General features: G+C 41.9%; 28 protein-coding genes (1 of these 28 running past the window's edge). 8 read left to right on the top strand and 20 right to left on the bottom strand.

Going from position 1 to position 51,655, the window contains the following annotated elements; all coding sequences use genetic code 11:
* The 9 genes from FAZ19_RS08785 to argS all read right to left on the bottom strand — a co-directional run.
* Positions 1-10,716, bottom strand: a 10,716-nt coding sequence (locus FAZ19_RS08785; protein ID WP_211245463.1) for an Ig-like domain-containing protein, incomplete at its 3' end; no start/stop codon positions are given.
* A gap of 662 nt (positions 10,717-11,378) precedes the next feature.
* Entirely contained in the window at positions 11,379-12,908 is a 1,530-nt protein-coding gene (locus FAZ19_RS08780) for a T9SS type B sorting domain-containing protein (RefSeq protein ID WP_169305613.1), read from the bottom strand.
* A 15-nt stretch (positions 12,909-12,923) separates the two neighbouring features.
* Positions 12,924-14,204 (bottom strand): hypothetical protein, encoded by a 1,281-nt coding sequence (locus FAZ19_RS08775; protein WP_136820328.1) that lies wholly within the window; start codon positions 14,202-14,204, stop codon positions 12,924-12,926.
* 1 nt (position 14,205) lies between these two features.
* A complete protein-coding gene (locus FAZ19_RS08770) occupies positions 14,206-14,871 on the bottom strand; it encodes a hypothetical protein (protein ID WP_136820327.1) in 666 nt (221 codons plus the stop codon).
* 87 nt (positions 14,872-14,958) lie between these two features.
* Positions 14,959-15,921: a hypothetical protein gene (locus FAZ19_RS08765; protein ID WP_136820326.1), complete on the bottom strand. Its 963-nt coding sequence runs from the start codon at positions 15,919-15,921 to the stop codon at positions 14,959-14,961.
* A gap of 54 nt (positions 15,922-15,975) precedes the next feature.
* Positions 15,976-17,100 (bottom strand): hypothetical protein, encoded by a 1,125-nt coding sequence (locus FAZ19_RS08760; RefSeq protein WP_136820325.1) that lies wholly within the window; start codon positions 17,098-17,100, stop codon positions 15,976-15,978.
* A 546-nt stretch (positions 17,101-17,646) separates the two neighbouring features.
* Positions 17,647-18,843 carry a BaiN/RdsA family NAD(P)/FAD-dependent oxidoreductase gene (locus FAZ19_RS08755; protein WP_262709337.1) on the bottom strand — a complete coding sequence of 399 codons (1,197 nt, stop codon included), beginning with the start codon at positions 18,841-18,843 and terminating at the stop codon, positions 17,647-17,649.
* Positions 18,844-19,115: 272 nt separating this feature from the next.
* Positions 19,116-20,189 carry a Gfo/Idh/MocA family oxidoreductase gene (locus tag FAZ19_RS08750; RefSeq protein WP_136820324.1) on the bottom strand — a complete coding sequence of 358 codons (1,074 nt, stop codon included), beginning with the start codon at positions 20,187-20,189 and terminating at the stop codon, positions 19,116-19,118.
* Between the two features lie 72 nt (positions 20,190-20,261).
* Positions 20,262-22,043, bottom strand: coding sequence for an arginine--tRNA ligase (gene argS / locus FAZ19_RS08745; protein ID WP_136820323.1), 1,782 nt, complete (start codon positions 22,041-22,043; stop codon positions 20,262-20,264).
* Between the two features lie 108 nt (positions 22,044-22,151).
* Here argS and FAZ19_RS08740 point away from each other — a divergent pair, with 108 nt between their 5' ends.
* Both FAZ19_RS08740 and FAZ19_RS08735 read left to right on the top strand, forming a co-directional pair.
* Positions 22,152-23,543: an arginine decarboxylase gene (locus tag FAZ19_RS08740; protein WP_136820322.1), complete on the top strand. Its 1,392-nt coding sequence runs from the start codon at positions 22,152-22,154 to the stop codon at positions 23,541-23,543.
* Positions 23,544-24,427: 884 nt separating this feature from the next.
* Positions 24,428-25,057: a hypothetical protein gene (locus tag FAZ19_RS08735; RefSeq protein WP_136820321.1), complete on the top strand. Its 630-nt coding sequence runs from the start codon at positions 24,428-24,430 to the stop codon at positions 25,055-25,057.
* A 115-nt stretch (positions 25,058-25,172) separates the two neighbouring features.
* Here the strand turns inward: FAZ19_RS08735 and FAZ19_RS08730 are convergent, their stop codons facing one another.
* Entirely contained in the window at positions 25,173-28,031 is a 2,859-nt protein-coding gene (locus FAZ19_RS08730) for a ligand-binding sensor domain-containing protein (protein WP_136820320.1), read from the bottom strand.
* Positions 28,032-28,212: 181 nt separating this feature from the next.
* Here FAZ19_RS08730 and FAZ19_RS08725 point away from each other — a divergent pair, with 181 nt between their 5' ends.
* The 3 genes from FAZ19_RS08725 (at position 28,213) to FAZ19_RS08715 (ending at position 35,010) form a co-directional block, all read left to right on the top strand.
* The gene (locus tag FAZ19_RS08725; protein WP_136820319.1) at positions 28,213-31,269 is read left to right on the top strand and encodes a SusC/RagA family TonB-linked outer membrane protein; all 3,057 of its coding nucleotides are present in this window, start codon (positions 28,213-28,215) and stop codon (positions 31,267-31,269) included.
* A gap of 29 nt (positions 31,270-31,298) precedes the next feature.
* The gene (locus tag FAZ19_RS08720) at positions 31,299-32,843 is read left to right on the top strand and encodes a RagB/SusD family nutrient uptake outer membrane protein (RefSeq protein WP_136820318.1); all 1,545 of its coding nucleotides are present in this window, start codon (positions 31,299-31,301) and stop codon (positions 32,841-32,843) included.
* 85 nt (positions 32,844-32,928) lie between these two features.
* On the top strand, positions 32,929-35,010 hold the full coding sequence (locus FAZ19_RS08715; RefSeq protein ID WP_136820317.1) for a glycoside hydrolase family 16 protein: 2,082 nt from the start codon (positions 32,929-32,931) through the stop codon (positions 35,008-35,010).
* A gap of 61 nt (positions 35,011-35,071) precedes the next feature.
* Here the strand turns inward: FAZ19_RS08715 and FAZ19_RS08710 are convergent, their stop codons facing one another.
* Positions 35,072-37,570: a cation-translocating P-type ATPase gene (locus FAZ19_RS08710; protein ID WP_136820316.1), complete on the bottom strand. Its 2,499-nt coding sequence runs from the start codon at positions 37,568-37,570 to the stop codon at positions 35,072-35,074.
* 72 nt (positions 37,571-37,642) lie between these two features.
* Here FAZ19_RS08710 and FAZ19_RS08705 point away from each other — a divergent pair, with 72 nt between their 5' ends.
* Positions 37,643-38,980, top strand: a complete 1,338-nt coding sequence (locus tag FAZ19_RS08705) for a sigma-54-dependent transcriptional regulator (protein ID WP_136820315.1) — start codon at positions 37,643-37,645, stop codon at positions 38,978-38,980.
* A 49-nt stretch (positions 38,981-39,029) separates the two neighbouring features.
* On the top strand, positions 39,030-39,965 hold the full coding sequence (locus FAZ19_RS08700) for a 1-phosphofructokinase family hexose kinase (protein WP_136820314.1): 936 nt from the start codon (positions 39,030-39,032) through the stop codon (positions 39,963-39,965).
* A 32-nt stretch (positions 39,966-39,997) separates the two neighbouring features.
* On the opposite strand, the gene FAZ19_RS08695 is transcribed toward FAZ19_RS08700, so the two are convergent.
* The 8 genes from FAZ19_RS08695 to FAZ19_RS08660 all read right to left on the bottom strand — a co-directional run bounded on the left by FAZ19_RS08695 (position 39,998) and on the right by FAZ19_RS08660 (position 49,181).
* On the bottom strand, positions 39,998-41,728 hold the full coding sequence (locus tag FAZ19_RS08695; RefSeq protein WP_136820313.1) for a sensor histidine kinase: 1,731 nt from the start codon (positions 41,726-41,728) through the stop codon (positions 39,998-40,000).
* Positions 41,729-41,748: 20 nt separating this feature from the next.
* Positions 41,749-42,870 (bottom strand): sensor protein KdpD, encoded by a 1,122-nt coding sequence (locus tag FAZ19_RS08690; protein WP_136820312.1) that lies wholly within the window; start codon positions 42,868-42,870, stop codon positions 41,749-41,751.
* Positions 42,871-42,952: 82 nt separating this feature from the next.
* Positions 42,953-44,035, bottom strand: coding sequence for a porin (locus tag FAZ19_RS08685; RefSeq protein ID WP_136820311.1), 1,083 nt, complete (start codon positions 44,033-44,035; stop codon positions 42,953-42,955).
* Between the two features lie 169 nt (positions 44,036-44,204).
* The gene (locus FAZ19_RS08680) at positions 44,205-44,765 is read right to left on the bottom strand and encodes a K(+)-transporting ATPase subunit C (protein WP_136820310.1); all 561 of its coding nucleotides are present in this window, start codon (positions 44,763-44,765) and stop codon (positions 44,205-44,207) included.
* A 141-nt stretch (positions 44,766-44,906) separates the two neighbouring features.
* Positions 44,907-46,946: a potassium-transporting ATPase subunit KdpB gene (gene kdpB, locus FAZ19_RS08675; RefSeq protein WP_136820309.1), complete on the bottom strand. Its 2,040-nt coding sequence runs from the start codon at positions 46,944-46,946 to the stop codon at positions 44,907-44,909.
* 22 nt (positions 46,947-46,968) lie between these two features.
* Positions 46,969-48,657, bottom strand: coding sequence for a potassium-transporting ATPase subunit KdpA (kdpA, locus tag FAZ19_RS08670; RefSeq protein ID WP_136820308.1), 1,689 nt, complete (start codon positions 48,655-48,657; stop codon positions 46,969-46,971).
* A gap of 81 nt (positions 48,658-48,738) precedes the next feature.
* Positions 48,739-48,816 (bottom strand): K(+)-transporting ATPase subunit F, encoded by a 78-nt coding sequence (kdpF, locus tag FAZ19_RS24460; protein WP_081623247.1) that lies wholly within the window; start codon positions 48,814-48,816, stop codon positions 48,739-48,741.
* Between the two features lie 5 nt (positions 48,817-48,821).
* On the bottom strand, positions 48,822-49,181 hold the full coding sequence (locus FAZ19_RS08660) for a DUF7674 family protein (protein ID WP_136820307.1): 360 nt from the start codon (positions 49,179-49,181) through the stop codon (positions 48,822-48,824).
* A 566-nt stretch (positions 49,182-49,747) separates the two neighbouring features.
* Here FAZ19_RS08660 and FAZ19_RS08655 point away from each other — a divergent pair.
* Complete coding sequence (locus FAZ19_RS08655) at positions 49,748-50,755, top strand: helix-turn-helix domain-containing protein (protein ID WP_136820306.1); 1,008 nt, start codon at positions 49,748-49,750, stop codon at positions 50,753-50,755.
* A 316-nt stretch (positions 50,756-51,071) separates the two neighbouring features.
* On the opposite strand, the gene nagB is transcribed toward FAZ19_RS08655, so the two are convergent.
* Positions 51,072-51,655 carry the 3' portion of a glucosamine-6-phosphate deaminase gene (nagB, locus tag FAZ19_RS08650; protein WP_136820305.1) on the bottom strand. The gene runs 1,336 nt beyond the window's last position, so the window shows 584 of its 1,920 coding nt (coding positions 1,337-1,920); its start codon lies off the right edge, out of view; it ends in the stop codon at positions 51,072-51,074.

Genomic DNA, 51,655 nt, shown 5'->3' with positions numbered 1-51,655 from the left:
GATCGGTGGCGTCTCGTCTTCATCGTCATCTACTTCGATACCGTTCTTAACCGTACCCGTAGCATTCGCAGGAACATGACCTGTAATATTCAGTTCGATCGTACCGCCCACATTGACCTCGTTGCTCACTTCGATCGTGAACACTCCGGTAGCTGCGTCGTATACTCCGTCGAACGTAGCATTTCCGCTTGTCACCGTGATGTCGCCACCTGCGATAACAAGCCCGTCAGGTTTTTCAGTGATAATCACTTCATGTCCTGTCTTAGCGGTAGACGGACCGTTGTTGGTCAGTACCACTTTGAAGTCAACACTCTCTCCGGCGATAGCACTGGTAGCAGTTGTTGTCTTAGAAACGCTAAAATTAGATACTCTATTTACATTAATATCAGGTGTAGTAGCTGTACCCTCTGGTGTGGTATAGTCACCCGCTGGATCTTCGCTCCAGATATTGATTGTGTTATTGATTACATCAGCTACGATGTCAGTTGCTACATCTACACTTACCGTAAGCGTTAGGCTCTCGTTAGGCGCAACTGCTGTCGCCACCTCAAGCGTGAACGAACCGTCCCCTGCTACCATACCCACCATACCATTGCTCGAAGTGATACCGCTGATCACCTGTCCGGCACTCACTGCATCCTGTAGATACAACATAGTTCCTGGAAGGATCGTAGACGTACCTTTGTTTGTCAACGTAACCGTGTAACTGTATGCTTCACCGGCTGTAGCTGTAGGTGCATCACCGGCTTTCTTAACTGCATCCGGATCACCCCATCCGTAGTCACGGTCTACCGGAATATCAGGTGTAGTAGCTGTACCCTCTGGTGTAGTATAGTCACCAGCCGGATCTTCGCTCCAGATATTGATTGTGTTATTGATTACATCAGCTACGATGTCAGCTGCTACATCTACACTTACCGTAAGCGTCAGGCTCTCGTTAGGCGCAACTGCTGTCGCCACTTCAAGCGTGAACGAACCGTCCCCTGCTACCGTACCCACCATACCATTGCTCGAAGTGATACCGCTGATCGCCTGTCCGGCACTCACTGCATCCTGTAGATACAACATAGTTCCTGGAAGGATCGTAGACGCACCTTTATTTGTCAATGTAACCGTATAGCTGTATGCTTCACCGGCCGTTGCAGTAGCTGCATCACCGGTTTTCTTAACTGCATCCGGATCACCCCATCCGTAGTCGCGGTCTACCGGAATATCAGGTGTAGTAGCTGTACCCTCTGGTGTGGTATAGTCGCCCGCTGGATCTTCGCTCCAGATATTGATTGTGTTATTGATTACATCAGCTACGATGTCAGTTGCTACATCTACACTTACCGTAAGCGTTAGGCTCTCGTTAGGCGCAACTGCTGTCGCCACTTCAAGCGTGAACGAACCGTCCCCTGCTACCGTACCCACCATACCATTGCTCGAAGTGATACCGCTGATCACCTGTCCGGCACTCACTGCATCCTGTAAATACAACATAGTTCCTGGAAGGATCGTAGACGTACCTTTATTTGTCAACGTAACCGTATAACTGTATGCTTCACCGGCTGTAGCTGTAGGTGCATCACCGGCTTTCTTAACTGCATCCGGATCACCCCATCCGTAGTCGCGGTCTACCGGAATATCAGGTGTAGTAGCTGTACCCTCTGGTGTAGTATAGTCACCCGCTGGATCTTCGCTCCAAATCTTAATTGTGTTATTGATAATATCCGCAGTGATTGCCGCATCTACATTGACAGTAACCGTAAGACTGAACGTACCATCAACGGCGATAGCAGTCCCAGGCGTAAAGGTGAACTCACCCGTCGCGCCGATTGCACTTACTGTACCACCTGTTGAGGTAATGCCGGTAAGGGTCTGTCCGGCCGAAACAACATCCTGTAAGTAAAGTACAGTACCCGCTTCAATCACAGATGGACCTTGGTTCTCTACAGTAACCGTATAACTGTATGCTTCACCGGCTGTAGCTGTAGGTGCATCTCCTATTTTAGTAATTGCATCGTCGTCGAAACCGTAGTTCTTAACAACATTAAGAATAGCAGGAGCGGATTCAACCGTACATCCTCCATCTATTGAAGTCACCAATACGCGGTAACTTGCAAAAATGCCTTCCGTTTGAGTTGCAGGAACTACAACATCAAAAGAAGCAGTAGTAGCGTTGGTTATATCTAGCCAAGTTGCACCACCGTCTGTAGATGTTTGCCATTGGTAAGTAACAGGTAACGCGGTATTGCTTAATGCTACTGTAAACGTCGCTGTCGTCCCTGCATCAACCGTCACACTTTGCGGTTGAGAGGAGATTGCAGGTAGTTCGTTTACGTTAACTTCGATTGGTGTTCTTTCACCAGTTTCGCAAGTACCAAAACGTATAGTTTGTACATATAAAGTATGTATTCCCTCTGATAGCTCGGTAACATTTACCATATTACCACCTGTAGGAGCATCATAGATTTGGTATGTTGTACAATTATCTGGAACCGGGATAGTAATATCACCTTCCGGACATATTTTAAATTTATTATCGCCATTTGGTCCTGCGACAACAGCAGGAATCGTGCGTGTAATCTCATGCACCTGCAATTGATCCAGTACAGAAGCTACACCACCGTATAGAATCTTCACGCGATCAAATGGCGCGTTAGCGATGAATTTTACATCAGCTTGCTCGTTTCCGGCAAGAAGCGTGATCTTCAATAGCGTTCCATCGTTATGGATTGGTGCACCTACCGCTGTATTGCCTAGGTAAGGTTGAATCGTAAAGGATTCTAACAAACCTACTGTCAATAGTGACGATGGTTTTCCAACTCTGATGGTCAGCGTATCGCCAGCAAGTGCAGGTGTACTATACAATACCTCTAAGCGGGTATACGCGTTAACACCAACCGCATTGTTGAGCACTGCAAACGTTCCATCACTACCATCCACTGCATTTGCAGCATCGACAACATTGACTAAACCATTCAATGCACCTACACCTCCGATTGGACGCTCGATACCACTTAACACATCGATCACGCCATTCGGCTCGTCACAATCTGGCGTACCTGGAGTATGGTAATACGCTTCGTATAGATTTACAGACTGTGCTACAGTAGCTAAAGCAGATAAGTAAACTTTCACTCCACTATAAACTACTTGCTGTCCACTTGCATTTGTTGGAACGAAGGTGAAATCAAAAATATTCTCGCCAGCAACGATGTTGACTAAGTCTCCATCGACAAGATGCGATACACCAACTGGATTTCCTGCAGCATTGATTGGCTGAACACGGATACCACCGGCAAGCTGTGCAACAGTTAAGGTCTTGCCTAATTTCACGGTTACAGGAGTACCAGCAGCAATTGGGCTACCAGTCCATTTGATGTTCTGGTAAGTTTGTCCCAAAAGTCCGGCTACATTAGCCACCTCTGTCAGTGTACTAAATGTTGCCACATTTTGATCTGCTGCTTGGGTTGGATTCGTTACGGAACCCAAGTTAACAAACAACAGTTTAGTTACATCATATTGCGACGCATCATTTCCATATACCCTGGTATATACCGGAGGACATTCGCCCGGATTGAATACACGGATAGTTACACTCGCAGCTGTTTGACAGCCCGAAAGTGTATTTGTTCCGATCAAGGTATAAACATGCGTACCCGGAGAAGTAAAAGGTCCGAAGGTCGTTCCGTTAAAGTCGGCACCCGACTGATCTTTCCATTGGTAAGTCACACCGGCCTCGGTATTGTACGTTGGCACAGCAACACTTTCGTTTATTTCTATTGCATAAGAAGATGCTTCGTTAAACACGATTACCGGAGCTGGATTTACCGTAACGGTTACCGAAATGCGATCCGCAATTGCGCTCTCACAAACACCGTCTCCCGATACAGCAACATAATAGGTTACTGTCGCATTTGGCACCAAATTCAAGCTAGGTCCAGTAAATTCTGGCGTTGTTGCAGAAGCACTGTCGTACCAATAGAAAATTGGATTCGTCAGCGTAGAAGTTGTCGTTAAAGTTACCGCTGATCCCTCACATACTGGGTCATTACCTGTCACTGCGACATCGGCTGCAGTTGCTCTTGGTGTAACACCGATAGTTACCGGTGCAGAAACTGCACTTTCACAATTAGCCGCATTAACAGCGATCACTGTATATTGTCCTGCATCTGATAAAGAAGCAGAAGCGATTGTCAATGTATTTGAGGTTTCTGTTAACAAATCAGCACCTCTGTACCAGATATAGCTGGCAGCACCCGCTATAGCAGTTAACGTCATCGTTTCACTTTCACACACTGTAGCTGCACTTGCCGTTATTGTCGGTGTGTTTGGCAATGCATCTACAGAGACTGACACTTGCGCAGGAGGATTATCGAAACAGAAACCTGATCCCGCGATAATAGCATAATAAGTTGCAGTACCCGTTTGTGTCGGAGTCACTACTATGGAAGCACCTTCGCCTAAATAGCCACTTAGTGCGTTGCCATTGAATCCACTGTACCACTTAATGAAAGTTGGGTCTATACCCGCTGCTGCGCCCAAAAGGTCGGCATTTAAGGTAACAGATCCACCAATACATACCTGTCCGACGGAAGTTGTCAGGTCTAAGTTTGCTAATCCAAGTTCTATACAATCAGTCGGCATACTGTGTATTGCCGTCTCGCTTACCTCCGCATTGCTGGCAGTTACGCTATTGTCGATAGACAATACAACACCAGTATCAAGTGGATCATCTACCGTTACTGTAAATGTATAGGTTTGTGTTGCACCCACGGCCAATGTCGGAATGGTTAACTCTACATTCGGACCATTTTGGGTAAAGTCAACCGCATCAAGCAATGTCGTATTCGTCGGAATGGCGTCAACAAGCTGAACGTTTGTTAAATCTTTATTTCCTGTATTTGTAATGGTAACCGTATAGGTAATTACATCATTTGCTTGCGCTTGTCCTGAGTTCGCACCATCACTTACGCCAGCCAAGCTCAAGTCGATTGTATAAATGTCCTGTACCGGAATTTCGGTTGGGTCACCCGGAGTTGCACTAGGATCAGGTCCAGCCGGAGGATCCATAGGATCAGCTGGAGGTACTGTCGGTGTACCTGGATCAGACAGATCTGTTTTAACTAGTGCAACATTACTAATTGCATTGATTCCAGTCAAGTCCACATCCACTTTGACCACGAAACTTACAGATGCAGTCTGTCCAAAGGCTACATTGATGTTTGTAAAGTCAACGGTGTTACCATTCAATGTACCACCCGAAACATAGGTCGTACCTGCAGGAATAGCATCGGATACGGACAAGCCCGCTAAATCCTGATTACTTTCATTTTTAATATAAATCGTGTACGTTACATCTTCCCCACCACTTACCGTGGTGTTAGATGTACCGTTTGCGATACTGTACCCTTTCCAAGCGACGAGATCATCTGTCGGATCAACCGGAATCAACGTGGGATCACCAGGGTTTGTTCCCGGTGCAGGACCAGCCGTTGCATCAGTTGGATCTGCAGGTGCTGTCGACGTCGGTGTTCCGGCAGCCGTTACTACAGCTACGTTGCTGATTTCTGTCACACCAGTCAAATTATCTTGAACCGATACATCGAAACTTCTCGTTACTGTATCTCCTACCGGAATATCGATTCCTGCAAAATCAACAGACGCACCATTTAACGTACCACCGGATACATACGTTGTTCCGACAGGTAAGGCATCAGAAATTGATACCCCTGTTAAAGTTTGGTTACCCGTATTCGCTATATATATCGTATACGTTACTGTTTCACCACCACTAACCGAAGTTGTACTCGTACCGTTAGCAATACCAAAACCTTTCCAAGTCGACACCGAAGAATTCGGATCCACAGGTATATCTGTTGTCGTACCCGGAGGAACGTTCTCGTCCGGACCAGCTATAGGAGTCGAAGGATCAGCCGGAGGCACAGTACCCGTACCTGGATCGTTTTCATTTTCTTTTACATAAGCTACGTTACTGATATTTGTCGCACCAGTTAGGTCCGCATTAACGGTAACTTTAAAGGATACTCTTGCCGTGTCACCTACTGCAATCGTTATATTTTCAAAAACTACGCTGTCTGCGACTAATACACCTCCTGAACCCGCAACGTACGTTGTATATTCCGGAATGGTATCTACCACGCGGTAGTTTGTTAATGCTACGGCACCTGTATTCGCAATATGGATGGTATATTCAATTTCCTCATCACCTTTAACATTAGCGACAGCCGTTCCGCTGCTTGTCTCTTGGTAAGACTTCCAAGTGTCGAACAGTGGCGTATTACAATCTTTCTCAACTGCGTACACCCTTAATGCAGGCAATGCGCTCACATTCAAAACACCTCTTAAGCCTATGCTTATTTTGTCGTACTCTACGCCCGGTGCAAAAGGAACTACACCTTTCGTCCCGTTATTAAGAATACCCAGTACATTTAGACCATTAATCAATTGGCTTTGTACATCTAAAGTTGCTACTGGAGTAGCACCATTGTATGCAATTATTTCCAAGCCACCGATCAAGTTTGCATCCAAAGCACCTGAACCGTACTGTAAGGTCAAGTTCACGACTTCACTTGGCAATGCACTCTTACGGAAATCAAAATATTGTTTTACAGATGTACCTACAGCGACATTACCCAAACTGATTTCAGAATAATCTGTTGTATTTGCATTGATCGCGTGGTCTGCATTATCCACTCCCGAACCAGCAAGTCCTAATGCTGTTAATGCCAAACCTGAAGCATCGTACGATGTGGTAAACACGGGTTGACAATCCGTCAATGGATTATCGACACATGCACCATATACATTCATAGAATTGGGCTGCGCCAGCAATCCTAATAAAGAATTGGTGTGGTCCGTGACCCGGATCGCATCATACTCTGCAGTTGGTGTTATTGCAATATAATACCGTCCTAAGTTATCCTGAACGATGCGAAGTCTATCGTTATTATCACCAAAATTATTGTTACTACCTCCTTGAAGTACTACCGTTGAACCATCCTTCGCTTGCACAGAGAAATAATGATCTCCTAGCGTCAACCCATTTACAACACTAGCCAAAGTACCTCCTATGCTACCACCCAGAAGATTATCTAATAATGTCGGATCAAAATCGATACGCACATAAGCCGTTTTATTTGCTGGAATTTTCTCACCGAATCCAAGCTCTACAAAACCTTCGTACTGATTGCCAAGTCCTAATAATACCCCGGCACCAGAATTCAATGTTGCATGACTATCAAAATCATCGTCGAATAGGTTATCAATATTATCAGCATTCGATGCATCAATTACAGTGGTAATACAAGTTGGATTTTCAAAAGGAGAAGGTGTTGTCGTTGTTGGACAACCGGCACCGATACGTTTTACCTCATAAAGACGCACCGAAGGAGTCAAAGCTACATTAGCTGTTGATCCTACAATTACGTCCACTCTGTCATATGGAAGAGCCGCTTGATAGGTCAACGTCTGAATACCACCTGAACGGAAAAGATTCAACAAATTAAGGTTGTTGATTACTCCCTGTTGTAGTGTAAACGTTTCCGCTACTGAACTACCATTATACGTCACTATGCTATATCTGCCTAGAAGATCTACAGACGCTAAGCTTGACGGATCTAATTGTAAACGTACTTTTAGCGTATCACCTGCGGTAGATAGCTTGTTAAAATAAATTCGTTGCGATACTTCTGCTGCCACAGCAACCGTTCCTGTGCTGATTTCAGAATAATCAGAAGAGTTAGTACTGATTGCATGGTCTACGTTTTGAACACCAGCACCATTCAATAGACCTAATGAAAGTCCTGATTGGTCGAAAGACGTGAATTGAGCGGGAAGACAATTGTCTGTACCCATTTCCATACAAGCCTCAAAGATTTTCATCGAAGCGACATCCTGTGTCAGACCAACTAACGAAGGGAAATGTTCCGTAATACGGATATTTTGATAATCCGCATTCGGCGTGATCGCAATATAGTATCTACCTATATTATCCTGTACGATACGAAGATCACCACCAGTTACGTTCACAAAACCCGACTGACTAGATCCTGTTAATACCGTCGTCCCTCCGGTTTCAGCTGTTTTGGCTTCCACTGAGAAATAATGATCGCCCAACAATAGACCACCGACATTATCTACCAAAACACCTAATGTACCACTTAACAAACGATCCAAAACATCACCGTCCATATCAATACGCACATACGAGGTTTTATTCGCGGGAATACTTGTCGGAAACTCATATTCTAAGAAACCGCTATATGCACCCATGCCTAACAATGTACCACTACTTGCTGTCAAGGTAGCAAAGGATTCATTATTACCATCTGCAGCAAGATAAGGGTAGTCTGCATGTTCCCATGCTACTACTGTAGCTTCACACGATGGATCCTCAAAAGGTGTCGGTGTCGGTGTTGGCAAATTGAAATCCGGATCTTCACAGCCAGATCCTGCAGGACCAAACCGTTTCACGTCATACACCTCTACTGACGATTCGAACGCGCTTACACCTACTAGGGAGTTAACACGTATTTCAATACGGTCAAACGCTTTTCCAGGTGCGAAGGTTAATGTACCTGGGTTGCCTCCTCCAAGAAGACCCAGTACGTTTGTACCATTTAATAATCCACCGCCTAATGATCTACGGTAAACTTCTGTATTGCCGTTATAGGCAATTATTTCATAGGCGCCGAGTAAGTCTACATTTAATGTCGCACTTGCTTTAACTGCTAATTTTATTTTGAAAACTGATTGTGGATCACTAAGGGAATTAAAATCGATGTATTGCGACATCGATCCAGCAACCCCCAGTAAACCAAGATTGATTTCAGAGAACGTGTTTGTATCATCGTCAATCGACCGTTCAGGGTTCAACACACCTGTTTGTCCAAGTTGCAATAAGTCCAATGTAATACCACTTCCTTCATAAGAAGTGGAGAATGCAGGATCACATATTTCATCACTTGCATCATAGCATACGTTGTAGACATTTAAGTATTTGTCGGCAGATAACAAACCAACAACAGCTGTTGTACGATCCGTTAATCGGATATTCGTAAACGGTTGATCGGCCTTAATTGCAATATAATATCTACCGGTCTTATCTTGTACGATTCTAACTTGTCCATTCGACGAATCAAAAAGATTAGCACTCGAGGTGTTTAATGTTTGCGTACCCCCATCCTTCAATTCTACTTCGAAGAAATGATCACCTAATACCAAACCATTTACCAGGCCTCCAACAAGGTTCCCCAGACTACCCGCTAATAGCGATTTCAGTATATCTTCATCATAATCTATACGGATATAAGTTGTTTTACGCGCCGGAACTGCAGATGGGAAATTTACTTCCAAATGACCAGCCCTACTTCCTAAACCAACAAGAATTCCTGCATCGGAGCGTAGCGTAGCGTAGCTATCGAAATTATCATCGACCGCAAATTGAGGATCATCCGCATTTAAAGAAGAAACAACTGTTGTATTCGCACACATCGGATCAAACAGCGGATTTGCGGTTGGAGGTGGTTCAGGACAAGACGCACTTGAACGCGTTACGCCGTAAATGCGTAAATCCGCACCTATACTAACACCGATTGTATTTTCTAACACGACTTCAACCCTATCAAACGGTTGGGCCACATTAAGACGAATCGTTAGAATACCGCCTGAATTTAGTGCCCCCAATAAATCTAACCCATTAATTAAACCGCCTTGAATTTGCTGATTTAAAACAGGAGTCGGATTCGTTCCATCGTAAGCGCGGATATAATACCCTCCTAACAAACTAACATCAGCTATAGCCGAGCTCAATTGCAGTCGTACTTTTAGAACCGAATTCGCTTCTGATGAAGATGGGAAATAAAAACCTTGCGAAAACGATCCTGCAACAGATAATAAACTAGATTTTAAAACCGAATAATTTGATGTATTGTTGTCAATTGCGTAAGAAGGATTTTCCACAACACGGTTGCTTGCCCCTAATAAACTTCCGAGATTCAAACCTACACCACTTGCTTCCCCATCTCCCGCATATGCCACTGGCGCGCAATCCGGTATATTTGATACCGCGTAAGCGTAATGAATATTTATTGTTCTAGTAGCTAGAACATTTACATCAGCAGCAAAGGTTAATCTAATTCTAACGGAATTAAAAGCCTCGACATTATCAGTTGATTGAACAGCTATATACGTAACTCCATCATTATCTGTAACGAACTTAACATTGGCACTGCTACCTAAAAGAGTTCCATGTCCGGAACTCCCTGCGTTTGCAGTTGCATTTTTATACAGAGTGGCCTGTATAAAATTAGAAGGAGCTCCTAGTAAAGAGCCCAATCCCAATGTCAACCCAGTCTGACTGATTCCCGAATACCGAATATAAACCCAGTCATTCGGTTGTAAATCATTTTCAAACTTCAACTGCAGCCAGCCATCACCGGACCCAACCAATCCTGCCAAAACTCTTGTAGAAGTTATTTTAGCAAAACTAGCTTCAGAACTATTTGCAGCGTTTCCAGGATCATCAACACCAGAGCTGCCGGACCCAAGAAGTCCAACAGCTACAGCTCCACTACTAGGGGTAACAGTAGCATACTCTTTTGTCTGCCCGTAACTTGTGATTCCCGAGATCAGCAAGATAAACAATAGAACGTACCTACCCAGGGACAGAATCCCTGGTTTAAGGTCCACAGTTTTGATGTTTTTCATAGATAGTAAGTAGTATAAGCTAATACCAAAGACCAAAAGTCTTGGACATTGATATTAATAATATGTTTTTCATAACTCCAGGCCTAGATAAAATCTCTTGACCCATTACAAATCTAACGAAGAAATAATGTAATAAAAAAATTTTTTTATAAAAATTAATAAGGATATAATATTAGAAATATATAAAACTTTAGAGAAAAATTATAATACAAAAGATTAATTTAAATTTTCATTTAACAAAATTTAACACTTGAAATTTCTCTTAAAGAAAAGCAATCGAATGCTTACCGTTATTTAATAAAAAACCGATTAAATTCGAGCTGCATATTATGTAATATACATCATTATTATACGTGATTAATAACATATATTTCCTATATTGAAAAAAAACACTATATAAAGTAAATTTACAACTACAAGAAAATACATGTTTTAACACTTAGATTAGATTAAATCATTCAACACAAAAAGAATAAAAAAGTTATTTTTATGATTCTTCTGCTTAAATCTAAAGAACTATCGTCGAAAAATAAAAAATTCCAATCGTGCTCCGCCTCTAGTCTTCATTTTGCTAACGCAAAATATTTACGTTAATTTTCATACTATCGCGCGCATTTATTTATACATATTTCTTAGCTAGGATAACAATAGGTACCGGAATATTATTCGTTTTTAATCAACACCCAACTCTTTCTGACCGTTTCCTTGCCCCCTCTCACTAAGGTCATTATATAGTAATAGGTGCCCGATTCTAAATTTGATCCATTCCATTTATTATCGTAATTTCTTGATTTAAACACTTCATTACCCCAGCGGTTAACCACAACCAGCTCGATTCTATCATATATTTCGATACCTCGTATCTCAAAATAATCATTAATACCATCTCCATTAGGGGTAAAGACATTCGGTATAAATAGCGCTCTTGGCGTTAAGATTATCGACACTTCTGCCTGTGATGTCAGTCCGTTTTCATCTTCAATTAGGTAAACAAATTTGTCTTGCCCAATTTGATTGACATTCGATACATACAAAATTTCACCTGTAGAAAGAATTGCAACAGTTCCCCACCGCGGTTGTTCCAAAATACGTACGCGGTCCAGCAAAATAGGACTACTACCTACTATGTCATTTACCAATATAGCAATAAGCACTTCCCCTCCAACTTCTACGGAAGACTGATCGTCTATCGCTTCAGGCCCACGTTTATCCTCTACTACTTTAGTAAAATAATTCTTTAAAGCATCTGTCAGCACTCCCACAGGAAACTGCATAGCATGTAAGCCTTCTTCAAGTTGCTCAGTCGATTGTGCAATCCAACTGTCTCCACCTACATATTGCCATATACCTGCCTGCTGATCAATATACATTGTGCCGTTTGTGCGCTGATTATGCTGCAAAGTGTACACCGTATTAACCTGTTGATCCGAATAAATATACCACACGCGATCCATCCCTACCCGATTATCCAGTACCACATTTGCATTGGAATAATCCTGCACAGAAGCATACAATACCACCTCTCGTTCCGGCGACAAAATAGCGGGTGTATAATCTCCTTCCACGATACCAATGGGAAACACGGCCGTACGGTTGGCATCTGTGTGGATATACAATTGGGATTCGACCTTATTACCGGTAATAATCATGCGACGGGAGGAATATTTCTGAATGTCACCACCTTTACCTAGGCCTAGTTTATTACCGTTCAACTCTACGCATGCACCGTCTACAGCAAGATCAAGCGATGCGTTTAAAACAAGATCATTTGAGGCATACGCATCAAAGCCATTGGGCTGAAATCCAGCAAGCAATAGGTTGTTTTTATTGCGCAGTTCAATTGCAAGAGAGATATTTGGATTACCATTTGCATCCAACAAAGTCGCTGATGGTGCTACATTATCGTAATAAATATGCTGTCCCGGATCGTGCAATATCAACCGACCCGTGCCATGTAGTTTGGCACTTGGGTGTATATAAATATAACGTGACCAGATTTCTACCGTCCCGTGGATTTCCCAATCCGCATCGGCATCAATAATCAATGTCTCCGAAAAAATAAGGTTTGCCATACCCTCCTCCATATATTGCGGGGAGTTGTCCGAAACATATGAGCCTACATAGTCCGACTGGGCATGCCCCTCCCTTGCAGTTAATATCCAACCGATCAATACCACGGCTATGTATTGCATGCACTTCATACTTATTTAGTTGATTTTGAGTCGGCTTCGGATCATTGGATTGGAGATGGTTCGTAATATGCGGTTTGGGTTTACGCAAGAACCTATACCACTATACCGCTGCACATCGTGGATACGGACAACTGAACCCGCCAAGTTCAGCCCCACTGGCGAATTTAGTCTTACTTCTATGCGATCAAATGCAGCACCTGGACTAAAAGTCAATGTGGCGGCAGCACCATTTTGAAACAATTGTAAAATATCAAGCCCATTTAGCAATCCTCCACTTAATGTCCGGGTATATACTTGTTGGGTGCCATCATAGACAATTACTTGAACTCCTCCCAAAAGATCAACATTTAATATACCGTCGTTAGGTTCCAACGAAAGCTTTACATTGAAAGTATGATTTGCTTCTGATCTTGTTGGGAAATAGAAAAACTGTGATAAGGTACCCAGAACTTGCACATCCAATAAACTACCTTGCTTTAATTCAGAATAAGAATCTAAATCATTGTCTATTGCTCTATTTAAAAACAGACTATCAACGTCCGCTACGGAAAGGGAAATGCCACCGCCGTCGAAGGATGTGAACATCGGAAGTCCACAATTTTCTCCATTATCTTCATAATAAAAAGCTTTAAAAACGTCTAATGCATATTCGGTACCTATCCCAACGAGGGATCCTGTAGCGTTCGTAATTCGAATTCTATCGTAACTACTATTGGGACGAATTGCTAAATAGTAGTTTCCGTTCTTGTCAATTAACATTTTGACTCTATCTGAACCAAAACCAGCAGAAGAAGATCTAGAGAACACCGAAGTTCCTCCCAATCTAGCATCGATCGTTATTTCTTGATTCCCTACCAACACCGCCCCTAATACATCACCTAAAACTTCGCCAAGACTCCCCCCTAATAATGCATCAAAAAGGCTATTATCACCTGCGATCCGGACGTACGACCAGGTATTAGCATCAAGAGTTTGTGGAAACTTTAGTTCGATAGCACCCGTATACGATGCCAAGCCTGCTAATATCCCTGGAGACGCCAAAAGACGAGCATACGATTCGTCGTCTACTAACGCGTTAGGGGCATCCTCTACCGTTGGATCAAAACACGCTCCAAGTCCAAGGGCACCACACCCGAGTAGAGACGTCATTTTATTTATCCCGCTGGTATAAGTCACCTCATTAGCTAATACCTTGGTCTGCCCACGACTTTCTATTCCCAAAATCAGTAAGAGAAACAATAGAACAAACCTTCCAAACCAAACCAACTTTCTATTTTTTAGTCTCACGTTTCTCATCCTATTTAACGACAAACACAATATTTACAAAAGAATAGTCCGTTCCTGTACCCACCACATCGTAGGTCAAAACACCGTTGGCATCAATACTTAGATTTGCCAATGCCGTATTGTCATAATCTGTCACATAATAATACAAATCAGTAGCAACAGGCAAATTCGGGATTTCGTTTGGTGCATTGATGCTTTTTACAAAGGTCGGTCTCACAGCTGTCCCTATGGATCCACCAGTAACTGCATCAGGTAAAAATTCTTTATTTGTAAATTGCGCTTTATATTCAGCATACAGATTCCTTTTAAACTCTGTACCTATAGTAGATGTATTAAAAACAATCGAAGGCATATAGAAAAATTTCGGCATTGTTGCCATCCCTTCACTTACTAACTTTACCCATTTCGTGCCGTCATTTTGATAAAGGCCAGGAGTGACATCATGGGTGCTTTCTGTATTATAAACAAGCATGCCTTCTACATTAGCAGCAAGTGGCACGGGCAACAAGGTAGAATCCAAAGCCACCCTAGGCAACAAAAAACCTTTATCTACGGATTCTACGTCCAACATTGCGTTAGAATTGGGCGTACCATTTGTACCCCCAATTTTAACCTGTGCCTGAATTCCTGTGCTCAAAGACAAGAATAGTGATACAATGAATACGAATCTTTCCATTTCAAGGAATTGATTATAGGTTAACTAAATTTGCTGCGATAATGATTTATACGCACTTCCCAACACTTCGCTCTAACATCACCCTTCCTACAATCCGGCCGGCACATCTGTGGCTGCAAACTCCACAATAACCTTTGCCGTAATATCTGTCGTTCCTAAAACATTATACATATTACCTACACCAACATTGAAATCTACTTTTTTTGTTGGCACGTCAATATCAAGACTTGTAATAGAAGCTGTCGCCCCTATACCATATCGTAATGTCGCGGATAAGATTCCATCTGCAACGATTGCTTTGTCTATCGTAATACCTGTCGTCTGTGCCGTATTGGCGGTAACAGTCGTTGTGAATTCACCTCGATAAATATAATAAGTTGTACTCCCGTCAACGTAAGTATTTCCTGTGAAAACGGATGTATTTGCATTAGCATTAATGACATCACCTAATATAATTTTAAATTCATTTATATCAACAGGTTCAGCGATGTAAGTTGAAGTTGCTGCATCATAGTAAACGAAACTAAATGACGCGGGTACCGCGGGATTTCCGCCCGACGCAGGCATCTCAGGAGTATACACAAGTCCTCCACCTGAATTTATTCCATTACCCAATTCTGTATCGTTAATATTATTTGAAGGAAATGCAACATTTAACAAGTCTTTGATTTTTTGATTATCTCCGAGTACAGCATTCAACTGCGTTTGGTTTACGATTCTTTCCCAATGTGCTGGAATAGCATTTGGAGCCGTACCTTCCTCTAATACCCAATAGTAGAATCCCGGTGCAACCGCCGTTTCTCCTGTCCCAGCAACCATCGTATTAAAGACTAATAAACTTTGTGCTTCTGTTCCGGTCACCGGCGCAAATGCAGTAGTAGCAGTCAAGGCAACCCGAGGTATCAGAATACCTTTGTCGCCTGCTAAAATTTCTAACTGCGCAGCATCAGCCGGTGTTGGTGTCCCAATCCCTACCTGTGCATTTGCTTCGATGGTGCAAAAAATAGCAGCTACTGCCAATCCCGCCAATTTTATAAATTTACTTTTCATAGTTAATAATATGTATTAAAGATATTGATGTAGTTATTTTACGCGCTAATTCTATTAAATCCTACTGACAATCACCCACTCGGCACCGTTGGATTGAAATACCCAACCCTGATACGGGGTGAATCCTGTTATCTGTGATAATCCCTCGACCCGTTCCCCATTTGTCGCTTTTACGACTACCAAATTTCCCGTTGCATCAAACTTTTTGACAGTCACCTTACGCCCGCGGTTGTCCGCCGCCTGGGGCAAAGTAACCTCAATCTTACCACCTTGCGCATTTGCCACTACACTTATTTCGGCAGCATAAGTGATATCCATACCTTGTAAACGGAATGCTTCTTGTAAATTGGGAATATCTGTAATCGTAGTCAATATGGGATTCAATTTCGAAAAATCAACATCGACCGTATAATCCGTCTGCCGGCTATCGCTCACATTTGTCGTCGCTATAACGCTTACAGGACCAACACCTTGCACATGGGTAAGCAATTGGGTGCTCTGTACCATATCAACCACTTTCAAGTATCGCTTTACACCCGAAGCATCAATATAAGTAAACTGTTCGCCATCAAATTGAACATGACTTATCTGATTTTGAATAAATTCCAATAATAAATTTTGAACCGTATTGTCATTCAAAATTGTTCCGAACTGTTGGACAACCTCACCCGGAATATCTATATCAACACCAACCGCATCTGCTTTTAGTGTTATGCCGTCTGCAAGATATTGATCTTCGCTATAATAGGTAAAACGCCCCCCTCCTTGCTTACGCAATTCCGTAATAGTCTGTTGCAAAGAAATACTTTGGACGATAGCTCGAAGATCAATAGATTCGATGACACCTCCTGGTTGGATAAGTGTCAAAACATGTGTTGAAGAATTATAACTTACTTCTAACTGCTCACCTCCTCGTGCCAAAACCCATTGTGTACCATCACTATAATAGATACCGGGAACAACATCGTTTTGTTGTGCAGTATTATAGACCATCATACCTGCAACATGCTCAGTCAATGGCGCCGCCAACGAAGTTGAAATTAACGCAATTCTTGCATGCAACAATCCTCGGGCACTACTTTCCAACTCCAATAAGGCTGACCGTTGGGCTTTATAAGAGGAAGAAACCGATCCATCACCTAGCTTTTGCTGCCCTGTAGCAACAAATATCGAAAGCATAAAAGCGCAGGTTAATATAAATTGATGCAGTCTTCTCATAATGTAGAAAATAAAAGCATTGTATTACCAATAAGTTAATACATTAACTATATCAATTCGAAAACATAAACATAAGTGTAGATTACATTTGGACTTCTATCGGTAATAGAAATTCAAATAAGCCTAAACATATGGGCTTTCAAACTATTTATAAAGTTTTTAAAAAAAATAACTAAACTAAAAGATTAATTATGGTCTATTATAATTGTTTTTTCATAGAGTAAATAGACTAACTTCTAAAGTTAGTAAATCACTGAGAGTAAATTTAAAGATATTTTCCTATATTCCAAACATTTTTTATTAATTAAATATTAAAGTCGAAACAAATATTAAATAAGCCTTATAAAAAACCTAATACACTGATTAAAAGAAAATTAAAATCAGACCTCTCAAAAAACATATATAGAAAAGATTTGGATTGATACTTCTAAGTATCGTCTTTTTTTAAACGAATTTAAGCATACGACAGAAAAATATGGAGAAATACACCCCAAAAAAACGAATACACTAAATATCCTGCGCGATAGCAAAACCTGCTGCCCAGGCCCACTGGAAGTTGTAGCCGCCCAACCAACCGGTAATATCAACTGCTTCACCACCCACGTAAAGACCGGGAAAGTTCTTCGCTTCAAGTGTTTTGGATTTTAACTCGTCTGTGGAAATCCCACCACGCATCACCTCTGCTTTATCGTACCCCTTGTCACCTGCGGGTTTCACCTTAAAAGTATGTATGGTATCAACAATACGTTGTGCTTCTGCTTTCCCCAGCGAAGCAATCTTCGTCTCAATAGGTAAGAACTTAGCTAGAGCTTCGACTATTTTTTTAGTAAAATAGTCATTTAGCAGTTGGCCGATTGTTCGCCTTCCACCGGTATTACGCTCCTGCTTGATGAGCTCTTCCAATTTAAACTTTGGCAACAAGTCTATCGTAAATATCTCCCCCGCCCGCCAATAAGACGAAATCTGTAAAATAGCTGGACCACTCAATCCCCAATGTGTAAAAAGAATATTCTCCTCAAATGCAATACGATCATTATATACCCGTGCAAAGACCGAATTTCCCGATAAGGAAGCATACCATTCTGCATCTTTACCTGTAATAGTAAGCGGCACCAAAGCCGGGGCAGTACCTACTACCTGCATACCCAATTTTCGGGCCGTGCGCAAAGCGAAATCCGAGGCTCCCAATTTAGCGACCGGCGACCCTCCAGAAGCAAGGACAACCTTTTTGGTATGGAGTATCTGCTCTTTACCAGCCCTTTCGATGGTAATAGAGTATCCGTCTACCGACTGCTCAACCGATTTCACAAGGGTGTTCAACCAGAGATTCTGTCCTGTATCGTAAAGCAGTTTTGTAAATACGGAGACAATATCCTTGGCCTTGTTGGTTGTCGGAAAAAGCTGCCCCAAGGTTTTCTCTTCCCCCCTTATGCCTCCGAAATTTTCAAAGAAACGTACGGTATCTTCTACTGTCCACTGTGCAAATACAGCATTTAAAAATTGTGGATTCTCCGACACAAAATTATCGACAGTCGTATACAGGTTGGTAAAATTACAGCGACCGCCACCCGAGATCAAAATCTTAGCTCCCGGCTTATCATTACGCTCCAGCAGGAGTGTCTTTTTGCCCAACAAACCCGCCTGTGCAGCACACATGAGCCCGCAAGCCCCTGCGCCTATAATAATTGCGTCGTATTTTTCCAAAGTCTATTTTATTTATTTCTATCGTCATCGCGATGAGCGCAGCGAAGAAGCGATCTTATTCGTCCATGAACGAAAGACTGCCGCGTCGTTCCTCCTCGCAGTGACGACGTAGTTTACTTTTTGGGCAGCCGCGTCGCAATCCTCATTCTGATGAAACTTGTACTGCTAACTCGTCATCGCGATAAGCACAGCGAAGAAGCGATCTTATTTATCTATTAGCCAAAGACTGCCGCGTCGTTCCTTCTCGCAGTGACGACACAAAAACAACAAATCTAGGAAATCAACTCCCCCTTCAACAGAATCGTTCGCTGTTCAGCTGCGGATCGCTCCGCAAGCTCCAAGATACGGATTACATCACGGGCTTGCTCGGCTTTTACAAAAAGTTCTCCATCACCTTTTAAAACCGTAACAATGTTGGCGTAAAAATCTTGACCCGAACCGCTTTCGCTAGGAACTAACTCTTCTACATCGTCTCCATTTTCAAGCACCGAGAGCTTTCCGAACGAAGTTACATCTTCCTGTCCCCAGTTATCTATATAGTGCGGCATAACACCATCTCGAAGGAGTGCCTCCTGTGGGTCTACTCCCTTTTTAATAAATGTGCCGTTCATACCAAATAAGCTATATCGTGGTGTAGCTTCTTTGGCCAGCATCTGTCCTTTGAGAGAAACCTTAAGACGTGGATAAGACAAAATAAACTCGAAATCATCAATGGTCTTTGCACCATCACGCTGTATGCGTAGGTCAGCAAATACCGCATCAGGATGCCCGAATAGCTGTAAAGCCTGGTCAATCAAGTGCGCACCCAGGTCGTAATGAATACCCGATCCAGCGAGGTTCTCCTCGCGCCAAGCGCCCGGTCGAAGGAAATTCCGAAAGCGATCATAGCGTGCTTCGTAGTTAACCAACCTACCCAAACGACCGGAAGAAATAATTTTTTTCACCGTCTTAAAATCCGAATGAAAACGGGCGTTGTGGTGCACAGACAATAATAGTTCTCTTGATTTCGCCAGCGCAATCAACTCATCCGCCTCTCTCACGGTATTGGTAAAAGGTTTCTCTACAATCACATGTTTGCCAGCTTCCAATGCGCTTTTCGCTAGCGAGAAATGCACATCATTCGATGTCGCTACCACCACTAGATCCACCTCTGGATCTGCGATGATTTCCTCTGCAGATAAAACTCCGATAGCATCGGGATACCGTTCTGCCAGGAGAAGTTGTTGCTCGGGTTTCCGTGCCGTCACTTTATATAATTCCAAATCCGCATTCCCTGCAATAAAAGGAGCATGAAATACATGTCCACCGATAGAGAATCCAATTAGTCCTACCTTGATTTTGTTCATTGTTTACAACTTTTTGTTGATTCGCAGATTTGCCCATCAACGTATTTAAGTATCAGCGCATTTGACTCAAAGTTACATCTGTTCAGGAACAATAATACCCAACATACGCATACTCTCGGATATCACCTTGGCAGCCGTAGCAGATAAGTTCAACCGAAATGCTTTAACCTCCGGATCTTCTGCTTTCAAGATCGTCTCTTCGTGGTAAAATTTATTATATAATTTAGCCACATCGTATGCATAATTTGCCAGCTGCGCCGGGCTAAACTCTTTTGCAGATGCCTCAATGATCGTCGGATAATTAGCCAGTGACTGAATTAGGTCGCACTCAAATACTGATAATGAAGCAGGCACATGAGAAGACCCCGATACATACTCCGCTTTGCGCAATACCGATTTTATACGTGCATGGGTATACTGGATAAATGGCCCAGTATGTCCCTGAAAATCCACAGACTCATTCGGATCAAACAATAGTCTTTTCTTGGGATCTACTTTTAGTAAAAAGTATTTCAATGCACCCATACCAATAGTATCGTATAGTTCGGCTTTAGCCTCTTCAGTCAAACCGTCTGTTTTACCCAATTCCTCTGTCCGAGCTCGGGCTGTTTCGATCATTTCTACCATTAGATCATCCGCGTCGACTACCGTGCCTTCGCGGGATTTCATTTTACCCGTGGGAAGATCCACCATGCCGTACGACAGATGGAACAACCCCTCTGCCCAAGGCTTGCCTAATTTCTTCAGAATCAAGAACAACACTTTAAAGTGGTAATCCTGTTCATTCCCGACCACATATATGGACTCATCCATACCAAATTCGTCGTATTTTAGTTGAGCAGTTCCCAGATCCTGCGTGATATATACCGAAGTACCGTCACCGCGCAGTACCAGCTTCTGATCCAAGCCTTCATCACTCAAGTCGATCCATACCGAATTATCTTCTTTTTTAAAGAACACCCCCGAATCCAATCCTTCCTGAATGATATCTTTACCCAACAGATAGGTATTAGATTCGTAATAATATTTATCAAAATTCACACCGAGTTGGTTATACGTCTTTTCGAAACCCGCATATACCCAAGTATTCATCATCTTCCATAACGTTATCACCTCTTCATCACCTGCCTCCCATTTTTGGAGCATCTCCTGCGCTTCTTTGATCAACGGAGCACTCTTCTTTGCCTCCTCCTCCGTTTGTCCCAAAGTCACTAGACCTTCTATTTCCTTTTTATATTCTTTATCAAATCTTACATAATACTTTCCGACCAGATGATCTCCTTTAAGACTAGTGGATTCAGGTGTCTCCCCGTTTCCGAACTTCTGCCAAGCCAACATGGATTTACAGATGTGAATACCGCGGTCGTTTACCAAATTCGCTTTGACCACATCGTAGCCATAGGCCTTCAAAATCTCCGCAACAGAATACCCCAAGAGGTTATTACGTATGTGTCCCAGATGCAAGGGCTTATTGGTATTTGGAGAAGAATACTCCACCATTAGGCGTTTTCCATTAGGCGGAAATTGACCATAGTCAGCCCGGAGCATCGTATGGTTTAGCAAATCGATCCAGTAGCTATCCGCCAAGCTGATGTTTAAAAAGCCCTTGATAATATTAAACCCGGATATTTCCGTAATGTTTCCCCGCAAATATTCACCGATCTCCGTTCCCGTCTGTTCAGCAGATTTCTTTGAAAATCGCGTTATCGGAAACGTTACAATAGTAATCTGCCCCTCAAATTCCTTGCGAGTCTCCTGCAAAGTAATCTGGGCATCTGGAATTTCCGCGTTATAAAGTTCTTTTACAGCACGAACGGTCTGTTCGATGAGCGTCTGTTGAATAGAAGTAGCCATGTATTATTTTCGTAATTTTACAACCCTCTGATAATGAATAAGAAATTTATCAACCTAAGTGTTTAGGTATTCATCCTGAAAGTATATCTTTGCCAAAAATAATAAAAAATGCAGAGCTATCAGGAATTTCTTGACCTAAGTGTTGGTTTTCCACAAGACGGATTCGAAATTATCGACGACGAATTGTACTTCCACGACTTGAATTTGATGGAGATGATAGAAACGTATGGCACGCCATTACGTTTTACGTATTTACCCATTGTCAGCAAAAAGATCCAGCAGGCGAAGATCTTGTTTCAAACCGCAATCCTGAAACACGATTACCGCGGATCTTACAAATACTGTTACTGTACAAAATCCTCCCATTTCAAACATATTGTAGAAGAGGCGTTGAAAAACGACATTCACCTAGAAACCTCGTCTGCATTTGATATGCCGATGATCGATTCATTGGAACGTCAAGGTAAAGTTACTAAAGACATCACCGTTATCTGCAATGGATTTAAAACCTATCAGTACAAGCAGTATATCATTGATATGATACACGACGGATTCAAAAATATTATCCCGGTACTGGATAACAAAGAAGAATTCAACCTGTACGACGATGAGATCGAATTAGAAAGTCCCTGCGCTTTAGGTATCCGTATCGCGGCTGAGGAACAACCTGATTCGCAGTTCTACACCTCTCGTTTAGGGATTCGTATAGAAGATGTGATTGATTTCTATAACAACAAGATAGTAAATAACCCAAATTTCAAGGTTAAATTATTACACTTTTTCATCAATTCCGGAATTTCTGATACACCATATTATTGGAACGAATTGGAGAAATACGTAACCCTATACTGTAAATTCAAAAAGATCAATCCCGATCTAGATACACTGGATATCGGTGGGGGTATGCCGTTCAAAGACTCCTTAGTACATGATTTCGATTACGAATACATGGTGAATGAAATCGTGAACCGCATCAAGCAGATCTGTGCGCACCATGAGGTAATTGAACCGGATATTATTACGGAATTTGGAAAATATACTGTTGCTGAAGCTTCGGGGATACTATATAAAGTACTGGGTCGGAAATTACAGAATGACCGGGAAAAATGGTTTATGATCGACGGATCATTTATCACCAACCTACCTGATGTATGGGCATTGAACCAAAAATACATCCTCCTACCCATTAATAACTGGGATTCGGAATACGAACGGGTAAATCTAGGGGGAATTACCTGCGACGGACAGGATTACTATAACCAAGAGGCACATACCAGTTCTGTGTTTATGCCAAAGACACGTAAAGTGCAGTATTTAGGCTTTTTCCATACCGGCGCCTATCAGGACGTATTGAGTGGATATGGTGGGATACATCATTGCCTGCTTCCCTCGCCTAAGCATGTACTGATTCGCCGTAATCGGGATGAAACCTTTAATTACGAAGTATTTGGCGAAGAACAGAATTCAAAGCAAGTCATGAAATTACTGGGATACCAGTAATCGATTAGAGATATAACTAAAAAAGCGGCAAAGCCGCTTTTTTAGTTATAAACGTCCTTTTTTGTAAATACGTTACGTAACATGATCCTAAACTCAAACACTTCGAGCATAAACCATATATCTTTCTAGCTAGTTTATCTTCAGTTCGCGCGTATAGAAAACAATAAGCGAGCTATTACAAACCACTTTCTGATCATATGGACTTATTCCAGTCCCTTACTGTTACCATTAACAGTGTCCGATACCGCACCTGAATCAACTGTATTTAACTATAGGTTACATTACCTGTAATTAAATTCACAATCAATAACCTTATGAAATGAACCAACAATGCCTGGTTTGCATGGAAATTGTTATTCCGTGCTAGCAACTCAATATTGTCCCTTCACGATTAAGACCAACTTAGCCCTATTATTTTTTTGATGAAGGGCTACCATAAAGGAAGAAAACATCATCACTTCATAACTCAGCTATTTTAGTATATAGCCCCATTTAATTTAAAAATGACTCACTAAATTTAAAAAATACGTCTCCTTATTGAAGGTTTATCCAGATACATTTTCTTTAAAAGCATGTTACGTAACATAATTGCAAAGCCATCCGCTTCTAATACCAAAGCAGTTTGTCTGAAACCCGCACCATGATGGAACAGGTTAACGTATGAATGCTCTTTATACTAGAATATCGAGTACACAACAGAATAGGATGCCTCCACCTATCAATGGATGAGGAGCTACGCTGTATCTTCTTTGCCGAGGCAATTTGTTATTGGTACCGCTACGTTATCAATTACGTTTATTATCTTTACGATATGCTTGTTCGAATTTTATTTCGCTATAACACCACCACATATATGAACTTATTAAACCACGATAGGTAACGGTATGAAGTATATAAGAGCAAAAGCAGGATTTATCCGTTATTCGGACGATGCCTTGGTTGTAGCTGCGTTACGAATTATCAGATGCCTGAAAGATTCTCCTTATTTCACGGATCCAACTCCTTCATTGGTAGAACTGGAAGAATCTTATGTAGACTATTACGACAAAGTGCTGCAGGCAAAGGGTGGCGGTCTCATCTATAACTCAGCTAAGCGGGAAAGTAAACGCAAATTGGCAGCGCAGTTACAAAAATTGGTTTTTTACATCAACATAGTCAGTGACGGAGATCTGGTGAAGTTACACAGCTCCGGATTTCCTGTTCTCGAAAAAAAGCGCAAAGGACATCTTCCAGCCATACCTGAAGGTCCCTATTTACTGGATGGCAGGGTGAGTGGTGAAGTGGCTTTTGGTTTTAAACCCGTAGGGCGGGATATGTTATACGATTATTGCTTTGCTTCGACACTAGATAAGAAAGGAAACCCAATTTGGGGAGATATCCAGACAACTAGCCGCTCTTTCCGAAGCTATGCCGGAGGCTTCGAACCGGGAAAATATGTATATTTTAAAGTATGTGCAAAAAACAAACACGGGATCAGTGATTGGTCGATCGTTGTCATGTTAATGGTGCGGTAGTGTGGTATGAAGAACCATCAAAATTGTGGCTAAAGCAAGAGCCATTTCCTGCGTTGCGATAGTTGTTTCTTTTTTACCTGCGCCAGAAGCGCATACGACAGTTTACTTGCGCTTCCTATATCCTTTCCAGATAATCACTTAGCGATATTTCCGTATCTATGTTCAGCTTTTTGCGTAGTCTGTAACGATGTATCTCCACCCCCCGCACCGAAATACTTTGCAACTGTGCAATCTGCTTGGTAGAAAAATTAAGCCTTAAATAAGCACACACCTTCAAATCATTGCGTGATAAGGAAGGATGCCTGCTTTTCAGCCTATTAAAGAAACCGTCGTTAAGTTCATCAAAATGGGTGGCAAACTGATCCCAATGTGCCGTATTATTCTCAACATCCTTCAGTAACGAAGTGATGCGTCTTAGTTCCGTTCCTTCTTCCGTTGCTTCCAGTTTTGATAGTTCTACCCGCAGTTTCGTAAGAGCTCCCGAATTTTCCATCAGCTGCATACTGGTACTCGCCAGCTCCTTCGTTTTTGTCAACACCTCATTCTCCAGCTTTTCATTCTGTAGTTTGACGATTTCCTTCTCATTCTTTTCAACTTCCAGCTGATGGATATACCGCATTTGCTGCATCTCCTTCTCAAATTTAAGTTGTTGTTTCACCCACGCCTTTTTTTGCATATTCACCGTCCAATATATGCCAAGTGATGCCAATACAACATATACCACATAAGCCCAAGCCGTCTTATACCATGGAGGTTCTATTTCAAAAACATATACGGCTATTTCAGACTCTTCATTCAGATTGTTCTTTGCCTTAACTTTGAAGGTATATTGCCCACTGGGTAGATTGGTATAGTCCTTCTCACTATTCGTCGTCCAAGGTGACCAATCTGTATCATATCCTTCTAGCCAATATCGGTATGAAACGTGTTCGTGAATACCGTAACTGGGCGACGCATACTCAAAATGAAATGAATCGAACGAAGCATTCAAGATCGGGGAAGAACCCGGGGAGTCGCCTCCAAAAATAACACTATCCTTTACTCCTATTGTACTTACTGACGAGAGTAACACGGTAGGTTTCGTCCTGCTCGGCCGATACATTTCGTAGTTGATATGTATGACACCTTTTTCCGATCCGATATATACATTTTGAGCGTCGTAAGGATATATATTTTCAAATCCCGACGTATTCAAACCTTCAATTTCCGGAAAGTAAGTAATCTTGTAGCTATCTCTTTCTTTGTCATAATCCGCTACACCCACCCTCTTACCGCTACAAAACCATATATTCCCTTCTTTATCGTCAATAAGATACTTAATGGGTATCCCCCGAAAAACAGCAAAATACGATGAAGAAAAGAAGTGGTTATTTGATGCATCATACTCATACACACCTTTCTCAGTTGCAAAGACCACACGGTTCTTGATCTTGAAAACATAATTTTGATAAGTAGAAGGCAGACCGTCTTTTTGGGTAAGAAGTTTTGTTTTATATGTCGTCCTAGGCGCATTTAACTTCATTTGATAGATTCCTCTGTACGGATGGGAAGCCCAGATAATTCCATTATCATCCTTTGCCAAAAATCGATAAGAATCAGATGTGCCCAGCAACGTTCGTTTAATTGAAAAAGTGCGACCATCAAACCCAAGCAGATTCAAGCCCTGATACGTGCCGATTAAACTATAGTTAATAGGATACACCGAAGACAATGGCAGCGTCAACCAAGAACCCGTTCCAGGAGCTATTGGCTTTACAGTTGGTCCTTCTATCTCATAAAACCCTTTATTATGAGCCAACAGCAACTTCCCATTAACTTCATCCAGCCGCCAAGCTTCTCCCCCATCACTACCTTTTACCAAAGAAAACAGACCTGGCGACTGACTATGATCTTCGATTCCTTTGTCCAAAGAAGCTACATATACTCCATTAGAAGAAGAAATATATAAGTTGTTCTCAAAAACCCGGGTCGAGTAGCCCGTTACCTCATGGTCTACATTTGGACGTAAGTAGCGAACACCTCCACCATAACTTATGACCGCAATGCCATTGTCCACAGCGACCCAAATATTTTGCTGTTTATCTACAAAGACGGTAGAAACATTCTTGTTTTGCAAACCTTCGACCACCGAAATACGTTCCAAGAGACGACCGTGTACTGTACGTATGTGACAGCCTTCGGTAGCAGTCGCCATTACGTACCTGTTGTTGTCAATTTTAGCGATAGAAGGCGTGTACATATCATGCCACGATACGTTTTCTAAAGAGGTTAATTTTTGATGATGGAGTAACATTGTCCTGTTGTTCAACAGACTTACCAATACACTATCCTTTCCCATCTCCAACATACCGGATATTTTGTTTCCTCCAAAATGAGTAGCTGGCGACACGACATTCCACTGTCCATTATTGAATGCGAGCAATCCGTTAGATTTATCTTGAGCAAATAATCTTCCCGCAGATTGACCCATAAACTGCCATTCCAAGGAAGCCGGATATACCGCTACCTTATCCCCTTTATAGACAAACAGTAGATTAGAGGCCATAAAAAAAATGCCCTGCTCAAAACCTACGGTGTGCCATACATCTGCAAACTGTCTGTATGCTGCCGGCACCTTATCGTGCAGCGAAACGTAACGTAGATCGGATTTATCTGATTTTACAAAATATCCAAATTCACCTTGCCCTCCTACATAAATTTTATCATCTTCGCTGATGTAAATCGATCTAACAATTGTCTGATTGGGAAGTTTATACTGCTTCCAATATTTACCGTCAAAGCTGATTAGGCCTTCATTATTACCGAAGTATAGAATCCCCCTACTATCCTGTTGGATATCCCAAGTCCGGCTTCCCCCTTGAAAAGTTGCCTTTCCATAATTGACAACCAATGGCGCTCCTAGCGGATTTTGTCCCACAACCACAAATGGAATAGCAATCATCCATACCCATAAAAACACAGTGAAATACTTCATAGCAAAGGCTCAAATTGATTATTGATGTATTTATGATGTACCCCAAATATAGGAAAAAAACCAAATAACTCACTATCTGTTGTATAAATGACGTAGTATATCCATAGGAACATAACTGTATTGCATCTAAATTTGAATAGCTAAATTATAAACAAATTTTCTTCACTAAAACTTATCGTGCATGAAAAACAAATTATTGACTTTCGCCATAGTTGCAATGATGTCTTGTATTTCGGGTGTCGTCCGCGCCCAAAACAGGACAGTAACTGGCAAGATCACCAATGAACAGGGAACTCCACTGGTAGCCACTATTGCTCCAAAAACTACGTCCAATGTAGCAACTAGCAGTGATGAATCAGGGCTTTATAGCCTATCCGTACCTGAAACAGTGGACTCCTTAATTGTAAATTCTATTGGTTATATGACAAAAACAGTCGTCATCCGCAACAATGTAGCCGACGTACAACTGCAGGTTGACGGCAATTACAATCTGGACGAAGTGGTCGTTATCGGATATGGTACTCAACGCAAAGGCGACCTGACAGCACCTGTTGCTACAGTAAATATGGAAAATGCTCTTAAAAGGACTGTTTCCACGCCCATGGATGCGCTACAGGGCGCTGTCACCGGCGTACAGATCATCAGCTCTGGTGCCCCGGGTACTACACCTACTGTCCGTATCCGCGGAGTAGGATCGTTCAACAACGAGAGCCCACTATATGTCGTCGATGGTATGTTTATGGACAATATTGATTTCCTAAACCCAAACGACATCGCGGATATGTCTGTGCTTAAAGACGCTTCGGGTGCAGCCATCTACGGTGTACGCGCGGCTAATGGCGTCATCATCGTAACCACGAAAAGAGGAAGTCTCAATATGAAGACCAAGGTAACGTACAATGGTTATGCTGGTTTACACACCCCCACCAATGTACTTAAAATGGCTAGCGGTCAACAATATGCGGATTATGCTATTGCCGTAGGCAACAAGAATATCGTAGATAATTCTGTCAGCAAATTTGGCGGTCAAGATGGACGCCCAACCACTAATACCGACTGGTATGGTGAACTACTTCGATCAAATGCCCTCATTCACAACCATAATCTAGATGTACAGGGAGGAAGCGAAAAAATCAGCTATTCATTTGGGATAAATTACCTGGATCAGGATGGGATTATGGATACCGAGAATTACCACCGCAAGTATAATATTCGTTCACAAACCGAAGCGAGAGTAGCTTCTTGGTTGAAAATCGGCTTTACAGCTCATTTAAATAATTTTAATGCGTTCGCACCCAACAATGCGGCTTTTCGTCAAGCTTACTTTGCCTCGCCACTTTATCCTTCATACGATCCCAGTCTGGAGTTAGCGGATCCCATTAAGTTTGGATCCAGCACGACCTTGGGAATGCCGTCAGGATTTTGGTTCAACAATCCACTTGCTACGGCCTATTACAACCACAACGAAACAAAAGGTTTTCAGGTATTACCGAGCGCTTATGTTGAGGCCGAATTTTGGAAAAAGAAGCTGACCTTCCGTTCGCAGTTGAGCCAGCGCTATCAGTCTACACATAACATACAGTACACACCGGTATATTATATTGACAATGACCAGCGCAGTCAACGCTCCTATCTTCGGTCGGCACAGGCTAGGAACAACAATTATATCCTAGATAATCTATTGACCTATCGGGACGAAACGGGCAAACACCACTGGAGTGTATTGCTTGGCCAGTCAACCCGCGAAGAGCGCTGGCGCGAGACCTGGGTATCGGCTAATGACGTACCTCAATCGGAAGAATTTTGGTATGTGGGTCAGGGTGCTCAAGGTACCGGCTCAGCAACGGGTTATGGCGAAGGTGGATTCCGTAACGCCGGCATATCGTTCTTCACTAGAGGTACCTATGATTTTGACAACAAATACCTCTTGACCGCCACGTTCCGCGCAGACGGCAGTTCAAAATATCAAACTAAATGGGGATATTTTCCTTCTCTAGGTATCGGATGGGTATTGAGTCGTGAAAAATTCATGGAAAATCAGTCTTTATTCGATCTATTAAAACTTCGTGGTAGCTGGGGGCTTTTGGGTAACGACGGCATACAGCCCAATGCAGGCTATGCTATTGTCAATTCAGGAAATAACTTTTCAGGTATTTTTGGAAGCGTCGGGGAGAATAACGGCGTACGGGTACCTGGTTATCGCGTCGGTCGATTCTTTACGCAGGTACGCTGGGAAGTCGTTGAAGAATGGGACGCGGGTTTGGACTTTGCCTTGCTTAACAACCGCCTCAACGGTACCGTGGATTATTACTACCGTAAAACCAAGGATCTCGCCTTTAGCCGTCCGATTCCTTTTATGTGGGACCGTGTTTACGGTAATTGGGGAAGCGTAGCCAACAGTGGATGGGAGATTGGATTAGACTGGAAAGATCAAGTTGGTCAGCTAGACTATAACATTGGAGCGAATATCACGACACTAAAAAACAAGGTAACCGATATCGGTGCATTGGCCAATATTATGAACGGATTTCCCGAATGGTCTGCTGAATTTCCAGCACGTATAGAAGCCAATCAACCGATCAACTATTATTATGGTTACGAGGTTGCCGGGGTTTACCAAAACACCGCAGAAATCAATTCCGACCCGATCGCTACCCGATACAATCAAGAGAACCCCAATTCACCTATTCTTCCAGGATACCTTCGGTACAAGGATCAAAATGAAAATGGTGAATTGGATGAAGCGGATCGCATCAATCTAGGAAATTACCTACCCAAGCTGACTTACGGCTTCAACGTGGGGCTGAATTACAAAAATTTTGACTTCAGTGTAGCTTTTCAAGGTGTCGCAGGCAATAAAATCCACAACCTCAATCGAGCCATGAGACGTAAGTATCCGCAGATGAATGCCGATGCAGCCTTTATGGAAGGGCTATGGAACGGTGAAGGATCGAGCAATACCTACCCTTCTGCAGCGGGCTCTGTTGCAGCATGGAATCTACAGGCGAGTTCCTTCTTCGTAGAAAACGGGGCTTATCTACGTATCCAGAATATGCAGCTTGGCTATAATTTTAGGGTCCGTGAATCCATACCTGTCCGGATCTTTGCCACGGCAGATAGACCGGCCATCTTCACCCGTTACAATGGTTTCACACCGGAAGTATCAGGAATGGGTTTCGATTCCAACGTATATCCGATATCATCGACATACAGTCTTGGTTTAAACGTAACCTTCTAAATTATTTTATCCATTAAAGAAGAATAAGTATGAAAAACTTAAAATACATCCTCATAAGTGGTTTTATAGGCATAGCTGCATTACACAGTAGTTGTGAGAAATTCCTGGATAAACCGTTGGAAAACCAACAACGCTCGGAAGAAATTGATTATAGCGACCTCTCTCTGATGTACGCGCCTGTATCCGGTGTGTACCGCGCTGCAGCCGATGACAACCTCGTACATTGGATAGATCTGTCCATACGTTGTATGCGCGATGATGATTTTCAACAAGCAGCACCAAATCCGAATGATAATCCTGAGTTGATGGGCATCAAAAATTTTCAGAATGATGTTACCATACAATCCTATTGGGGACTGAACCAGTCTTGGATAAGCTATTACAGTTTAGCAATTTCAGTCAACAATGCCCTGATGGAACTCGATGAGTTTGAAAAAAATATTCCCTCGGGCAATACCGAGCAGCTGGCACTCAATCGACAGTATAAAGCGGAGGTCCGATTTTTACGGGCTTACGCTCATTTGCTGGCCTCCCGTATTTTTGGCGATGTCCCCATCCTATCCGATAGCGGGGACATTGCCCGACTTACGACGATTGGAAAAAGTACCGTGACTCAGGTCCGCGAGTTTATTATCGATGAAATGAATGCCTGTATCCTCGATTTAGAAGACGCACGTCCTAACCAATCCAAACATCTTGGAGCAGTGACCAAATACTCCGCACTCCTTTTGAAGGCAAAAGCCGCCGCTGATCTAGCTGCGAATAACAATAGTAGTCCCTACTGGGATCAGGTTCTAGAAGCCACTGATCTGATCATCGACAGCGAAAAATTCTCGCTGTACGGTGATTATTACAATCTGTTCAAGCGCCCTGGAAAGCTTAGTAACGAGTCCCTTTTTGAATTACAATATTCCGACTTCGGACTGGCTACAGGTGATATCGTGCGTCCGGGTGTCGACTGGGGCACATTTTTCAGGTGGCAGGGCCCATCGGGAAATCAACGAGGTAGTGCTATCTCCGGTGCTGGTTGGATCCCTCCATCACAAAATATCGTTGATTTTCTGAACGATCGCGGTGACGCGCTCAGGCTGAAGACGACCATATTAGAATACGGTGCTAGCGAAGATACGTATGCCGAAACGCCCGATGGCGACCGTGTGTATGGTAATCCGTTTGGGATAAAGTATTTCAATGGAAAGACCTATCTACCGGTGGATCAAATGACCGAAGGCCGTATAGAGTATGGGGCTAATAATAATGTACGCATTCTGCGTTACTCCGACGTCCTGTTGCTCAATGCGGAGGCCAAAGTTCGGAAAGGTCAAGACGGAGATGCACCTTTTAACCTTGTACGAGACCGAGCAGACTTAGAACTGCTATCTAATGTAACGTTAGAGCAGATTCTAGACGAACGCAGGGCTGAATTTGCTTGTGAATGGTGGGGTGAACGCTTCAATGATCTGATACGTACAGGGCGAGCACAGCAGGTTTTCGGATCTAAATTTGTTCCCGGACAAAGCGAATATGTACCTATCCCGCAAACACAGATAGATGCCAACTCGAATTTCAGATAGGCATAGCAAAGTTCGAAAAGGTTTGACCCTTACTGTCAGACCTTTTTGAAATTTATTATTTTTAACTATTTAAAAACGACTCGAAATGAATTTACCAAATATCCTGGTTATGGTTATTCTGAATGCCCTGCTCTTTGTAAAAGCTGACTATGCGCGCGCGCAAACTCCCATCTCGGTCGAAATCATAAAAACGGAAACAGGATACAAGCTGTTACGTGGTGGTAAGCCCTACTTTATTAAAGGTGCGGGTGGAACCAACTATATGGATAAGTTAAGGAACTATGGGGGCAACTCCATACGCACCTGGAGTACACACGAAGGTCAACGCATTCTGGATGAGGCCCACAAATTAGGACTCAGTGTGACAATGGGTCTTGCTATGGCCACAGAAAGACACGGTTTTGATTACAACGATAAAGTGGCAGTCGCACGACAGCTGGAACGCGTGCGTCAGGAGATCCTACAGTTCAAAGACCATCCCGCATTATTAGCGTGGGGTATAGGCAACGAACTCAATCTCCACTATAGAAATCCCAAGGTGTGGGATGCCGTGGAGGAGGTTGCCAGCATGATCCAGGATCTCGATCCGAATCATCTGGTAACCACTATGCTGGCTGGCGTTAATAAAAAAGAGATTGATCTCATAAAGGCAAAGTGTCCATCTCTCGACCTGATTGCAGTACAGGTGTACGGTGGTTTAGCTAGCGTCCCCGCCCAGATACGATCTACTGGATGGGACAAGGCTTACATCGTAACGGAATGGGGTCCAACCGGCCACTGGGAGGGTCCGCAAACCCCTTGGCATGCCTCTATAGAAGAAAGTAGTAAGGAAAAAGCGGCAGTGTACAAAAGCCGTTATGAAGCCTCGATAGGTCAAGACAAAAGCTGCCTAGGCTCTTACGTATTCCTTTGGGGGCAGAAACAAGAGCGAACGCCGACTTGGTACGGCCTATTTACTGAAGCTGGCGAAGAAAATGAAGTAGTCGACGTGATGCATTATCTATGGAAAGGTAAATGGCCAAAAAATAGGGCTCCACGTTTGGACTCCTTATTGTTAGATGGAAAAAAATCTCTTGACTTTATCTACCTCAAACCCGGCCAAAACTATGACGTAGCTGTATTTGTTACCGATTCGGATAAGGATAAACTGCGCACCCGTTGGGAAATCCTTCACGAAAGCACCGACCTGAAAGAAGGAGGCGACCGGGAAAGCCGACCTGCCAGAATCGAAGGTCTGTTGACCGCTCTATCTCATGACAAAGCCTTGCTAGTCGCTCCCCAACAGGAAGGCGCTTACAGGCTTTTCGTCTATGTAACAGATGATCACAATCATGTCGCGACTGCTAATATTCCATTTTTCGTTTCCACAACAGAAAATCCATCGCATAATACGCTTCAACCGCCACATGCGAGCAATTCGTACCAATTTTCAGAAACAGCATTCTGGGCCGATGAGTTTAATTATACTGGCTTACCCGATAGTACCAAATGGTCTTACGACGTCGGATCCAAACATAATGGCTGGGGTAACAGCGAATTGCAATACTATACCGATGCGAACCTTAACAATGTGTTGGTCAGCAATGGTACCTTAAAAATTACCGCCCTTAAAGAAAAAATGGAGGATATGGATTATACCTCTGCTCGTCTAGTCAGTAGACATAAAGGCGATTTTTTATACGGTAGATTTGAAGCCCGCGCGAAGGTTCCCCGCGGAAGAGGTACCTGGCCCGCCATATGGATGCTACCGACCGAATGGAAATATGGTGGTTGGCCTAATTCGGGCGAAATAGACATCTTAGAACATGTAGGCTATGACCAAGATGTAGTCCATATCTCGGTTCACACTAAGGCCTATCACCACTCCATTCATACACAGAAAACGGCAACCAAGAAAATCGAGGCTGCTTCGGATGATTTTCATCTTTACCGGATTGACTGGACTCCAGATCATATCAAGGGATTTGTCGATGATATCGAGATATTTCATTTTTCAAATGAAAAGAAAACATTCAAAGAATGGCCTTTCGATCAAAATTTTCACTGGCTCCTCAACCTTGCCGTGGGCGGATTCTGGGGAGGACAAAAAGGCATTGACAGCAGCATCTTTCCGGCGATCTTGGAAATAGACTACGTCAGGGTTTACAATTTAAAAAATACCGATTAAAAACCCCTCTAATTATTTGACTATGAAGCAGGTGGATCGGAATACATCTTCGAAGAGACAACTACCATATTACCCTTACAAACTTATAAATCTCAAACCATAAAACTGAAATAGCAGCAACAAGTAAAGCCAACCCCAGCTCATTCATATCAAGAGTTGTTACGTTGAAGAAGTTAGAAATAGGTTTTACATATAATATCATAAATAGTAGCACGAGCACTAAAGCGGAAATACCCACGAATAACGGGTTACGGTTTCTGAAACTTTGTAGTATGCTATAAAAGAACGAACGATTGGCAAAACTCAATAATATGTTAGCAAAGATCAAGGTAGTGAACACCATTGCTCTCGTTTTTTCTTCACTTCCCCCGTTTTGAACCGTGTACTGATACATAAACAACACCCCAAACGTAATCATCAGTCCCTGAACAATACTGATCCCAAGCTCATTCCAACTTAAAAAAGTATCTCCCATAGCTCTTGGAGGTAGCTTCATTGTGTTTTTTTCCATAGGCTCATTCTCATAAACAATAGAACAGGTAGGCCCCATAACAAGCTCAAGGAATATGACATGAACAGGAGTAAAGATCTGAGGAAACACCCACCCTAAAAACAGCGGTAAAGAGACTGTTAATATAATTGGAATATGAATTGAAATAATATATTGGACGGCCTTCTTAATATTGGTGTAAATTCTTCTTCCCGCTGCTATCCCAACAACGAGTTTTTCCAGATCATCATTCGTAATAACCAGCGCTGCTGCGGATTTAGCAATCTCCGTTCCTTTATTTCCCATAGCTACACCGATATGGGCAGCTTTCAAAGCCGGGCCGTCGTTTACGCCATCTCCAAGCATTGCCACCACCTCACCTTTCTTTTTCAGGGCATTGACGACCGCAAGCTTTGCGTCGGGAAACATTCTAGTAAACAAAGTAGTACGATCTGAAATCTGTATCAATTCTTTTTCTGATTTCCCGATAATCTCATTCCCATTAACTGCGGATGTATTATTAATAATTCCCGCCTGCAATGCAATCGCATTGGTCGTATCGGCGTTATCACCCGTAATTACCTTTACTTGGATACCGGCATCATAAATACGTTGAAATACTTCTCGAATCCCCTTCTTAGGAGGATCGTAAAAGACAGTCAGTCCCAAAAATTGAAAATTAAAATCCTGTTGTTTCACTGGAAAGCTATTTCCTTCAAAATGAGATTTAGCAACCCCCAATACACGATACCCTTGCCGACCAAATGCTTTTACAACCGTTCTGATCTTCTCTTTCTCGCTTACTGAAAGCCGGGAAACATCTAGGATGGCCTCGGGAGCTCCTTTAGCTGCAATGATTCTGTACTGCTTATCGTTTTCAAATAGATGCGTCATCATAGGAGGTCTACCTTCAAGTGGATATTCATGAAACATCTGATATTCTTGTCTTAAGTCATTCTTTCGAATCTGTTCGTACGTTTTGTGCAACGTAATTTCCATAGGATCAAAGGGTACCGGTTCGCTGCTCCACATTGCATAATCGATAAGCTCCGCTAGCTCGTCAACTTCAAATTCATTTTCTTCATACGTCCTGTCAGAGCCGTAATCGTACAAATGCTTAAGATTCATGGTGTTTTCAGTAATGGTACCAGTTTTATCTGTACAGATAACCGTCGTACTTCCCAGTGTCTCTACAATACTACTCCGTTTGATGATAATTCCGTGACGCATCAGCTTCCATGCTCCCAAGGCCATAAAGGTTGTAAATGCTACCGGAATTTCTTCGGGTAATACCGACATTGCCAATGTAAGTCCACTCAGCAGGCTTTTCACGAGATCACCTGTTTTAATAAAACTGAAAATGCAAACCATCAAGAAAACGACTAGACCGATAACTGCCATACCTTTTACAAACCTGCGAATCTGGATTTGTAATGGCGAAATTTCTTCTTTTATATTCAGTATAGATTCGCCGATTTGACCGACACGGGTTTCTTTTCCGATACTACTTACCTGATAAACGGCCAACCCCGAAACCGTTACTGTACCACTGTAGATAAAATTATCCTCTGATTTACTATCTTTAAAAACCGAGAAGCTTTCTCCGGTAAGGGAAGACTCGTTAACAGAAAAATCATTACTGTGCACAATTCTTCCGTCGGCATTTATAATTTTCCCTTCTTCAGTAAGGCATAAATCACCTATAACAATTTCATGCGTGGGGATTTCCAGCACCTCCCCTCCCCTAATTACTTTACTTAAAGGTTCATTTAGCTTTTCAAGCTCTGCCAAAGCTTTTTTACTACGACTATCCTGATAAAAAGAAATAGCGGTAACTGCCACGATAGCGAAAAACATAAAAGCAGCCTCGCCATAATCTCCCACAATTACGTAGATGAAGGAGATCACAATAAGCAAAATCAACATCGGCTCCTTTAAGATATCAATAAGCAGATATAACCAAGTACTTTTATGGCCTGTTTGTAAGCGATTATATCCATATAACTCCCTAGAAGCAGCTACTTCGCTTTCGGTGAGACCTTTGAGGTGATCAGGTATATTGTAAGACATAGTGATATAAAATAGGATTCCTAAATGTAATCAATATTTATCTTTAAATTTGTTATCTAATAATTTTATGCAGTGATTAAAGTACTTATCATAGACGACGAAGAGAAATTGAGAATCCTTCTTTCCAAAATAATCAGCTTAGAAGGTTTTGAGGTATTTCAAGCAGGTGACATTAAGGCGGGGCTGAAGAGGTTGGAACTTTCCGATATCGACGTGGTGATCTGTGACGTTAAATTACCTGATGGAAATGGAGTCGCCACAGCTAAAATCATCAAAGAAAAATTTCCTATTACGGAAGTTATATTGTTGACCGCCTATGGAAACATTCCGGATGGTGTACAAGCGATTAAGAACGGTGCTTTTGATTATATTACCAAAGGCGATGATAACAATAAAATTATTCCCTTGGTATATAAGGCGAGTGAAAAAACAGCACTAAACCGAAGAGTTTCGCAATTAGAAAAACAATTGGAGGAAAAACATTCCTTTGATAAAATCATAGGGAATTCCCATGCCATTATGAATGCTATTGAATTAGCACAGAAGGTTGCTGACACCAGCACTACAGTGCTTCTAACGGGTGAAACAGGAACAGGTAAGGAAGTTTTCGCCCAGGCCATACATCAAGCAAGCAGCCGCAATAAACAAAACTTTGTAGCCATTAACTGCTCGGCTTTCAGCAAAGATTTATTGGAAAATGAATTATTCGGGCATAGAGCTGGAGCATTTACGGGGGCAACAAAGGACCAAAAAGGACTTTTTGAGGAAGCCCACAGGGGAACTATTTTTTTGGATGAAATCGGAGAAATGGCGATAGAGCTGCAGGCTAAGATCTTACGGGTTTTGGAAACTGGGGAATTTTTAAAAGTAGGGGATTCAAAACCGACAAAAGTTGATGTGCGCATTGTTGCCGCCACCAACAGAAATCTTGAAGAAGAAATAGAAAAGGAACATTTTCGCAGCGATTTGTTTTACAGGCTTTCGGTGTTTTCTATTCACCTTCCCCCACTCCGCGAACGAAAAAAAGATATTAAACCGCTGGCAGCGTATTATGCACACATATTTGCGATAAAGTCTAACCGTAAACCCCTACAATTAACGGATGAATATATTACGGCTCTTGAAAACAATGATTGGAAGGGGAATATCCGTGAGTTGAAGAATATTATTGAACGCAGTGTAATATTAGCAGATAATGACCGTTTGGATCCGGACACGTTACCGATGGGTGTTCAACGCATTAAAACCTCAACCAAACCATTATCAGCATTTTCTATGGCGAGTGCCGAAAAACTGCATATCCAGAAAGTATTAAACCATACCAGAGGCAATAAAGCCGAAGCGAGCCGTTTACTCGAAATAGGCGCAGCAACCCTCTACCGAAAAATTATCGAGTACGGTATTGGATAGCTTTTTTTTGTGGATAGAGATACTATTTAATTTTAAAAGGACTATAATAATGAGAACAGCTATTTTAACTATCACCTTGAATCCATCTGTAGACAAAAGCAGCAGCGTTGACAACATCGTACCTGAAAAGAAACTACGTTGCAATGCCCCCAAATATGAAGCTGGAGGTGGGGGGATCAATGTATCGAGAGCGCTAAAAAGATTGGATATATCTTCACACACTCTTTTTACTTCCGGAGGAAAAACAGGTCGTATGTTGGAAGAATCGCTACAGTTTGAAGGACTGGATATATTACCGGTAAATATCGGTAGCGAAACAAGAGAGAATTTTATTGTGGTGGATAGATCAACCACTCAGCAATACCGATTCGGGTTCCCCGGAGATCAGGTTACACCAGAGGAACAAAAAGAAATTTTGAGTAGGGTTGATCAGTTAAACCCAATTCCCGGTTTTGTCGTAATCAGCGGCAGTCTCCCCATAGGGGTGGATCCGGATTTTATCAAGCTGCTTATCAATACATATAAAACCAAAGGAAGCAAAGTGATCGTAGATACATCAGGAAACGCGCTCAAGGCAGCAGTAGAAGAAGGTTTGTTTTTATTGAAACCCAATTTAGGAGAACTTGCCGCTTTAACCGGCAAGGATGAGCTGGAAGATACCGACATTGACCATGCGGCCCGATCTATCATTTCTCAAGGTAAAGCAGTCATCGTTGTTGTTTCCCTTGGGGCTCAGGGTGCGATTTTATATTCCGAAACAGAAAAAATACACATGGTACCACCGGTGGTAAAAATACGAAGTACCGTAGGAGCTGGAGATAGCATGGTAGCCGGCATGGTATCTGTCTTGGCAACTCAGGGCAATATGGAAGAAGTACTTCGTAAAGGAATTGCCTGTGGTTCTGCCACTACAATGGCTGAAGGCACAGGGCTTTTTGCAAAGAAAGATGTAGATCGGCTATTGGGTGGCATTAGAAAGCAATAGGTAGCTGTTACATCAATCAGCCGGAGTAGCATTTACTTAGCATGAAGCGTAAAGGCAAATGTACTTCCCGCTCCAAATTCACTTTGCACCTCTATTCCGCCACCTTGGGCTTCTATAAATTCTTTGCTAATGCTTAATCCCAAGCCTGTTCCTTCTTTTTTCGTGCCCGGAATGCGGAAGTATCGTTCAAAGATCTTGGTAAGGTACTGGGGTTGGATACCCTGTCCGGTATCTGCAACAGAAAATCTGACTTTGCGATCACCTTCTTTTTGAACGTTGACAACAATGGAAGCGTTCTCATAAGAATACCGTATAGCGTTTGAAATCAAATTGGTAAGTACCCATGCTGTTTTTTCACTGTCGGCCATCACGACCGATATATCATTGTCGATCTTCACATGGATACCGATATGTTTTTGTTCGGCGGAAATCTTATTGGCGTTGACAGCGTATTCAAGGATGGGTTTTATTTCCGATGGCAGCATATTGAGGTGGATGGCACCACTCTCCACCTGCGCGATATTCAAAAGCTCTCCAGTAATCTTTAGCAGTCTGCCGGTATCTTCCTTAATACCGGCTACGAGATTCCGTTGCTCTGTATTTAATTCACCAATTTGCTTGTTTTCCAATAATTGCAGGCTCATTTTTATCGACGAAATCGGTGTTTTAAACTCATGGGATACCGTGCCCATAAAATTCGTCTTCGCTAAATCCAGTTCCTTAAATGGTGTGATGTTTCTGAGCATAATTACCTGTCCGATAAATTGGGAAGCAGTTTCCCCAGTTGGCACAATATTGATATCAACCACTTCTTTTTCAAAATAGCTTTCTTTGCTATCGGCAAATATTTTCAAAGGACTTGCATTAAGCTTTTTTAAATTTGGGTCGACAATTTCCTGAATGATATCCTTTACCAAATCATTTGCCATTGCCACGTCCTGAATTTGCCGGCCCACAAAATTTTCCTTTTTAAGTCCGGTAATTTTAAGAGCCTCCTCGTTTACAAAAAGTACCTTCCTGTTTTCATCAATCCCAATTACGGGATCATGCATATTATCAATCAATGCTTCAATACGTTTTTTCCCTTTTAAGATTTTCTCCAGCTTACTTTCCGAATATTCTGCCAACTTTTCCGCCATCGTATTGAATGATTTTGCTAGATCCCCAAATTCACTGTGGCTTTCAAAATGAACTCGTTTCTTATAATTCTGAGCAGCAATCTCCTGTGTACTTTCGGTTAATTCCTTTATGGGGTCTGCAATATTGGATGGTAGATTGACCAACAGTATGAAGGCGATAAGAAAACACAGTGTGCCCGTAACAGCGATGACAACAATAGCTTTTTGAGCCGTTTCATCCGCAATATCGCTCTTCCTCTCAATTGCTTCCATATTCAATCGCATTAATTCTGTGATGTCCTTCCTTATCGGGGATATTAAAGAGGAATCTTCAATATTCTTCTTTAACGCAGCAAAGTGCTTAACAACCAAATCTGTTGCATCTTTTTCACCCACTTCCGTTACATTGGCATTTTGTTTATCCAGATTATCTTCAAAAGTGTGCAGCGCAACGGGGTCGATTCCAATATCTTCTAATGCCAACAACATATTTCGGGAATACTGTAGGGTATTATAATTGGCGACAAGGATATTATTGGTATCCTTTTTTAATTTATACACGTACCATCCGCTCACCGCTGCCAATGAAAATATCATTAGAAAAAGCAGTCCTACTCCAAAGGTCAATTTTGTTTTTATTTTCACTTTTTATGAATTTTTCATTTTCAACTTAAAATTACCAAATCAATATTTTCTTTTGACAGTTTGTTCAATAAGGTATTGAAAGTATCCGTTGCCAGTATCAGCTTAGCTAACGTGATATGCGGCTTTCCTATACATACCGTAGTGATTTTCCTATCCTCGCATTCTTTGATAATAGCCTTGGTTGTGTTTCTTGCCTTCACTTTTATAATTTCAGCTCCCAATTCTGTGGCTAATTTAAAATTATTAATGAGAAAGCGTTGTTTGTCTAAAGCTATTTTATCTACATTTTCTTTAGGTGTCTGTACATACATTACGTACCATTTACAATTGTAGTAGTTAGCTAAGCGGGCTGTTTTACGAATGACATTTTTAGCCGTTTTTTCATTAGAGCTGATGCAGGCCAAAAATCGTTCCTTCTTGATATTTCGGGTAAGTACGACTTCCGTTTCTACTTTTCGTTGTACCTGTGATGCAACTTCTTTGAGCGCCAATTCCCGAAGTTGCAAAATATGCTCACTTTTGAAAAAATTATGGAGTGCCGCTTGTATCTTCGAAGCATCATAAATTTTGCCTTCTTTTAAACGATCGATGAGATCTTCTGCCGTAAGGTCAATATTGACCACCTCATCTGCCTGAGCAACCACACTATCCGGGATGCGTTCCTGCACATCAATGCCCGTAATTTCCCTTACTTCTTTATTCAGGCTCTCAATATGCTGAATGTTTACGGCACTGATGACATTGATGCCGGCATCCAGAATATCCATTACATCCTGCCATCGTTTTTCGTTTTTGCTTCCTTCTATATTGGTATGTGCCAGTTCATCCACAATCACGACTTCTGGACGAAGATTGATGATCGCCTGCACATCCAGTTCTTGCAGTTCTTTCCCTTTGTAGAAAAGCTTCCTACGGGGGATAACAGGCAGACCGTTCAATAATGCATGTGTTTCAACACGATTGTGCGTTTCGATGTATCCGATCTTGACATCGATACCATTGCGAAGTAGTGAATGAGTTTCCTGTAGCATCCGATAGGTTTTGCCCACGCCGGCGCTCATTCCGATATAGAGTTTGAATTTTCCTCTTCGGGATTTCTGGATTAAATCCAAAAAATGTGCAGCACTTTTTCGCTCGTCCATAACTTGCTGTTTTACTTTTATAAATTTACACAAATTCCCCTTAGACAATTGTCCAAAGGGGAATGAGGGTAATAAGAAATTTTTAGAAACGGATTGTCAGTGATGTCACTGCCATCACGTTGGCTTTTTTCATATTACCATCCCTGTCTAAGAAAACAGCATCTTTGCTGTTTAAGCTTTTGACCTCGGTACGCCAAACTAAATTGGGCAGAATTTGATAATCTACGTTGAGTGAAGCTCCAAAAGTCTGAAAACCATTTTCTGCACCAGAAGCTATAATGACACCATTTTTGTCATTGTAATATTCTCCCCTTGCCGCAAGATTTATTTTATCTGTCGGGCTGTATTTAACAATCAGTACAGGGGTATACCAGGTATCGTAATCACTGCTAGATTTTTCTTTCTGCTGTGTTCCGATATCAAATCCGGCAATCAAAGCAAATTGACTGCTGATTTCAAACTGCCCGTACAGATTGTGGAAATAGCGCATTCTTCGCTTATCATCCGGAAAATCATTCCCCATGAAAGAACTGCTGTTTAATGTCACTTTTTCACTAGGTCGGTAAGTCAATTGATGTCCGAACGCAGGGGTAGTGTTACCCTCCACACGTTGGATACGTTGCCAGCTGTTCATCACGAGGACAGCCATATCCCATTTGCCATTATCTGTACTGTATGATAATTTAGCTCCTGTTTCAAAATAGGGAGAATTATCAGCCATCATACTTCTTGTCAGCGTATAGCAATCCGCGCCAATCGCACTTTCAAAGCCGATATGGGAAGGTAAAATACCTGCATCCAACCATAAATAGTGTTTTTTAGACAATTTAACGCCGATATTTGCTTCATAGATATTCTTCAATACCCCTTCTTCAGCAGCATAATTGGCATTCATATATGATCCTACTCCAATCCCCAGATTCGCGCGTACATTTTCTGTTTCGTAAGCAGCTTTGATCAACCCTAAGTTAAGGCTGACTTCATTGTTACGGTTGTGGCTGTACATAAATCCTGGTCTCGTATTGGATTTCGGATTATTAAAATCCTGCTGATAATATACTTCTGCATATCCGCTGATGGTCAAGGGCTTTTTTTCAACTTCCTGAGCACATACGCCCCCTGTCGCTCCCAGCAGGATCGCTGAGAACATAATGATTTTTTTCATCTGAATAAATTATTTATTAGTGTCAATTATCATTGATATAAATGAACTCGTTACACTCGATTTGTTTTTTGAATTATTAAAATTTAATTGCTTTATTGAATCCCTCTCACACCATTTGTTTCCAATGGCTACACATACATCTGAAGTAATAGTGCGAAAAGCTGCTCGGTTACTTGAGTTCGTCCAGAGCGATATTTAATTTCAGTACATTTATTTTTTCCGGACCAAATATGCCCCACAAAGATTTTTCTGTCTGCTCATCGATTAATTGATTTAATTTTTGCTCATCGACACCTCTTATGTTAGCAATTCTTTTTACCTGTACTTTTGCGGCCTGTACCGAAAAGTTAGGATCTAACCCACTACCGCTTGCGGTAACGAGGTCCACAGGGATTTCGGATTTATCAATATCTGGATTGTGAACCAAGAAAGTGTCAATTCGCGCCTGAACTTCAGCTAAGTATTCTTCATTAGAAGGTCCTCTATTGCTTCCTCCCGAACCCGAAGCATCATAATCCACCGCTGATGGTCGAGACCAGAAATATTGATCCTCTGTAAAGGATTGCCCTATGTTGGAATAGTATTTCTTTCCATTATATTCAATGATTTCTCCCTTTCCCGAATTGGGCGCAAACTGTGCAATGCCCCATACCGCAAGGGGGTAAATGACCGTAAAAAAAACGATCATGACAACAGTCAATTTTAATGCGGGCAAAATATGCTTTTTCATCTTATTTATTTGTTTTAATGGAGATGAAGCGATCAGCAGCTGTTGCTCCTGACGGTTTCATCAGAATATGTTTTTAATGTTGATGAAGCGATCAAGCGCATACACTCTTGATGATTCGTTATGCTTGTTATTATTAAATAATTAAAAGAAAACGGATATAGCCATATCGATCAGCTTAATTCCCAAAAAAGGAACCAATACACCTCCAAGGCCAAATATCAACAGGTTCCTGCGAAGCAAAGCACTTGCTCCAATGGGTTTGTAGGCCACACCTTTCAACGCCAAGGGTATAAGCAGGGGAATGATGATTGCGTTAAAAATTACCGCTGCAAGAATGGCCGTTTCGGGACTGTTCAGGTTCATAATATTTAATCTCTGCAATGCGGGTATAGCCGTGATGAACAGCGCCGGAATAATGGCGAAATATTTGGCCACATCATTGGCTATACTAAAGGTGGTCAATGTACCACGGGTCATCAAAAGCTGTTTCCCGATCTCTACGATCTCAATCAATTTGGTCGGATCATTATCCAGATCCACCATATTACCAGCTTCTTTCGCTGCTTGCGTACCGCTATTCATTGCTACACCTACATCTGCTTGTGCCAGCGCCGGAGCATCATTGGTTCCGTCACCCATCATGGCTACCAAGCGGCCTTCTGATTGTTCTTTCTTGATATAATTCATCTTATCCTCAGGTTTCGCTTCTGCGATAAAATCGTCTACACCAGCTTTCTCCGCGATGAATTTTGCCGTTAAGGGATTGTCGCCCGTTACCATTACCGTTTTAATCCCCATTTTACGAAGCCGTTCAAACCGTTCCTGAATGCCGGGTTTGATGATATCCTGTAATTCGATAACACCCAATACAATTTCGTTTTCGGAGACAACCAGTGGTGTACCTCCATTTTGGGCAATCGCTTTTACGCTTTCTCCGACCTCAATAGGAAATGTATTTCCGGCCTCAATAACAATATTTTTGATGGCGTCAGCCGCTCCTTTTCGGATACGTGTACTTTCATAATCGATTCCTGAACTTCGGGTTTCAGCTGTAAACTTTACGAAGTTCGGTGAGATGTGAGAAGTGAGAAGTGAAAGGTCTCTTTTTATTTCACTTTTTACATCTAACTTTTCACTCAACTCGATAATAGATTTTCCTTCTGGGGTTTCATCCGACATGGAGCTCAATACAGCTGCTTTTATCAATCTTTTTTCATCAATACCACCAGCAGGATAGAAATTGGTTGCCTTTCGATTACCAATGGTAATCGTTCCTGTTTTATCCAAAAGCAAAACATCAATATCACCTGCTGTTTCAACAGCCTTTCCGCTTTTGGTAATTACATTCGCTCTCAAAGCTCTGTCCATTCCGGCAATACCGATAGCGGATAATAGTCCCCCAATAGTTGTCGGAATAAGACAGATAAACAAGGAGATAAAGGAAGCAATCGTGATGCTTACATTGGCGTAATCCGCAAAAGGCTTTAAGGTCACACACACAATGATAAAAACCAGTGTGAATCCGGCCAGCAAGATCGTCAATGCTATTTCATTCGGTGTCTTTTGTCGCGCCGCGCCTTCTACCAAGGCGATCATCTTGTCTAGAAAGCTTTCACCGGGCTGTGTGGTCACTTTAACTACAATTCTATCCGACAGTACTTTTGTACCGCCTGTTACGGAGCTTTTATCTCCACCGGCCTCACGGATTACAGGTGCAGATTCACCAGTAATGGCGCTTTCATCGATGGTTGCCAATCCCTTAACTATTTCTCCATCGGAGGGTATAATATCTCCGGCCTCGCAGACGAAAGTATCTCCTTTTTGCAGTTGGGCAGACGAAATCATTTTCCCGTTTTCTAGTTTCGCAGGTGTTTCCTCTCTTGTTTTCCGGAGGCTATCCGCCTGTGCTTTTCCTCTTGCTTCGGCAATGGCCTCCGCAAAGTTGGCAAATAATAAAGTCAGCAGTAATATAATAAAGACGGTAAAGTTGTATCCAAAACTTCCCTGTCCCTGTGCGCCCGTCAATGTCCAGAAACTGACAATTAACATGACCAATGTGCCTATCCATACAGTAAACATGACCGGATTACGGAACATTGTTTTCGGATTGAGTTTCAAAAAAGACTGTGTCAAAGCTTGCTGAACCATATCTTTCTGAAACAACGATGTATTATTGTTCATTTTTAATTTCTTTAATCAATTTTTAATAAAGTGAAAAGTATTCTGCAATAGGGCCTAACGCCAATACCGGGAAGAATGCCAACGCTGCTACGATCGCGATTACAGCAAATACCATCAGTCCAAATGTGGACGTGTCGGTTTTCAGTGTTCCCTCACCTTCGGGGATAAATTTCTTCTCTGCCAATAAACCTGCTATTGCGACCGGGCCAATAATCGGTAAGAAACGGGATAGGATAAGCACAAAGCCGGTACTAATGTTCCACCAAATTGTGTTATCTCCCAAACCTTCAAAACCACTACCGTTGTTCGCGGATGAGGATGTGTATTCATAGAGCATTTCGCTCAAGCCATGGAATCCAGGATTGTTTAAGCTGTCCATTGTATACTGTGGCAGTGCTGCCGCTAATGCGGTACCGACCAGTATGAGAAAAGGATGTAACAGAGCAATAATCATGGCAATTTTCATTTCCCGAGCTTCGACTTTTTTACCTAGGAACTCCGGTGTTCTTCCCACCATCAAGCCACTGATAAAAACAGCAAGAATGATAAAGACAAAAAAGTTCAGGATTCCAACACCTACACCACCATAGAAACTGTTGATCATCATGGCTAGTAACTCATTCATTCCGGACAAAGGCATGGAACTGTCATGCATGGAATTGACCGAACCGGTAGAGATCACGGTCGTGACGATGCTCCAAAAACCTGATGCGGGAGCTCCTACACGTACTTCCTTTCCTTCCATTGCTCCAAGAGAATTATCTATCCCCATGGCAGCAATCGCCGGATTACCGTTCATTTCCATATTAATACTCGGAACAGCAAGCATCAGGAAACCCACTGTCATCACGCCAAAGATCATCCACGACAATTTTCTTCTTCTGATAAAATAACCAAATGCGAAGATCATAGCCATTGGCACGAGGAGCTGAGCGATCATTTCTACCATATTAGATAGATATGATGGATTTTCGAAGGGATGGGCGGAGTTTACTCCAAAAAATCCTCCTCCGTTAGTTCCAACGTGTTTGATCGGAACAAATGCAGCAGCCGGACCTCTGGATACTTCAATGTTATCACCTTGTAATGTAGTAATGGTATCTTTTCCTTCGAAGGTCATCGGCGTACCCTCAAAAGCAAGGATAATGGCCACAACAAACGAGATAGGTAGCAGTACGCGGGTACATGATTTTACAAAGTAGTTGTAAAAGTTTCCTAAACTTGTTGCCGATTTATCCCGGAATGCCCTGAACACTACTACAGCAGCTGCCATTCCTGTTCCGGCACTTACAAATTGCAAGAACATTAGCCAATACTGTCCTAGGTAGCTTAGTCCTGATTCTCCGGAATAGTGCTGCAGATTGCAGTTCACCACAAACGAGATTACGGTATTAAAAGCCAGATCGGCTGACATACTTGCGTTTTTATCCGGATTCAACGGCAGGTTTCCCTGAGTCATCAAAATAAGCATCCCTAGAAGGAACCAGATCATGTTAATGGTGAGCAGCGCTACCATGTGCTGTTTCCAGTTCATTTCTGTCTGTGGCTTAATACCGCTGATCTTATAAAAAAATCTTTCTACCGGATTGAAGACCGGATCGAGTAGCGTTTTTTCACCACCATAAACTCTTGCAATGTATTTACCCAGTGGTATTGCCAGCAATATCGACAGGGTAAACATGACGATTATTCCTAAAACTTCTGTATTCATTTTTTATTTTTGTTTTAAGTGAAAGGTAAGCAGTAAGAGGTGACTATCCTTTTCACTTCTTACTAAAAGCTTTTCACTGATTTAAAATTTTTCCGGTTTGAGTAATACGTAGCAGATGTAAACAAATACACCTATGGCTACTATGAATAATGCGGTCATAATTTTTAATTTTCCAAGATTGTTTTTAAATATCCTTTTCTTAATTCACTTGGAAAAAGGTCTAAGTGTTTTTTTAGACTACCTGGACTTTCTTCAAGTGAGATTTCAGTCAAGAACTCATTTTCTATTGCATTTCGTGTGTACTGATTACCGCCCTGATACAGCAGATTAATCACCTTTGTTATTTCCTGCGCACGTTCCAGTTCATCTTCTGATCCGGAGTTGATTTTCTGCATACAGACTTCTGCCAGTTTATGCAGCAGCTGATAGTCTGCTACAGTATCGTCCATATGCTCAATATCTGGAAGGAGACCGGCAGCTTCAGGAGTCCATTGGAGTATGGTATTTATAATTTTCGTTTTCATCTGTTTATTTCTTTCTGTATTATTTACGCATTGACCTTTTTAAATTTTCTCGAACCAATCGATTGCCTTAAAAAACAAACCAAAACAGGCTAAGCCAGCCAGCACTAAAACTATTGTTATCATTTTTTATATATTTTATTTATACTTCATTCATATATTTCATAAAAGCCCCAAAAATTAACATCACGACCAATGCAAGAAGCAAGAAATGATATGATCTGAGCCATTTTGGAAACGAAGGAGCTTCTTTTCTTTCTTTCCGTTTCACATTTCTTTTTCTCATTTTTTTATTTCTTTACTCGTGCTATGCCAAATTGCATTCCAAATAAAAAAATAAAATTCAACTAGAAGATAATGAGGTTACTATGAAATAATCAGGAAGATCGTGGACTAAAAAACCCTCTCATTTTGATAGGGTCATTCTCGAAATGATAGTCTAAAAAAATATACTACTTTTGGTTGTTGAAAGCAACTAAAAGTAGTATACTTTACAACTAGAAGTAACTGATATCTTTTGATTCTAGATATGCTTCAAAATATCTTTGTTACATTAAAAAATTGTACATATGCTAGAAACAAAAATGATTGGCAATAAAATTGCCGAAGCACGGAAGAAATTAAACATCTCTCAGGCTCAGCTCGCTGAGTATTTATTCATTAGTCCACAGGCTGTCGGGAAGTGGGAACGTGGAGAATCAATGCCAGACATCACTACCTTTAACCGTCTTGCCGAAATTCTGGGGGTTGACTTAAATTATTTTTCAGATAACTTCCAGTCCTCAGCCATTGAAAAGAGACCTAGTGAGTCCTTAATAAAGCAATCGGCTGACTTGCAAGCCGAAAAACAAACGGAAAAACTTAGCTGGAATATGTCGCGTGGAAACTGGGTCGACGCTAACTTTTCCGGATTAGAAAACCTACATGAAAAATTTAGTTCATCCAATATGCAACGTTGCAAGTTTATTGGTTCTGATTTGGCTGGACTTCTTCTAAAAAGCAATAATATTGATAGCTGTGACTTTTCAGGTTCCGATATCCAGAACAGTCACATTCAGAATTCTCATTTAAACAACAATATATTTAAGGCCTGTTCACTAAATAATACTGAATTTTCACGAAGCCATATCAACAGCTGCGATTTCTCCAGTGTCAATTTTACCGGAACAAAATTTTTAGAAAGCTATACATACGGCTGCAATTTTACGGGCGTCGATTTTACCAGAGTAGTGATTAAATCTGGAGGTTTTACTGGAGTGGCGGGCAAATCTGGTGATTTGGAGAGAAATACAATTGTAAACGCGGTTTGGAACCACACTTCTTTTGTTGATACACAGATTGCCGATATTACTTTTACCGATACGTTGGAAGACTGCTATTTTGAAAACTGCGAATTTACCCGAGTGACATTCCAAAAAGCAACGCTTATTAACACTTTCTTTAAAAACAACAAAAAATTGAAACGAACCCAGTTTATAGACTGCAAAGCAGACCGGATAACCTATGAATTTCTAAAACAAGGCAATGCAGATTTAACTGGTATCACTTTGTTAACGCCAGAAGAATCACTGGAGTAATATTACAAAATGGAATTATTGCAGAATAGTGTCTCTTCAAGAAATTTACGACAAACAAATAAAAACCGCTGACATTTATCAACGGTTTTTATTATTATATTTCATCCTTATAGGGCTTCCTTATACTGTAGCATAAAAATCTTATCACCGCTCGCTCTACTTTTCCCTTTATACCTTCGTCATATAATCTATACGAACTTCTTTTCATACAACAGATGACACCATAAAAGGCTGCAGAACACAATTACATATCATCTCTTTCTCGCGAATTAACGATACCAGGCATACAATTAACCCGCAGTAAAACAGCACTAATTTAATCATCAAAATGCCAACGTACAAATGCTTCTATGGCTTCATAATCCGCAAGGCCAAGCTGATGATACATCGCGGCAGTCTCGCGGGTACGATCTTCTGCGCGAACCCAAAATTCCCTCGGATCATCGCCTGGAAACACTGGGATATCCTTTTGGGACTGGTGTTTAAAAATGGCATTTCTTTTTCGTTTAACCTCCTGAGGGGACAAGGGAACAGCCATTTCAATTTCGTGAATCGGGTATTCATGCCAAGCGCCACGGTATAACCACAACCAACAATCTTTTGCCCATTCATCAGTTTGTCGCAACCTCAACAGTGCTTGTAGAATAATATCAAAACAAACCTTGTGCGTTCCGTGCGGATCCGCAAAATCACCCGCAGCAAAAACCTGATGCGGCTTAACATGACGCAACAGGATTATTGTTTGCGCAATATCATCTTCGAAATTAATATCTTTCGAGAATTTCCCCCGATCATAAAATGGCAAGTTCTGAAAATGGATACGGTCGTCCGGAAGACCTACAAATCGAGCTCCAGCAATCGCTTCGCCTTTTCGAATCAATCCTTTAACGGTCCGAATAA

The organism is Sphingobacterium alkalisoli (genome assembly GCF_005049105.1).
Lineage (GTDB): Bacteria > Bacteroidota > Bacteroidia > Sphingobacteriales > Sphingobacteriaceae > Sphingobacterium > Sphingobacterium alkalisoli.
The sequence above is the reverse complement of the archived record's forward strand: the minus strand, read 5'-3'. Positions and strand labels throughout refer to the sequence as shown.

What these genes read in the sequence shown, in the direction of transcription:
- FAZ19_RS08680 (WP_136820310.1), bottom strand. Translation starts at nt 44,765, where the DNA reads ATGAAAAAGCATATTTTGCCCGCATTAAAATTGACTGTTGTCATGATC.
- FAZ19_RS08655 (WP_136820306.1), top strand. Translation starts at nt 49,748, where the DNA reads ATGCTAGAAACAAAAATGATTGGCAATAAAATTGCCGAAGCACGGAAG.
- FAZ19_RS08740 (WP_136820322.1), top strand. Translation starts at nt 22,152, where the DNA reads ATGCAGAGCTATCAGGAATTTCTTGACCTAAGTGTTGGTTTTCCACAA.
- FAZ19_RS08715 (WP_136820317.1), top strand. Translation starts at nt 32,929, where the DNA reads ATGAATTTACCAAATATCCTGGTTATGGTTATTCTGAATGCCCTGCTC.
- FAZ19_RS08750 (WP_136820324.1), bottom strand. Translation starts at nt 20,189, where the DNA reads ATGAACAAAATCAAGGTAGGACTAATTGGATTCTCTATCGGTGGACAT.
- FAZ19_RS08780 (WP_169305613.1), bottom strand. Translation starts at nt 12,908, where the DNA reads ATGCAATACATAGCCGTGGTATTGATCGGTTGGATATTAACTGCAAGG.
- FAZ19_RS08770 (WP_136820327.1), bottom strand. Translation starts at nt 14,871, where the DNA reads ATGGAAAGATTCGTATTCATTGTATCACTATTCTTGTCTTTGAGCACA.
- FAZ19_RS08660 (WP_136820307.1), bottom strand. Translation starts at nt 49,181, where the DNA reads ATGAAAACGAAAATTATAAATACCATACTCCAATGGACTCCTGAAGCT.
- FAZ19_RS08765 (WP_136820326.1), bottom strand. Translation starts at nt 15,921, where the DNA reads ATGAAAAGTAAATTTATAAAATTGGCGGGATTGGCAGTAGCTGCTATT.
- FAZ19_RS08725 (WP_136820319.1), top strand. Translation starts at nt 28,213, where the DNA reads ATGAAAAACAAATTATTGACTTTCGCCATAGTTGCAATGATGTCTTGT.
- FAZ19_RS08730 (WP_136820320.1), bottom strand. Translation starts at nt 28,031, where the DNA reads ATGAAGTATTTCACTGTGTTTTTATGGGTATGGATGATTGCTATTCCA.
- FAZ19_RS08685 (WP_136820311.1), bottom strand. Translation starts at nt 44,035, where the DNA reads ATGAAAAAAATCATTATGTTCTCAGCGATCCTGCTGGGAGCGACAGGG.
- kdpB (WP_136820309.1), bottom strand. Translation starts at nt 46,946, where the DNA reads ATGAACAATAATACATCGTTGTTTCAGAAAGATATGGTTCAGCAAGCT.
- kdpA (WP_136820308.1), bottom strand. Translation starts at nt 48,657, where the DNA reads ATGAATACAGAAGTTTTAGGAATAATCGTCATGTTTACCCTGTCGATA.
- argS (WP_136820323.1), bottom strand. Translation starts at nt 22,043, where the DNA reads ATGGCTACTTCTATTCAACAGACGCTCATCGAACAGACCGTTCGTGCT.
- FAZ19_RS08735 (WP_136820321.1), top strand. Translation starts at nt 24,428, where the DNA reads ATGAAGTATATAAGAGCAAAAGCAGGATTTATCCGTTATTCGGACGAT.
- kdpF (WP_081623247.1), bottom strand. Translation starts at nt 48,816, where the DNA reads ATGACCGCATTATTCATAGTAGCCATAGGTGTATTTGTTTACATCTGC.
- FAZ19_RS08720 (WP_136820318.1), top strand. Translation starts at nt 31,299, where the DNA reads ATGAAAAACTTAAAATACATCCTCATAAGTGGTTTTATAGGCATAGCT.
- FAZ19_RS08775 (WP_136820328.1), bottom strand. Translation starts at nt 14,204, where the DNA reads ATGAGAAACGTGAGACTAAAAAATAGAAAGTTGGTTTGGTTTGGAAGG.
- FAZ19_RS08690 (WP_136820312.1), bottom strand. Translation starts at nt 42,870, where the DNA reads ATGGACGAGCGAAAAAGTGCTGCACATTTTTTGGATTTAATCCAGAAA.
- FAZ19_RS08710 (WP_136820316.1), bottom strand. Translation starts at nt 37,570, where the DNA reads ATGTCTTACAATATACCTGATCACCTCAAAGGTCTCACCGAAAGCGAA.
- FAZ19_RS08760 (WP_136820325.1), bottom strand. Translation starts at nt 17,100, where the DNA reads ATGCTTTCGATATTTGTTGCTACAGGGCAGCAAAAGCTAGGTGATGGA.
- FAZ19_RS08700 (WP_136820314.1), top strand. Translation starts at nt 39,030, where the DNA reads ATGAGAACAGCTATTTTAACTATCACCTTGAATCCATCTGTAGACAAA.